Origin of the sequence: Nocardia sp. NPDC058499 (genome assembly GCF_042719915.1) — a bacterium.
Taxonomy (GTDB): domain Bacteria; phylum Actinomycetota; class Actinomycetes; order Mycobacteriales; family Mycobacteriaceae; genus Nocardia.
Genome location: NZ_JBHXMZ010000010.1, coordinates 57,107 through 113,182 on the forward strand (window position 1 = coordinate 57,107; position 56,076 = coordinate 113,182).

Genomic DNA, 56,076 nt, shown 5'->3' on the forward strand with positions numbered 1-56,076 from the left:
GCCACCGAATATCGACCACCGGGTGTGGTGGAAGGAATCGGCTGCCCCTGACGGGTAACCGCGCGGTTCGGGCGGGTGCTCGCCGCAGTGGGTTCGGTGGTGACCTGCCCGGCGCAATCCCGGTTTCGATGCGTTCGGCCGATTCGACGGGGACGGCGTGCCGACCGCAGGCGGCGCAGGAGCAGAAGCAGGCCCTGGTCCGGTCGGTTCCGACCGCTCTGTGCGGACAGCCGAACCGGGCCGTCGTGCCGGTGCGGGCAGTCGAGGGGGCCGTTGTGCCTGTGCGGGCGGCCGGGCCGGGCCATCGTGCCGGTACGGCTCACTGCTCCCAGGATGGCTCTAGACGGTTGTTCGTGCGAGGGCGAGAACGATGTCGGTGGCCGCGTCGACCAGCCGGTCGCGCGGTACCGGGAGCCGGCCGTCGATCCAGTCGACGTAGAGCGCGACCAGTGCGCCGCTGAGTGCGGTCGCGCTGATGATCAGGGCTTCTTCGCTGTCGGGCAGCAGTGCGCTCACCTCGTCGCCGAGAGCGGGGAGCATCGTGCGGAGGAAGGCCGGGAGGCGGTCCGCACTGTGGCGGCGCAGGGTGTCGTCGGTGAGTGGTTCGCGCAGCAGAACCCGGGCCCGGCGTGGGTCCTCCTCGAAGTAGGCGGCGCAGATTTCGAGTGCCGAGCGCACGGTGGTGTGCGCATCCGTGGCCTCGGCGGTCGCGCCGAGCCTGGCCAGGAGTTCGGTTTCCAGGCGGTCGTAGACGGCGGTGAGCAGCGCTGTGCGGTCGGTGAAGCTCTCGTAGAAATAGCGCGGACTCAGGTTCGCCAGGCGCGTGACCGCCCGCATGGTGACCGCCGCCGGTCCGTCGGTGCCCAGCAGGTCGAATCCGACGTCCACGAGTTGTTCGCGGCGCTCCGCGGACCTGTCGTCCAGGGTCCGGCCGCGCCACAGCTTGGGTGCGCTCATCGGATCATCCTCGCATCGACCGCCACCATTGACATCAGGTGATTCAACATGAATCATACGATTCATGTTGCTACCGGGTGCGGCCGGCCCGCGCCCGTCGAAAGGTTGCCGCTGTGTTCAGTGAGGAAAAGTTTCAGCAGGCCCTGCGCCGCCCCCGCCTCGCCCGGCCCGCTCCCGAGTTCCTGGACGGTAATCGCGCGGTACCGATCCGGGTGATCCCCGAACCCGAACTGCAGGCCACCACCGAGGAATGGTTCGTCCAGTTCGACCGGAAACTGGAGTACTACGGCAAACTCGGTCTCGACCTGTCCTGGCTGATGGAGTGGGCGAAGAAATACTGGTGGAGCTTCCTGGCCCGGGATATGAGCCTCAACCACGAGCTGTACGCGCCGGATATCCGCTACACCGATGTCACCACCTTCGGCCGCACCATCACCGGGATCGACGAATTCGTGAAGTACAACTTCGCCTTCTTCGACGCCATCCCGGACTGGCGCTACGATCCGCTGCCCGACCAGGTCTATCTCGACGTCATGCCCGACGAGAAGGTCCGGGTCGTGATCCGCTATATCGGCAGCGGCCACTGGGACGGCCCACTGCGGCTCTACCCCTACGACGACAGCGCCCCCGTCCTGTACGGCACCGGCCGTTTCATCCAGTGCCCAGCGGTCGACCGCTACCACTTCAACGTCGACGGACTCATGGAGGAAGGTGAAACCCTCTACGACGCCTTCGATGTCACGCAGCGCGGCGGGATCCTCCCGCGCGACGACAGCTGGCAGTTCAAGGCCCTGATGTCGGCGTCGAAGATCCCGGCGCTGCTGCAGCGGTTCACGTCCCGGTAGGCCGGGCCGAACGCGACCGCGGGCTACCACGACGCGGCTAATAGCCCGCGGCGCGCAGGAATTCCGCGACCGTGACCACCGCCTGCGGATTACGCGGCCCCTCGACCAACGCCGCATAGGGCAATGCGAGGAAATTGTTCTCCCGGACGGCGGTGGTACCCGCCATCAGCGGATGCCGGCGCAGCTGCTCGATCTTGGCCTGCACCGTGTTCTCCGGGCCCGCACCGTAATCCACGATCACGATCGCCTGCGGATCACGCTGCGCGGCAGCTTCCCAGGAGGTCGAGGTCCAGGAATCGTTCAGATCGTCGAAGATATTGCTGCCGCCCGCCTCCCGGATGATCTGCGAGGGCGCCGCGGTACGGCCGGAGGTGAGCGGCTCCGGGCTCGCACTGTCGAACAGGAAGACGCGGGCCGCTTCCGCCGGGGCATCCGCGTCGGCCCCGGCGACCTGCTCGCGGTATCCGGCGACGAGTTCGTCCGCCTTCGCGCGCACCCCGAAGATATCGCCCAGGTTCCTCAGGTCGGTGTACAGGGCGTCGAGCGGTTCCATCACACCGCGCTGATCGGTCCCGGGTTGCCGGCAGGATTCGGTCAGCAGATACGGGTCCGCGCCGATCGAGCGCACCCAGTCCGGGGTCAGGCCGGTGCTCTCCCGGAACCCGTAATTCCAGCCGGCGAAAACGAAATCGGGTGCCGCGGCCTGGACGGCCTCCCTGGTGAAGGCGTCGCCGAGCTCCGGGGTGCGTTCGAAATCGGCCTGCCACGGCGAGGACGCGATATCGCGTTCCTTTCCGGGATAGGTGGTGTAGCCGGCGAGACGATCGGCCAGCCCGAGCGCGAACAACATTTCGGTGATGCCGGTGTCGTTGGCGACCACCCGCTCGGGGATACCGTCGATCGTCAGCGGGGTACCGCAGTTGGTGACAGTGACCTGCTGTCGGGCGCCAGCGTTCGCGGTTTCCTGTATCTCGGCGCCGCATCCGGTGAGCACTACTGCGGTCACCGCCAGGGCCACTATCGGCCGGAAGGTTGTCATCGGTAATCCTTGTCGTCGAAAATGACCTGCGGAACACCCAGCCGCGGATGGGTGAAGATATGGCCGCCGATCGAGAACCAGCGGCCGATCACCTCGGTGGTGATCACCTCGTGCGGATCGCCCGAGCACACCAGCCGGCCGCCGTGCAGGACGAAGAGCCGATCGCAGTGCTGCGCGGCCAGATTGAGATCGTGCAGCGCCGCGACAACGGTGATACCCAGGCCGCGCGCGGCCGCGAGGACGGTGTATTGGTGCTGTACATCGAGGTGATTGGTCGGTTCGTCCAACACCAGCACCTGCGGCTGCTGCGCCAGCGCTCGCGCGATCAGGACCCGCTGCCGTTCCCCGCCGGACAGGGAGAGGAAACCGCGGTCGGCGAGATGCGCAGTATCGGCGGTCGCCATTGCGGCGGCGCAGATCTCGTCGTCCCGCCGCCGGGTGCCGCGTAGCAGTGTGGTGTGCGGTAGACGTCCGGTGGCCACGACCTCGGCGGCGGTGAAATCGAACGGTGTCGACGTGTCCTGGGCCAGCGCCGCCACCTGGCGGGCGTTCTCCCGCATACTGATCGCCGTGATATCGGTGCCGTCCACCAGTACCCGGCCGGAGGCGGGCGACAGCGCCCGGTACAGACAGCGCAGCAGAGTCGATTTACCGCTCCCGTTCGGGCCGATGATGCCGATGAACTGTCCGGGTGCGGCCGTCAGGGTTACCGCCTGCACGATCGGGGTGCCGTCGAGTTCGACCGTGACGCCGGCGTAGTCGACCCGCATCAGCCGCGCTCCACCAGCGTGCCGCGCCGGCGCATCAGCAGGATGAACACGGGCACGCCCACCGCGGCGGTGACGGCTCCCAGCGGTAGTTCCTGGGGCGGTATCAGGGTGCGCGCCAGCAGGTCCGCGGTCACCAGGAACACCGCACCCAGAACCGGGGTCACCGCGACGAGCCGACGGTGATCGGCGCCCACCAGCAGCCGGGCGACATGGGGCACGATCAGGCCGACGAATCCGATAGCCCCGCATACCGCGACGAAACATCCGGTCATCGCGGCGGAGACCACGAACAGCAGCAGCCGGAAGCGTGCGGCATTCATCCCCAGCGCCGCACTCACCTCGTCGCCCATCGACAACGCGTTCAACTGTCGCGCGCAGAGCGCGATCACGGCCAGGCCGGCCGCGGCCACCGCGGCCACCAGCGGAACCCTCTGCCAGGTGGCACCGGCCAGACTGCCCAGCAACCAGAACATGACGGACCGGGCGGTATCGCCGCCCCGCGGAGCCAGGAACACCAGCACGGTCGTCGCGGCGGAGAACCCGTAACCGATGGCGGTGCCGGTGAGTACGAGCCGCAACGGCACCAACCCCGACGCCGACCGCGCCATCAGATATACGAGGGCCGTGGCGCCCAGCGCGCCGGTGAAAGCCGCCGTCGACAGCGCGTAGATTCCCAGCGCGCCGAATGCTCCGAACAGTATGACCGCGGTGGCGCCCACCGAAGCCCCGGAGGAAATACCCAGCACATAGGGATCGGCCAGGGCGTTACGCACCATGGCCTGGACGATCAGGCCGACCCCGCCGAGCCCCGCGCCGACACAGGCCGCCAGCAGGACCCGCGGCAGCCGGGAGTCCACGACGATCCGGTAGTTCGCCACCTCGCCGGTGAGTACGGTGCCGCCGGTGAGTTCGGCCCACAGGAACCCGACGGTGGAACGCCAGGGGATATGCGCCGCGCCGAGCCCCAGCGCGAGCACCGAAACCACCGCCAGCGCGGCGGTCAGGCCCGCCACGAGAACCGGCACGGGCAGCCGGCGTTTCGCTCTCGCTCTCATCGGGCCGTAGCTACCCGCACCGCCCCTGATCCGACGCCTGCAGACATGCGAGTACCGCGAGTCATAATCTCGTCAACCGTTCCCTCGGAGCCGACAGCGACCCGACCGTCGGCCGGGCCACGCCGGCAGGTCTTCGGGCTCGCGAACACGACACCGGACGGCGTCACCTACTGGCGGTCGCTTCCCAGGCCGGGGGCCCAGTGCTCGATGACCGCGGTCGTTTTCACATACCGCTGCGGGGCAGCTCCGGATTCCCACCGGATTCCCTCTTACGAACCACCCGTCGTCGACGGGCGGTAACCAGCGCGGGGTCACGGTAACACCCCGTATTCCCGGACCGGACGTGCCGGGCGGGATTGTGCACCACCTCACTGGGCCGGCCGCCGGGCTCGGTGGGCGAGATTCGGCCACGGCCGGTCCACGAGGATATCGCGGGCCGGAGGCCGCGTTTTGGTCCGGCGGCCCCTCGTGCGCTATGGTTACCAGCGCAACGCGGGGTGGAGCAGTTCGGTAGCTCGCTGGGCTCATAACCCAGAGGTCGCAGGTTCAAATCCTGTCCCCGCTACCATCAACGGCCGAGTGCGCAACGATACGAATCGTTCCGCACTCGGCCGTTCTCGGTATATTGCGCCTTTTCGTCCGACGTGGGGCCGATGATCCCGCGCTGCGCCGCGGAGACCTGTGTCGATCGCGGAATCGGCTGGTGCCGGATGACTGTGCGAGGGAGATGTCGCCCACTTGGCGTGATTGAGATTCTTTCTATACGAGAATGATACTCTCATCGGCGACTGCACAGTCGGATCGCCGGCAGCAAAGGAGGTGCCCGGTGGCCGAAATTACCGCGGTGACATTGCATCACGACGGAGCGGACCTCATCGGGGCCCTGGCCGTACCCGACGGGCCGGGGCCGCACCCGGGAGTGCTCGTGGTGCACACCGCACACGGGCTGACCGAAATGATGCGTGAACGCGCCCAGCGCCTGGCCGATCTCGGGTATACGGCCCTGGCCGTCGACATGTACGGCGGGGGACAGTCGTATCCGGCCCCGGATGCGGCGGGCGGGCCCTTCGCCGGCCTGCTCGGTGCCCCGGGGCGGGTGCGCGCCCGCACGGTGGCCTGGCACGAAGCGCTGAAGGGTCTGCCGGTCGTCGATCCCGGGCGCACGGCGGCGATAGGCTATTGCTTCGGTGGCAAATGTGTACTGGAACTGGCCCGCAGCGGTGCGGGCGCGCGGGCGGTGGTGAGCTACCACGGCCTGCTCACCACCGAGGAGCCCGCGCGGCCGGGCACTGTTCGCGCACACATCTCCGTTTACGCCGGCGGGCAGGACCCGTACGCACCGCGCGCCGATATCGACGCCCTGGAGCGCGAACTTGCCGCCGCCGGCGCCGATTACACGCTCACCACGTTCAGCCAGGCGGCGCACGGGTTCACCGATCCGAGCTCGGGCGATATCGGCCGGCCCGGTATCGCCTACGAGCCGTTGGCCGCCGCCCAGTCCTGGGCAGGCACGATCGCCCTCCTGGGATCCCTGCTCAACCCCTGAGCACCCGCGGTCCGAGCCGGACCTGTTCGGCGGGGAAGAGAGCCCCGCGTCCGGTGGTTACATCGTTTATGCCGAAACCTTTCACCGAAGCCGAACGTCAGAAGTTCCTCGCGGGCAAGCATATTGCGGTGCTGTCGGTCGCGGCGGCGGATGGGCGCCCGCCTGCGTCGGTCCCGATCTGGTACGACTACACACCCAGCGGTGACATCAGGATCAATACCGGCGCGAACCGGCGCAAGGCCAGGCTCATCCGGGAAGCCGGGGTGGTGACGTTGGTCGTGCAACGGGAAGAGTTGCCGTATCAGTACATCATCATCGAAGGCACCGTAGTCGATGCCGCGACCCCCTCCCCGCTGGACGTTCGCGAATCCATCGCCACTCGGTACCTCGGTCCCGAAGCCGGGCGTGCGTTCGCCGAGCAGATGGACGGCCGCGAATCGGTCCTGTTCACGATCCGTCCCGACCGCTGGATCACGCAGGACTACTCGGACGACTTCTGATGCCCGGCCGGGCCCGAGGCGTCGCCGGTAGGTTTGCGGTATGCACCCCCTCCTCACGCGACTCGACCGATGGCTCGCGGTGAATCGGCCCGCCTACTATGCCGGACTCGCTCCCGGCGCCTCGACCGCCGATATCGATGAGCTCGCGCGTGCTGCCGGTGGTGAGGTTCCCCCGCCGCTTCGGGAGCTGCTCACCTGGCGTAATGGGCAGAGCGGGGACTACGACGGATGCCTGGAGTCGCTCTGGTTCCTGATGTCGGCCCGCGAGATCGCCGACACCATGGAAGATATGGTGTGGGTCAAAGAGACCGAAGGTTTCGAGGAATTGTGGTGGGGACCCGGGTGGGTCCCGTTCCTGGGAAACATCTACGGCGACCATCTGTGCATCGATCTCCAGGGTGCTTTCGACGGCAAACCCGGACAGCTCATCGAGATCCCCAGCAAATCCGAGTCCCGGGATATCCGCTACCCCTCCCTCGAAGCGTGGCTCGAAACGTTCGTCATCGCGCTCGAAACGGGCATGTTCGAAGAGGCCGATAAGGGCTATCGGCCCGGCTGCTGGGCCCCGATCGACGACGAAGAGTACGCGGCGCTCATCGCCGGCCGCTATCCCGGTTACCCCATCGAAGCCGAGGTACCGTATTTTCCCGACGATATCGAGGACGAGGCATCTTCCGGATCGGCCGAGAAACGCCACCACGAAGCGCCTGTACAGGCTGTTGACCTGGACAATCTGCATGCTGTCCTGCGAGGTGCCGGCTTGGTCGATGCGGTTGTCGACGACGCATTCGACCGATTGAGGCAGGGACCAGCCGCCCACAGCAAGAACGCTGGGGAAGAATGAGCTGCAAGCAACGCAGCAGGGCCCTTGACCGTGCGGATCGGGTCAGCTCCGACGGGGCGGTTCCTGTTCGGGTCATCACCCGACGCAGCATGTCGCCTCGGTCGGATATGCGCTCACTAGCGCACCACACCCTAGAGATCGCCGATCTCGCTGATGTGAACAGTGCTCAGGTGAGGGAGCGGACCTCGGCGATCTCGTATTCCGCCACGGTCGCGGCCCGGATCGCCGTGTTCTGTTGCTCGGCGGTACCGGCACCGCGGAAGGACTCCACGGCCTCCTGGGTTGCCCAGCGCTCGAAGATATTGATCCGGGCAGGATCGGTGAGATCCGCACTGATCGCGAAATCGAGGCAGCCGGGTGCGGACCGGGCCTGTTCGACCACGGGGATACAGCCGGCGAGATAGGCCTCCCGGCCGTCCGGTGCGACGAGCAGATGTCCTGCGACGATGACCATGGGTGCACTCCTGTTCGGTGGGTTCACCCATGTCGACCGGTTCGCGGCGCCCGATTCATCGGCCCGATTGGCCTCGGGTCGATATTCCGGCGTTCCGGGTCACTCGGGCGGAGTTGTCCAGAGCGCGCTGATCGGGAGGCAGGAGAGCTTTTCGCCGAAGGGCAATTGCTGGACACCGCAGTACAGTACGTAGCCGGTATGGAACCGATCACCGAGGCGGCGCTCGAGGTGGCGTAGCCCCGGAAATCTTCGGGCCGCACGGTTTCCGCCGCCTTTACCTCGATTCCGATTACGCGCCGGAGATCCGGGTTCGGATCTCCGGTACGGGGACCGGTTGTGTCAGGCCCGCGACTCGAACCGTTCCAGGACCGCGCTGGCTTCCTGGGACGCAGTGCCCTCCTCGGCCAGGTGGGCCATGGTTTCGGGGATCCGGCGGCCGTGGTGGGCCATGGCCTGGGCGTAGAGGCGGCCGGCGCGGTAGGAGGAGCGGACCAGCGGGCCGGCCATGACGCCGGCGAAACCGATCTCTTCGGCGGCCTTCGAATGTTCGACGAACTCTTCGGGTTTCACCCAGCGGTCCACCGGGTGGTGGCGGGGGGAGGGGCGCAGGTATTGGGTGATGGTGAGGATATCGCAGCCCGCTTCGTGCAGGTCGCGCATGGCCTGGGTGACCTCGTCGGGGGTTTCGCCCATACCGAGGATCAGGTTCGATTTGGTGACCAGGCCGTCGGCGCGGGCGGCGGTGAGTACCTCGAGGGAGCGTTCGTAGCGGAAGGCGGGGCGGATCCGCTTGAAGACGCGGGGGACCGTTTCCAGGTTGTGCGCCAGGACTTCCGGGCGGGAGGAGAACACTTCTGCGAGCTGATCCGGTTTCGCATTGAAATCGGGGATCAGCAGTTCGACGCCGGTGTTCGGGTTGAGTTTTTTGATGGCACGCACGGTTTCGGCGTAGAGCCAGGCCCCGCCGTCGTCGAGATCGTCGCGGGCGACACCGGTGATGGTGGAGTAGCGCAGGCCCATGGCCTGCACGCTTTCGGCGACCCGGCGCGGTTCGTCGCGGTCCAGCGGGGACGGTTTACCGGTGTCGATCTGGCAGAAATCGCAGCGCCGGGTGCACTGTTCGCCACCGATGAGGAAGGTGGCCTCGCGGTCCTCCCAGCATTCGAAGATATTGGGGCAGCCCGCTTCTTCGCAGACGGTGTGCAGGCCCTCGCGTTTCACCAGGCCCTTGAGCTCGGTGTATTCGGGGCCCATGGTGGCGCGGGTGCGGATCCAGCCGGGTTTGCGTTCGATCGGGGTCTCGGCGTTACGGGCCTCGATACGCAGCAGTTTACGGCCGGCGGGGGCTTGGGCGGAGGTCATGCGGTAGGACCTTTCGAATCGCTTGCCGCGGTGGCGGCGGCGGGCTCCGCGACGGCCGGGGTGGGGGCCTGCGGAATATCGTGCTCGGTAACCGGAAGCTCACCGTTGAGCGCGGCCGGTATCGCCGTGGCCAGCCGCGGCCGGACCTCGGCGACGGTGACCGTCCGGCCGAGTTCCTGGCTGAGGCTGGTGGAACCCACATCCCGGATACCGCAGGGAATGATGGCGCCGAACGCACCGAGGTCGGGGTCGCAGTTCAGCGAGATCCCGTGCAGGGTGACCCCGCGCTGTACCCGGATCCCGATGGAGGCGATCTTGCGTTCGGGCAGCAGACCGGACGGGGCCAGCCATACGCCGGAACGTCCGGGCACCCGCCCGCATTCCACACCGAGATCGGTGACCGCCTGGATCAGCGCCTGTTCCAGGCGCCGGACGTAATCGACCACATCGATCGGCTCGGCGAGCCGGATGATGGGGTAGCCCACCAGCTGTCCCGGCCCGTGCCAGGTGATCTTGCCGCCGCGGTCGACGTCGATCACGGGGCTGCCGTCGGTGGGGCGGTCGGCTTCCTCGGTGCGGCGGCCCGCGGTGTAGACCGACGGGTGTTCCAGCAACAACAGGGTGTCGGTGCCGCGGCCGTCGGCGCGCTCGGCGGCGAGTTCACGTTGCAGATCCCAGGCCGGCTGATACTCGATGAGCCCCAGGTCGCGCACGTCGACGGGGGTGCTGTCGTAGCGTGCCGACCGGGTTGCGGTACGGGTGTTGTTCACGATCACGACGTTACGCTCATCTCCAGTGTGAGCTGCATCAGTGTCAGATCCATCCAGCGGCCGAATTTGCGGCCCACTTCGGGCAGCTGTCCTACGGTGCGGAAACCGAACCGTTCGTGCAGCGCGATGGAGGCGGTATTGCGGGATTCGATCACCGCGATCATGGCGTGGATATCGCCGGCGGCCCGGGCGCGCTCGATCAGTTCGGCCAGCAGGACCGCGCCGATACCGCGCCGCTGGAAGTGGTCGGCGATGTAGATGGAGTTCTCGGCGGTGTGCCGGTACCCGGATTTGGGCCGCCACGGGCCGTAACTGGCGTAACCGGCGAGCTCACCGTCGACCTCGGCCACCACGATCGGCCGGCCGTGCGCGGTGCGGTTGTCGAACCAGGCCTGCCGGTCGGCCAGATCGACGGGTTCGTCGTCCCAGATGGCGGTGGTTTCGGCGATCGCCCGGTTGTGGATCTCCAGGATCGCGGGCAGATCACCGATCCGCGCATCGCGGACCAGGGTGGCGGTGGCGGGGTTCACCGGCCCACCGCGGCGGTGAGTGCCGCGCCGACCGTGGGGTGGCGGAATTCGTAACCGGTCGCCTCGAGCACGCCGGGAAGCGCGCGGGGGCTGTGCAGGATCGCCTCGTCGGCGAATTCGCCGACCGCCAGTTTCAGGGCGAAACCCGGGACCAGCAGTGGGGTCGGCCGGTGCAGGGCCCGGCCCAGGGCGCGGGTGAATTCGGCATTCGTGACCGGTGCGGGACCCACCGCGTTCAGCGGACCGCGGACCGACGGGGTGGTGAGCGCGTGCCGGATCGCGCCGATCTCGTCGTCGAGGGAGATCCACGGCTGATACTGCCGGCCGTTGCCGAGCCGGCCGCCCAGACCGAACAGGAACAGGGCCTTCAGTTGCGGCAGCATCCCGCCGGAGCCGGCGAGGACGACCCCGCTGCGCAGCAACACCGTGCGGGCGCCGGCCTCGGTGGCCGCGTGGGTGGCCGCTTCCCAGTCCACGCACAGGGTGGGCAGGAAACCGGTACCGGGCGCGCCGCTTTCGTCGACCGCGCGGGCGCCGGTGTCACCGTAGTAGTGCACACCGCTGGCGTTCACCAGCGTCGGCACCCCGGCCCGCGCGACGGCCGTCGCCAGCACATCGGTGGGGGTGATCCGGCTGTCGCGGAGTTCCTGCTTGTACGCACCGGACCAGCGTTTACCGCCGATCCCGGCACCGCACAGGTTCACCACCGCATCCGCACCGTCGAAAACGGCCGGGTCGAGTTCGCCGCGGGCGGGATCCCAGCGGCGTTCGTCGGGCGCGGCGGCCGGGCGCCGGACCAATCGGAGCACCTGCTCCCCGTCGCGGCGTAGTGCCGCGACGAGAGCAGTGCCGATCAGTCCGGACGAACCGGCCACCACAACCAGCATCTCCGTGACCTTACAGGCCGAGATCGGCCTCGAACGCCGCCTCTTCGAGGCGGTGCCGGATGGTGGTGAGGAACCGTCCGGCATCCGCGCCGTCGATCAGGCGGTGATCGTAGGTCAGCGGCAGGTAGCACATCGAGCGGACGCCGATGAATTCGCTACCGGAATCGTCGGTGACCACGGTGGGCCGCTTGACGATGGCACCGGTGCCCAGCATGCCCGCCTGCTGCGGCATCAGGATCGGCGTATCGAACAGGGCGCCCTGGCTGCCGATATTGGTGATGGTGAAGGTGCCACCGGCCAATTCGTCCGGTTTCAGTCCACCGGTGCGGGCCCGGTTGGCGATATCGGCGATAGCGCGCGCCAGCCCGGCCAGCGACAGGTCGCTGGCATTGTGGATCACCGGCGAGAGCAGGCCCTGCTCGGTGTCCACGGCGATCCCCAGATGCACCGACGCGTGGTAGGTGATCTCCTTGCTGTTCGCGTCGTAGCTGGCGTTGATGTTCGGGTGCGCCCCGAGCGCCTCCACCACGGCCTTGGCGAAGAACGGCAGGAAGGTCAGGTTCACGCCCTCGCGCTTGGCGAACTCGGCCTTGGCCTTCGACCGCAGGGTCGCGATCTTGGTGACATCGGCCTCGTGCACCTGGGTGAGCTGCGCGGTGGTCTGCAGCGATTCCAGGGTCTTGGTCGCGGTGATCTGCCGGATCCGGTTGGCCTTCTGCGTGGTCCCGCGCAGTGCCGCCAGCGCGGGGCTGGGCGCGGGTGCGGCCGGAGCCTTCGCCGCAGGGGCGGCGGCCGGAGCCGCGGCCTGGGCGGCGGGAGCCTTCTCGGCCTCCGCGGCGGCGAGCACATCCTGCTTGCGGATCCGCCCGCCGACACCGGAACCGGTGACGGTGGACAGGTCGACGCCGTTCTCCTCGGCCAGTTTGCGGACCAGCGGGGTCACGTAGGGGGTGGCGCCGTTACCGGACGGAGCGGGAGCCTGCGCCGCGGGAGCAGGAGCCGGGGCAGGAGCAGGCGCGGGTGCCGGGGCAGCAGCGGCCGGTGCCGGAGCAGGTTCGGGAGCCGGAGCGGGTTCGGGGGCCGGAGCGGGTTCGGGCGCCGGAGCCGGCTCGGGAGCCGGAGCGGGAGCAGGCTCGGGGGCAGAACTCGCGGCGGGTGCACCGGAGCCGATCACGCCGAGCTGACCGCCGACCTCCACCACATCGTCTTCGTTCGCGGTGATCTCGAGCAGCGTGCCCGCCACGGGCGAGGGGATCTCGGTGTCGACCTTGTCGGTGGAGACCTCGAGCAGCGGTTCGTCGACCGCGACCTCGTCACCGATCGCCTTGAGCCACCGGGTCACGGTGCCCTCGGTAACCGATTCGCCGAGTTCCGGCATCTTCACCGGGGTCCCGGAGGCCGGGCCGGACGCCGCCGCGGGCTCCGCAGCAGGTGCGGGTTCCGGTGCGGGCGCGGCTTCCTGCGCGGGCGCGGGGGCGGGCTCGGGTTCGGCAGCAGCCGGTTCCGGAGCCGGCGCGGGGGCGGCGGATTCGCCGGCCTCACCGATAACACCCAGTTCGCCGCCCACCTCGACGACGTCGTCTTCCTGCGCGACGATCTTCGTCAACACACCCGCCGCGGGGGACGGGATCTCGGTGTCGACCTTATCGGTGGAGACCTCGAGCAGCGGCTCGTCGACCTCGACCGTGTCTCCTTCCTGTTTCAGCCACCGTGTCACCGTTCCCTCGGTAACGCTCTCACCAAGAGCGGGCATCTGGACGGAGAAGGCCATGTCCGTTGACTCCTCTAACTGCTCGACGGGTCTACAACAGTTCGTTCCGGTGGATCCCGTCGCGGGTCGCGACAGTGTTCCAGCCGACGTTCATTCTGCGCGGCGCCGGAGATCCGTGTGGTTGTTGTTCCGGGAACCATCCTTGCACCCGTCGCCGCGCGCGGTTACCGGAGGGCATCCCATTCTGCTCTGCGGCACCATGGAATCACCGCCCTGTACGGCGGGTTCGGTAGCGAGCAGGAGGTCGGCCGCAATGGGCTTACTCGATCGTTTCCGTCGCGTCGCACCTGGGCGTGGCCGTGTTTCCCGTGGCCGCTCGCCCGAAGCCGCGTACCTGGCGGACTGGGTGCGCACGCATACCGGAGTGGAGGGTTTCGTAGAACCGAAGACAACTGTGACCGATGTCACCGTGGTCCTGGTAGCCGCGGATGGGGAGTGGACCCGGCGGATCGTCGGCGAACGCGGTGCCCGGCGACTCGCCCGCGATCTGGGGATCCCGGTGTACGACGTCGGCAAGACCGGTTACCCGCAACGAATGCGCGACTACGACGCCCGCCGCCGGATCGAACGTAAACACGCGATCGAACGCGAACTCGGCGAGGATTGATCTGCGCGTCCGCCGGCGGTAGGTATCCGGCGCCGCCCGCGGACGGCGCCGGATGTGGCTCGCTTCGTTACCTGCCCGACTGGGCCTGCGACCTATTCGGCGGCGATATCCTCGAGCACCGCGATGAGCGTGCGGACCGGGACACCGGTACCGCCCTTGCCGATATAGCCGAACGGCCCACCGGTGTTGTACGCCGGGCCCGCGATATCGATATGGGCCCACTGCACGCCCTCGGGCACGAATTCCTTCAGGTAGGTGCCGGCCACCAGCATGCCGCCCCAGCGGTGCGAGGTCGCGTTCACCATATCGGCGACCTTCGAATCGAGGTCCGCGCGCAATTCCTTGGGCAGCGGCATCGGCCAGCCGTGTTCGCCCACCTCACGGGAGATGCGGGCGACGCGGTCGCGGAAATCGTCGGTGCCCATCACACCCGGAGTGCGGGTGCCGAGGGCGACCATCTGCGCGCCGGTGAGTGTGGCGACGTCGATCAGGTACTGCGGATCGTCCTCACCGGCGCGGACCATGGCGTCGGCCAGGATGAGCCGGCCTTCGGCGTCGGTATTGGTGACCTCGATCGTGGTGCCGCCGTACTGGGTGAGCACATCGCCGGGCCGCTGCGCGGTATCCGAGGGCATGTTCTCGGCCATCGGCACGGTCGCGATCACGGTGACCGGCAGGCTGAGCCGTGCCGCCAGCAGGGTCGTCGCCACGACCGCCGCCGCCCCGGCCATATCCGAGGTCATGTTCTCCATATTCGCGGCCGGTTTGATGGAGATACCGCCGGTGTCGAAAGTGATGCCCTTGCCCACCAGCGCGACCTTCTTGTCGCCGCCCCGGTAGGTGAGCCGCACCAGGCGCGGCGGCCGCGAGGATCCCTTGCCGACGCCCACGACGCCGCCGTAACCGCCGGCCTCCAGCGCTTTCTCGTCGAGGATCTCGACCTCGAGCCCGGCGCCCCCGGCGAGCAGTTCGGCGCGGCGCGCGAATTCGGCCGGGAAGAGGTGGCTGGGCGGGGTGTTCACGAAATCGCGTGCGGTGGCCACGGCCTCGGCCGTCAGCTGCGCGCGCAGCAGCGCGTCACCGCCGAATTCGGGTTCGGGGACGAGGAGTTCCAGGCGGGCGAGGGGCGCGGCCTCCGGTTTCGGCGCGGATTTCGCGGACCGGAACGGGGTGAAGGAGTAGGCGCCTAGGTAGAAACCCTCCACGGCCGCGCCGATATCGAGACCGGACAGGGTGGTCACGGCCCGCGTGACCCCGGTCAGCGAGCGGGCGGCGACACCCGCGCTGCGGCGGATCTGCTCGGCGTCCAGATCTTCGGCGCTGCCCAGCCCGACGGCCAGGACGCTGGCGACGTTGTCCAGCCCGGCCGGTGCGGGCACCCGGATCAGCTGTTCGGCCTTACCGGTGCCGCCGACCGCGGTCACCTGATCGAGCAGCCGGGTGCGCAGGTCGGCGTCGAGCACATCGCCGAAGAGGTCCTCGGGCACCAGGACGGGCCCGTCGTCGGTGGTGGCCACACCGACGACGAGGACGTCGGTGCCGGGCTCGATGGTCTGGGTACGTGCCAATTCCGGTCCGAGCGGACGATCTGCGACAGCTGTCATGGCTTTCAGGCTATTCGGTGGCGGTCCGCTGCCGTACCGCGACACCGTCGAGAAGCATGTCCACGCCGTAGGAGAGCACTGCGCCGAAGTCGAGTTCGGGAGGCGGTACGGCCTGCGGATCGAAGACCCGGTACAGCGTGGGCCGCGCGGTCGCGTCGATGAGGTCGGCCAGGCCCGGCGGAACCGCCGCGGGATCGCCCGCCCCGCCGAACCGGTCGGTGCGCTCCGACGTCCACAGCAGGGCGAGCCCCTGTACCAGCGCCGAATAGCTCAGATAGGCCGACATCAGCTCGGTGCGCGGCAGGTCCACTTCGCCGAAGGCGGACAGCGCGCGTTCCAGGGTGTCCAGCAATCCGGGGCCGAGCGGTGGCCGTACCCGCGACAGCACCGGCAGCACCCACGGGTGCTTGCGGTAGAGCTGCCATTCGCGCTGCGCTTCGTAACGCAGGCGTGCCCGCCATCCGGACAGCTCGCGCGGCGGTGGTGGGGGAGCGTCGACCACCAGATCGACCATGGCGGCGAGCAACTGTTCGCGATCGCCGAAATACCGGTAGAGCGCCGCGGTGGCCACGCCCAGTTCCCCGGCCAGCCGGCGCATGGTGAGGCCGTCGAGGCCGGTGCGGTCGGCGAGATCCACAGCGGCCCGGGTGATCACGATCGCCGATAACCGGCGCGGCGCCGGGCGTCCGCGAACCGGGCCCGCGGTCTGCCGGGCCCGGTAGGCGCGCGCCTGACAGGAACGGGAGCAATAGATGCGGCGCCGGCCCCGGGCGGGTTGCCGTAGCTGCTCGCCGCAGCGCACACAGTGGGTCACGGATTCGATTTCAACACACGAAATACCGTGACGAAATAGTGGTTGTCCAGTGGTCAGCCGCATAAGTTCGCCTATAGGAACACCATTCACAAGGAGGCGACGTGGGTACGGAACTGGTTGTGCGGCGTGCGGACAAGAGCGATTTCGACGCATTGATGACCGCGCTCCGGGCAGCGACCCCGGACGAGGCGGTGACGGAGTGGATCATGCGCGATCACCCGATGGACCAGTTCCTCGATATCTACCTGCCGGAGATCGTCGAACGCGGTCTCGACGGCGACGAGATCTGGGTGGCGGGCGCCGGGGACGAGATCTGGGCGGTCTCGATCTGGCAGGCCGTCGATTCGGTCGACCGCTTGATCGCCGAGGCCGCCACCGCCCGCGAATATGCCGAGCGGGCGCCGGATGTGCGCCCGCTACAGCGCTCCGCCTATGTCACCGAGCTGCTGGGCAAGGAACATCCGCGGCGGTTTCCACACCGCTATCTGGAGTTGATTGTCACCGTTGCGCAGTTCCGGGGGCGCGGCGCCGGCGCGGCGATCCTGCGCAACCGCACCCGGGCGCTGGCCGCCGCGGGGATGCCGGCCTATCTGGAGGCCAGTACCGAGCGGTCGTCGCGCCTGTACGCGCGGGAGGGCTTCGTGCGTATCGGCGAAACCCTCACCCTGCCGGAAGACGGCCCGACTTTGATCCCGATGTGGTTCGAGGCCTGAGCGTTGCTTCTGTCTGTCGAGATCACCAGCACCGGGACCTGAACGCCCGGCCTGAACCGGTCGACGAGGACACCGGCACTGCAAAACCTGACCTCGGCGCGGGGCCCGCCGGCACCGGCTGCGGCCGGGATAAGCTCGCCAGGTGAGTGATGCCGGGCTGAAACAGGGACCTGTCCATGGAGTTCACGTCGAACTCGGAGCGAAATTCGCGCCGTTCGGCGGCTGGGAGATGCCGGTCTCCTATGCGGGCACCGTGGCCGAGCACACCGCGGTCCGGGAATCGGTCGGGCTGTTCGATGTGAGCCACCTCGGCAAGGCGACGGTGCGCGGGGCGGGATCGGCGGAATTCGTGAACTCCGCGCTCACCAACGATCTGGGCCGCATCGGCCCGGGTAAGGCCCAGTACACCCTGTGCTGCACCGCCGACGGGGGAGTGGTCGACGATCTGATCGCCTACTTCGTCCGCGACGACGAGATCTTCCTGGTGCCGAACGCCGCGAACACCGCCACTGTGGTGGAGCGGCTGGCGGCCGCCGCGCCGCCGGCGATCACCGTGACCGACGAGCACCGCGACTACGCCGTGTTCGCGGTGCAGGGGCCGCAGTCGACACAGGTCCTCGACGCGCTGGGACTGCCCACGGACCTGTCGTATATGGCGTTCACCGATGCCGACTGGCGCGGACAGCCCGTCCGGGTCTGCCGGACCGGCTACACCGGCGAACACGGATACGAATTGCTGCCGCGCTGGTCCGGGGCCGAGCAACTGTTCCGGGCCCTGGTCGAGCAGGTGCGAGCCGCCGAGGGCGCGGTGGCCGGGCTGGGCGCACGCGACACGTTGCGCACCGAGATGGGCTATCCGCTGCACGGGCACGAGCTCTCCACCGAGATCACGCCCGTCCAGGCCCGGGCGTCCTGGGCGGTCGGGTGGGCGAAGACCGACTTCTGGGGGAAGGCGGCGCTGGAGGCCGAACGCGCGGCCGGTGCGCGGCGCATCCTGCTCGGCCTCGAGGCGCTCGACCGCGGGATCCCGCGGGAGAACCAGACCGTGCGCCACGACGGCCGCGAGGCCGGGGTGACCACCTCGGGAACCTTCTCACCGACCAGGCAGATCGGGATCGCCCTGGCCCTGCTCGACCCGGCGATCACGCCGGGGAGCGAGGTCGAGGTCGATGTGCGCGGGCGGGCCTTGCGCTGCACCGTGGTGCGGCCGCCGTTCGTGAAACCGCGCACCAGCTGATCCGGGGCCGGGTAGCGGGGCGAAACCACCTCCCGGGATGCCGGAGAACCGACCACCGCGTATTCTGCCCGACCCCAGGACATAGACTGCTGGTCATGACCGCTGCTGCACAGTTCGCCCGTATCCCTCATCCTGCGCCCACCCCGGCGCAGCGGGTACAGGAGATTCTGGCGGCGCCCGGTTTCGGCCGGTTCTTCACCGACCATATGGTCACCATCGACTACACCGAGGCCGACGGCTGGACCAACGCCGTCGTCGAACCCTACGGTTCGCTCACCCTCGACCCGGCGACCATGGTCTTCCACTACGGGCAGGCCATCTTCGAAGGGCTCAAGGCCTACCGGCAGCCGGACGGGCAGGTCGCGTGTTTCCGGATCGACGCGAACGCGGCCCGGTTCCGCCGTTCCGCGCGCCGGATGGCGATGGCCGAACTACCCGAGGAACTGTTCATCGAATCGGTGCGCCAGCTGCTCGAGGTCGACTCGGCCTGGGTGCCCGCCGCCGGCGGCGAGGAATCGCTGTACCTGCGGCCGTTCATGTTCGCCACCGAATCGGGTCTGGGCGTGAAACCCGCTTCCGCGTACAAGTATCTGGTGCTGGGCTCGCCCGCCGGGGCCTACTTCCCGCGCGGCGTGAAACCGGTGCGGGTGTGGCTGTCCACCGAATACGTGCGCGCCGCCCCCGGCGGTACCGGTGAGGCGAAGGTCGCCGGGAACTACGCGGCCTCGCTGCTCGCCCAGGCCGAGGCCACGGCCAAGGGCTGTGATCAGGTGGTGTGGCTGGATGCCGTCGAACGCCGCTACGTCGAGGAGATGGGGACCAACAACCTGTTCTTCGTGTACGGCTCCGGTGCCGATGCCCAGCTGGTGACCCCCGAACTGTCCGGGTCGCTGCTGCCGGGCATCACCCGCGATTCGCTGCTCACCTTGGCCGCCGATTCCGGCTATCCGGTCACCGAACGCAAGATCTCGGTGGAGGATTGGCGCGCGGGCGCGGATTCCGGGGAGATCACCGAGGTTTTCGCGTGCGGTACCGCGGCCGTGATCACCCCGGTCGGCTCGGTCTGCGGGCCGGACGGCGAATTCGCGATCGGCGGCGGCGAACCCGGCGAGGTGACCATGGCGCTACGCGATACCCTCACCGGAATCCAGCGCGGCACGTTCGCCGATGTGCACCAGTGGATGCGGGTGCTCTGACTCCGCGATACCACCCGTGCCCACCGGGTACCGGATGGGTGTCCGGTACCCGGAGGGCGGGTCAGCCCGGCATGAGAGCGTGCCATTCGGCCAGTGACCGCGGGCGCAGCACGTAGTTGTTGTCGCGGATCGAGTCCAGCGAGGCATGCGGGTCCGCGGAATACCAATGCCCCGGGTACACCTCCGGGTTGATCGGCATATCCGCCAGGGACCGCAGGCTCGCGAACATGGCCGCGGAATCGCCGCCCGGGAAATCGGTGCGACCGCAGCCGTCGATGAACAGGGTGTCCCCGGCGATGAGTTTGTCGTCCACGAGGAAGCACTGGCTACCGGGCGTATGCCCCGGAGTGTGCAGGAATTCGATATCGAAGACGCCGACACCCAATTTGTCGCCGTGCCCGTGTCCGGTCAGTTCGCTGGGCGCGATCCCGGTGACATTCGCCACCCAGGATTTCTCCTCGTCGTTCACATGAACCGGGACGGTGGCCTCTTCGAGCAGTTCCTTCACGCCGCGCAGCGTGAAACCCATCATCGAGCCGCCGATATGGTCGGGGTGATGGTGGGTGACCAGTACCCCGGACAGTTTCAGCCCGTCGTTCTCGGCGATACCGGCCAGATCGCCCGCGGCGTAGGCCGGATCCACGACGACGCATTCACCGGTGTCCCGGTCGCCGATCAGATAGGCGAAATTACGCATCTGTGTGGCGATCGGGTCGCCCACGGCGAAATCCCGGCCGGCCAGCAGTTGACGGAAGTAGAGGCGCTCGGCTGACATACCTCCCACCTTATGGGCAGTGACGCGGCGGTGAGACGCTGCGTTCGCAATATTGAGGCGGGTGACATCAGAGCCTGCCGGCATTGTGGCGCACCACGTGTCTGGGCCACCTGTCCCCGCGTGCCGGAACCGCACGGGAACCGCAGCGGCCATCCTTCGTCGCGATCGACTCGCGGCAATCTCGCAAGTCCCCGGGCCGGCCGTGGGACCGCCGTTCGGCGGCGCTGTGCTGGGCCGAGCATCGCCCGCACCCGGGCGCCTCCGATCAAAGGACGCCGGCGTAGTCGTGTAGCGCTGTTTCAGACAGCATTCGCCACAGCAGCGAACCCCAACGCCGACAATGCCGTGGTGAGTTCGACGGCGCCGCCGAGCAGATCGCCGGAGAGCCCACCGAACCGGCGGACCCCGTGATCGGCCAGCCGTACCGCCACCAGCAGCGCGAGCACCGCGATCAACGGCCCGGACCACGCGAGCCCGGGCACCGCGAAAACCGATACCGCGGCAGCCACCATGCCCCATACCGCGACCGTGACCCGCGACTGTGTCCCCGCGACAAGCGCGCCGAACCGGGTATCGGGTGCGGGTTCGATACCGCGGCGGCACGCGGCCACCACCGCGACCCGGCCCAGCGCCACCGCCACGACCACCGCATACCAGTTCCCGGATGCGGCGAGGGTGGTGAACGCACCGGCCTGGATACCGGCGGCCGCGACGATGGCGGCCACCCCGAACGGTCCGGCGCCGCCGCTCTTCATGACCTCGCGCGCGCGCTCCGGCGGACCGTACACACCGAGGCCGTCGAAGGTATCGGCCAACCCGTCCAGATGCATACCCCGGGTCAGCAGCGCCAGTACCGCAACCGCGGCGAACCCGGCCGCCGCACCCGCCGGTTCCAGTAGCCACAGCACGGCCGCCGCCGCGAGCCCGAGCGCGAGTCCGGCAACCGGTGCCAGCGCGATCGCCCGGGCAGCCGCGCGGCGGTCGACCTCGTCCGGGCCGCGGACGGGTAGGACGGTGAGCCAGGAGAAGGCGAGCCGCAGACTCAGCACGGCGCAGTCTCCGTGAGGGGCGCAGTCACTTCCGCATATCGATGGCAGCGGCGCCGGCTGTACCGGAGGGGGTATCGACCGGCCCGGAGGGGGCGGCGGCCGTGCTGACCCCGGCGTCGGCGAAGGTCGCCATCTCGGCGAGTACCGCCACGGCCGAACGCAGCACGGGCAGCGCGGTGAGTGCGCCGGAACCCTCACCGAGCCGCATCTCGAGGCCGAGGATCGGGTCGAGTTTCAGTTTTGTCAGCGCGGCGGTATGCGCGGGTTCGGTGGAGCGGTGCGCGGCCACCCACCAGGCCGACGCTCCTTCCGCGAGATCCTCGGCCACCAGGGCCGCGGCCGCGACGATCACCCCGTCGAGCAGGACCGGCGTGCGCCGGGCCGCCGCCTGGGCGAGGAAACCGGTCATCGCCGCGATATCGGCGCCGCCGGCCACCCGCAGCAATTCGACCCCGTCACGAGCGACCGGCCGGGCCCGCCACATGGCGTCGCGGACAGCCGCGACCTTGCGCATCCAGCCGTGATCGTCGACGCCGGTACCACGGCCGACCGCCTTCACCGGTTCGGTACCGGTGAGGGTCGCGATCAGCACCGTGGCCGGTGTCGTGTTGCCGATCCCCATATCGCCGGCGACCAGCAGATCGGCGCCCGCATCGATCTCCTCGTCCGCGATGGCCCGGCCCGCGGCGAGCGCGGCCGTGACCTCCGCGATGGTCAGCGCATCCGCCCGATCGATGGCGCCGCTGGACCGGCGGATCTTGTGCGCGCTGACCGCCGGGTCGGTCTCGCTCGCGACCGCGATATCCACCACCCGCACGCCGGCATCGGCCACCCGGGCCAGCGCGTTCACCGCCGCCCCACCCGCCTGGAAATTGGCCACCATCTGCGCGGTGACCTCGGTGGGGAACGCCGAGACACCGTGCGCGGCCACCCCGTGATCACCCGCGAACACCACCACCCGGGCCCGCTCGAACTGCCGCGGCGGGCACACCCCCTGGCAGGCGGCGACCCAGTTGCCCAGTTCCTCCAGCCGCCCCAGCGACCCCGGCGGTTTGGTCAGCGACGCCTGCCGCTGCTCGGCCGCCGCGCGGGCACCGGCATCCGGCGGAGCAACGGGCGCGAATCCCTCTGACACTGGTGGAGCCTTCCGGTCGGGTAGCTGGCACGCCGGGGCGCCGCACCGGGGACCGTGGCCGGGCCCCGACCGCGGCGGCCGGTCTCCCGACAATATTGCCCGCCCGTCCCGGGAACCGCGCGAGGCACCCGCCTGTCGGCGATCGTCCGACGGTCGGCACACCGGACCGGTCCCGGACTCCTGACCGGGCGGCTGTCGCGGAAGCGGTTCCGCAGGGACCGTACGTCGCGCCCCGTCGCGAACCCGGCGTGATAGGGACGCGCCGTTGCGGCCGGCCGGTGGTTCCGCGAGACCGAACACGCCCGGTCACGGCCGACAGATCAGTGCTGAGCAGACGGAACGAGTGAACCTTGGTGCACCGCGAGGCTCAGCGTGTCAGCCCGCGCTCCGGGATCGCAGCGCGGGAACACCCGGCCCGGTCAGGTCGGCGCAGTAGTCGGTGCGGCCGGCAAGCGCCATGACCAGTGCCAGTGTGCTGCCCCGGACCTCCGGACCCGTGCCGATATCGAACGGCCCGTCGGTGGCGACGAGGTGCAGGCCCTCGCGCACCGTGCGACCGGCCACCGTGAAATCGCGTTCGGCGAAGAATCGGGCGACCTCGGTGACGGCGGCGAGATCCGGTCCCCCGGACAGCCCGAGGGGCCGGCGGATGTCCTGGCCGTGCACCACGACCTCACCCAGCCACGCGGGGGTATGGCCGGAAGGAGCGGTTGTATCCGTGACCACTGCCCGGAAGCGGGCCAGCGTCTCGTCGGGACCTGCCCCGCGGTACTCCAGCATCCGCCGCTGATTGTGCACGCCGGCATCGAAACGCGCGCCTGCCATACTGCGAATCCACCGCCACCGGCCGATACTCGCAGCGGCAGTGAGATGTGCGACGACTTCTTCGACCGTCCACTGCCCGCACAAGGACCGGGCGGCCCACTGATCCGGTGTCAGCGCGGCGAGTTCCTCGGCCAGTGCGGCCCGTTCCCGATGGATTGCGGCCCAGACCTCGGCTCGCGGCATGTTCTGCACGCCGATATGGAAACACGGGCCTGTGACACATAGGCACCGGGCGAAGCCTGCCCAGACCGTACTGCTGCGGGACCGTGCTCTGCCGGGCTTACTTCAAGCGCATCGGCAGTCCGGCGACGACGAAGTAGGCGTCGTCGCAGACCTGGGCGAGGCGTTGGTTCAGCGCGCCGATCTCGTCGCGGAAGAGGCGGCCGGAGCGCGTCGCGGGGATGACGCCGAGCCCGACCTCCGGGGTCACCAGCACCAATCGGCCCGCATACTGCGCGACGGCCGACACCAACGCGTCCATATCAGGGGTGATCGTGCCGCGGGGCGCGTCCCAGGCCGCGCGGGCGTCGAGGCGGGCGGTGAGCCAGGTGCCGATATCGTCGACGAGAGTGGGCTCGGGGTAAGTATCACGCAGCGCTGTTGCCGGATCGGCGCCGTCGAGCACCGTCCAGCCGGCGGGGCGGCGGGCGCGGTGCGCGGCGATCCGGGCGGCGAAATCGGTATCGGCCGGGTCGGGGATCGCGGTGGCCACATAGCGGACCGGACCCGTGCCGGCCAGGGATTCGGCGTAGGCGGATTTCCCCGATCGGGCGCCACCGAGCACCAGTGTGCGCCAACGGCCACCGGACGGGCGCGCCGCGGGAGCGGGGTGCGACACCGGCCGGTCAGATGGCGTCGCCGGGACCGACGCGCGGTTTCGGCGCCCGCATCTTGCGCATCTGCGAGGCACGCACGAACGCGTACCAGCCCAGCCGGTAACCGGTATCGGTGCTCTTGGGGAAACGTTCCCGGACCCGCCGGTTCACGATCCGGCCGAGCAGGAAACCCTCGGCGATCATGAACGCCATCATCACGAGCATCGCCAGAGTGACGATGGACTGCCATGCCGGGGCGGCGAACATCGACAGAATCAGCAGGAGTGCCATCGGCATGAACAACCCGACCAGGTTGCGGCGGGCGTCGACGATATCGCGCACGTAGGCGCGGAGTTCCCCCTGGTCGCGTGGCAGCAGGTACTTGTCCTCGCCGGCGAGCATCCGGGCTCGGCGGTCCTGCGCGGCGGCTCGGCGTTCCGCGGCCGCGGCCTTGCGGTCCGCCTTGTTGCCGCGGGCCTCCTTGCGGCGGGCGCGGGCTTCCTTCGCGGTCATCGGCGGTGGTGCGATGGGGCCGCGGCGGCGGCCCTCGGCTTCGCGCCGGCTCGGCGTCGGCCGGCCTTTACCCGCGGTGGGGGTGGCTTTCGCCGGTGCCGCGTCGGCCTCGGTGGCGGTCGCGGCCCGCGAGCTGTCGGCGGGTACGTCGGTACCGCTGGACTCACCGCGTCGGAACAACTTCACGGTTACCAGGCTAATCGGTCGGCTGACCGGCCCGGAAGCCGGGCGGTAGCCGGGTGGGAACGGTCACCGCCCGGCCCCGGTCGTGGCGGCCCTCACGGGCGACGGGTCCGGATACGAATCCAGAACGGACCCGGGTGCTGTGGCGGGCGGGGCCGGAGATGGCAAGATGGGGAATAGCAGCCCGTCCGAGGGTGTTGACCCCTGAACCGTGCGCTGTTCACGGACCGACCACGCTGTCCATAGGAGAGTTCATGACTGTGCAGAACGAGACCGCCACCGAAACCCACGGCGTGAAACTGACCGATACCGCCGCGAGTAAGGCCAAGGCGCTGCTCGATCAGGAGGGCCGCGACGATCTCGCGCTGCGGATCGCGGTACAGCCGGGCGGTTGCGCCGGGCTGCGCTACCAGCTCTTCTTCGACGACCGCACCCTCGACGGCGATCTGACCGCCGATTTCGGCGGCGTCACGCTGACCGTCGACCGGATGAGCGCCCCGTATGTGCAGGGTGCCGCCATCGACTTCGTCGACACGATCGAGAAGCAGGGTTTCACCATCGACAACCCGAACGCCACCGGTTCCTGCGCCTGCGGCGATTCCTTCAACTAATTTTTGCGGCGCCTTCGGCGCCGCGGGTTTCGGCCCTTGGACGGGCCGAAACCTTTCAGGGCCTCGTAAGACTCGGCGGTGCCGTTGGGCACCTTCGGGTCACCGGCCGAACCCGTAGTGCGGGCGCCGCGCTCCTCGGCCACCCGACGTCGACCTGGCGGTTGACGGGCGACGCCAACGCCCAGCCGCGCCGATGTCACGCCCTGGCTGGTGTGTCAGCGTGATGAATCGATATCTTCGTCGACGGCTTGACAGTGCTGCCCCTCGCCGGCCTGGTCAACCCGGATTGCGGGCCGGAGCCGAGTGTTGCCCGCCGTGGCGCGGCATAAACACTGTTTACGACACGTAGTCGTAGGCCCATCCAATTGATACGGTAATTCAGCGGGGGCAAGGCCCCGTTCACTTTCTGTTCGCGCTGATTCCGAAGGGGCCCACTTACGTGTCCATAGCTGTATCCGCGTCCGTCGCGACCGACCATCTCATGCGTTTCCCCGGCCGCTTCGCCGACGCACTGCTGCCCGATCAGCTCGAGCATGTCTCGCTGAGTTTCCTCGTCGACGATCTGGTCGTCCGGCGAGGCGGCGTGGGCGGCAATATCGCCTACGCCATGGGTCTACTCGGCCGTACACCGCTGCTGATCGGCGCGGTGGGCCGCGATTTCGACGACTACCGCACCTGGCTCGAGGGCAGCGGTGTCGACTGTTCGGCGGTCCGGGTCTCCGAGACCGCGCATACCGCGCGCTTCGTCTGCACCACCGACGAGGATATGGCCCAGATCGCCTCCTTCTATCCGGGGGCGATGAGTGAGGCCAGTGATATCTCGCTGACCGCGCTGGCCGAACAGCGCACTCTCGACCTGGTGCTGATCGGCGCGAACGATCCCGAGGCCATGCTGCGGCACACCGCCGAATGCCGCGAACTGCACGTCCCCTTCGCCGCGGACCCCTCCCAGCAGTTGGCCCGCCTCGACGGCGACCAGGCCGTCCAGCTCATCGAGGGCTGCACCTACCTGTTCACCAACGAATACGAATGGGGCCTGCTCAAGCAGAAGACCGGTCTCACCGAGGAGGAGATCGCCGCCCGGGTCGGGGTGCGGGTCACCACCCTCGGTAAGGACGGCGTGCTGGTGGTCGATACCGACGGCACCGAGGTGCGGGTCGAGGCGGTACCGGAGACCGCCAAGGTCGATCCGACCGGCGTCGGCGATGCCTTCCGGGCGGGTTTCCTCACCGGTCACACCTCGGGCCTGAGCCTGCAGCGCTCGGCCCAGCTCGGCTCGCTGATCGCGGTACTGGTGCTGGAAACCGTCGGCACCCAGGAATGGACGCTGGACGCCGACGCCGCCCTGAAACGGCTCGGCGAGGCCTACGGCGCCGAGGCCGCCGCGGAGCTCGAACCGCTGCTGCGCTGAGCTGTACCGTCCGCCGCGCCTGGCTCATAAGGAGAGCGGGTGGCAGTCGGCCGCGGTCTTCTGCCGGCCTGGTGGCGATGGGTGTGGACACCCGTACGAGGACGTACGGCAACAGATCCGCCGACCCGGTCGGCAGGCGGTGGTTTTCGACCGAACGGAGGTTCGTGAGACCCGCACCCGAAGACCGGGAACCGGCGCCGGGGCGAGGGCGGCGAGTGTAGTAAGTACCTCCGTACCGGGCGGCTCGTATCCGTCCGCGCGGTCCTTCGACGCAGTTGCTCCGGAGCCCCGCTCGTTCATCGAGCGGGGCTTTCGTGGTTTCCGGCCGAGTGGTGCCTGCTAGACCTGCACCGGGTAGGTGGGCTCGGCGATCTCCGGTTTGATGCGGTCCTCGACGAAGATCCCGTGCCAGATCATGAACACCAGCAGCGTCCACAACCGGCGGCTGTGATCGCCGTTCCCGGCGCGGTGGGCGTCGAGCATCGCCATCACGGCCGCCTTGTCGAGCAGGTGGTCGGTCTGCGATTCGGTGATCTGCTGCCGGGCCCAGTCGTAGAGCTCGGTACCGCGCAGCCAGTGCCGCAGCGGCACCGGGAACCCGAGCTTCGCGCGGTGCAGCACATGCCCGGGGACGATGCCCTCGAGCGCCTGCCGCAGCGCGTACTTCGTGGTCTCCTTGGTGATCTTCTGTTTCAGCGGGATCTGTTCGGCGACCCGGAACACCTCGTTGTCCAGGAACGGCACCCGCAGCTCCAGCGAGTTCGCCATGGTGATCTTGTCGGCCTTGACCAGGATGTCACCGCGCAACCAGGTGAACAGGTCGAGATGCTGCATCCGCGTCACCGGATCCCAGCCCGCGGACTGGTCATAGATCGGGGCGGTGACGTCCTGGTGGGTCCATTCCGGGCGGAACTCCCGTAGCACCGACCGCAGCTGGGCGTCGCTGAAACTGCGGGCGTTGCCGTAATAGCGCTGTTCCAGGGTGAGCGATCCGCGATGCAGCAGGCTCTTGCCGCGTGTGCCCTCCGGGATCAGATCGGACACCTTGCCGGCCAGCCGGCGCAGCCCGCCCGGCAGTTTGTCGAACGCGGCCAGCGACAGCGGTTCCCGGTAGATGGTGTAGCCGCCGAACAGTTCGTCGGCGCCCTCGCCGGACAGCACCACCTTGACGTGCTTACGGGCCTCCTTGGCCACGAAATACAGCGGTACCAGCGCCGGATCGGCCACCGGGTCGTCGAGGTACCAGACGATCTCCGGGATCGCGGCCGCGAACTCGGCAGGGGAGACCACCTTGACGATATGCCGGGCCCCGATCGCGGCGGCGCTCTCGGCGGCCACATCGACCTCGGAATAGCCCTCACGTTCGAAACCCGTCGTGAAGGTGATGAGGTTCGGGTTGTGCCGCATGGCCAGCGCCGCGATGGCGGTGGAATCGATACCACCGGACAGGAACGAGCCGACGGTGACATCGGCGCGCATATGTTTGGCGACCGAATCCTCGAGCGCGGCCGCGATTTCGGAGTACCGGGCGGCCTCGTTGCCCGCCGCGAACGGGCGGACGCCGAACTTCGGGACGAAGTAACGGGTCGCCACGGGCCGCTCGCCCGGCCGCACGACCGCGTAACTGCCCGATTCCAGCCGCCGGATACCGGCATGCAGGGTTTCCGGTTCCGGAACGTACTGCAGCACGGTGTAGTGCTCGAGCGCGCGATGGTCGAGCGATTCGTCGAGCCCGAGATCGGGCAGCAGTTCCAGCAGGCTCTTCTTCTCGCTGCCGAACGCCGTACCACCGGGCCCGGTGGCCAGGAACAGCGGTTTGATACCGAAAGGGTCGCGGGCGAGGAACAGTTCCCGGCTGCGCGAATCCCAGATCGCGAAGGCGAACATCCCGCGCAACCGGCGCACCGCATCGGGACCCCAGTAGTGGAACGCCGCCACGATGGCCTCGCCGTCGCCCTCGGTGGCGAACATGGGCTGCTCGCCGAACTCGGCCGCGTGGTCGCGGGCCAGTTCTTCGCGCAGCTCCAGATAGTTGTAGATCTCGCCGTTGAAGGTGAGCGCGTAGCGCCCGGGGTCGTCGGCCGGCCCCCAGCGCAGCGGCTGATGCGAATGTTCGATATCGATGATCGAGAGCCGATTGAAGCCGAAGATCAACTGGTCGTCGTGCCAGGTGCCGCGCTCATCCGGCCCCCGGTGCCGTACACAGTGCAGGGCGTCGTACACCCGTTCCACTGTTTCCGGCGCTGCGGTATCGGACGTCAGAAATCCGAGCAGTCCACACACTGCGACGCTGACCTCGTTTCCTCTGGTCGGGGGTCCGCGCCGAGGGATGCGGGCGCGGCGGGCGAAATCTAGTGTCCGAGTATGCCGCACGCCCGGTTCTCCCGTGCGATACACCTCCGTTCTGCGGCTACGCTGTCGCGCGGAGTGTCGAAGCCGACCCGACGGCGTACCGGGCGCGTGTTTGGTCTACGCTGCGTAGTACTCGGACTGTTCCGGGTGGTGCCGCGTGGTGCGCGGAGCCCCTGGAAGGCCCGATGAGCTGTTTGTCTGTATCACCGGAGGCGTCCCGCCACCGTGGATGCGATGTCGGAATGTGTGGCGACCAGGAAGGCGTGAGCGTGGCGCACAAGGCGAGCGACGAGATCGGGGCACGGCCTGCCCGGCGGCGGGGTAGTGTCCTGCGGCGGGCCGGACTGGCGGTATCCCTCGGGATCACCGCGATGCTCGTCTCCGGCTGCTCGATCGACAATGTGTGGTTGCGGTTCGGCTGGCCCTCGGGTGTCACCCCGCAGGCGCACCGGATGCGGGAACTGTGGACGTGGTCGGTCGTGGCCGCCCTGATCATGGGCGTGCTGGTCTGGGGTCTGACCTTCTGGACCATCATTTTCCACCGCAAGAAGAAGAACTCGCCGGAGTTCCCGCGGCAGACCGGCTACAACGTGCCGCTCGAACTCAGCTACACGGCGATCCCCTTCGTCATCATCGCGGTGCTGTTCTACTTCACCGTGGTCGTGCAGAACTACGTGCACGAGAAGGTCGACAACCCCGATGTGGTCGTCGACGTGACCGCTTTCCAGTGGAACTGGAAGTTCGGTTACCGCGAGGTCGACCTGAAGAACGGCTTCACCTACAACGGTGTCGACACCGTGCGTGAGGACGCCAACCAGGAGCAACTGCAGGAATACGCCGAGCGGACCAACGAGGACGGCCATGAGCAGCCGGGCCCGGTGCACGGCCGCCCGGAGAACGACATCCTGTCGTTCCTGCACTACAACAAGATCGAAACGGTCGGTACCAGCACCGAGGTGCCCATCCTGGTGCTGCCCACCGGCAAGGTGATCGAGTTCCAGCTCGCCGCCGCCGACGTGATCCACGCGTTCTGGGTTCCGGAGTTCCTGTTCAAGCGGGACGTGATGCCGAACCCGAAGGAGAACAACTCCGACAACGTCTTCCAGATCAGCGAGATCGACCGTGAAGGCGCGTTCGTGGGCCGTTGCGCGGAGATGTGCGGCACCTTCCACTCGATGATGAACTTCGAGGTCCGGGCGGTGACTCCGGAGAAGTTCCAGAGCTACATCCAGGCCCGGGAATCCGGTATGACCAACGCCGCGGCGCTGGAATCCATCGGCGAATCGCCGGTGGCCACCTCCACGCAGCCGTTCAACACCGATCGCACGGTCAAAACCGATACCACCGAGAGCAAGTGAGGACTGATCTCCGATGAGGATCGAAGCACGATTGTTCGAACTGCTCACGGTGTTCTTCATCATCGTGGGTGTCATCTACGGCTTCTTCACCGCGCAATCGCGCACCGGTATCGAATGGGCCGGCACCACGGCGATCGTCCTGACCGCCGGCCTGTCGCTGATCATCGGCACCTACTTCCGTTTCGTGGCCCGCCGCCTCGACCTGCGGCCCGAGGACTACGAGGACGCGGAAATCGTGGACGGCGCGGGCGACCTCGGGTTCTTCTCGCCCGGTAGCCCCTGGCCGATCCTGCTCGCCGGCGCCGCCTCGGTCACCGCCCTGGGCTTCGCCTTCTTCGAGCCCTGGCTGCTCGGCCTCGGTGTGATCCTGATCCTGGTAGCCGCCGGCGGTCTGGTCTTCGAGTACTACCTCGGCCCCGAGAAGCACTGAGTTCAAGCGCCGGCAACCGGCGCAAGAGCGAAAAACCCCGCTGCCCGAATGGACAGCGGGGTTTTCGCGTTCGGGCGCTTACGCCTGCGGGAGGCCGGACGCTCCGGACTGTCGGTACCCCGCCGCCGAGCCGGGCCGGTCTGCGGCCGACAAAACCTTGCCGGACCGTTCACCTTCCCTGGGTGGGGCCCGCGCCGCCGGAAATCTCCCGAGAACGTCAATCCACCGATTCGTACCTGATGCTGTTCTCCGACCGGCAGATCTCGTCGATACCGGTCACGATATCCCGCAGCTGCTCCGAGGGCAGGGAGTGCGGTCGCAGCCGGCAGGTGAAAGTGATCAGCCCGTGGTCGGCCGCAGGCAGGCTGTGGGCCGAGGATTCGGCGCGCAGATAGTCCGACCGCACCCCGTAGGTCATGGCGGAGATGACGGTGAAGCAGCCGGTCCGTTCCCGGTGCCCGCTGAACAGGTCGTGCAGGCGGTAGAAGACCGACGTGTAGTTCGACAGGGGGGCGAAAACCCCGACCCGGTAGGCGGGCCCGCGTTCCGACGAGCTGATCACCGTATCGGCGAGGTATTCGGCATCCCGCAGTGTCAGCACCTTGGGGGTGAACATCACCGCGCCCGCCGCCGCGTTGCGGACCGGCATACCGGCCTTACCGCTGCTGGCCGAGGCGATGGCGCCGAGCGATTTGCGGGCCCGGCTGCCGACCTCGCGGCGGGCGCGCAGGGAACGGGTGGGGGCGGTGGGGTAGAGGCTCGACCACTGGCCGAATCGGACCGTGCCCAGCTGCACCTGTCCGGCGCCCACCGGGCGGGTCACCTTGAGCGGCGCCGTATCCACCCAGCGGCCTACCTGCAGGACGGCGTCGCGGGGGGTGGCGACCTCGCTGTAGGCGTAGTCGAGGAAACTGTCGAAATCCAGGAAGCGGTGCGAATCGGCGGACAGCCAGGTGTTGTCCTTGTCGACCTCGACCGCGTCGAGGGTGAGTGCGGTGATGATGCCCGCCCGGCCGCCCGCACCGAGGATGCGATGGAAACGTTCGGTGTGATGGGTGCGCCCGCAGGTCCCGATCCGGCCGTCGGTATCCACGTACTCCAGGTCCACGATCCGGTCGATGAACAACCCGTACCGGTGGGACGCGGTGCTGACGCCGCCGACCGAGGCGAAACCGCCGGCGGTGATATCGCGGTGATCACCGACGACCGGTAGGCCCAGTCCGTGCGCGGCCAGGCGGCGGTCGATATCGGACAGCCGGGCTCCTGCCTGGACCCGAACGGTGCGGCGGCCGAGGTTGAGATCGACGATGGCGTTCATCCGACGCAGCGAGACCACGGCCTGTTGATCCGGCAGGGTGAGGCCGTCGGTGGCGGGATCGCCGCCGTGAACGGTGAGCGGCCTGGCGTGATTCCGGGAATTCCGCACGGTGCGAACGACATCCGCGGTGTCGCGAGGCAGGTACTCGGCGGGGGAAACGATGTGCGGCGTGCTCATGGCACGAAAGCTAACCACAGCGCGGCGGCCGCGGCGATATCGAATCACAGATCTGCTCCCGCCTGCCTGTCGAATGGACCGTGACCTGTGGGTTTACCCCGCTCTCGACCGGGGCGGGGGAAGACCGCGGACGGTGCCGGGCCATTCGTGCGATGTCCAGGGGGATTTCGCTGCCCGGACCGGCCGTGCGAGGTGAGTCTCCCGCGCCCGGGTCGACGGTAGGTGAACGTCTACCGCCGACCCGGACAACTCCGGTGTACCGGCGTGGCGAATCCGTCAGCGGGCCAGCAGATGCAATCGCTGCCCGATCACCTCGACCCAGTTCACCTGCTCGAAGGTCGCGAAATCAACTCGGATCGCGTCCTGTACGTCGCGGCCCGGTGCGAACATCATGGCGCGTTTGTCGGCTTCCAGGACGACATACATGCCCTGCGGGTCGGCGAGGAAGGTCACCTCGAGCTGGTTCAGGCCCGGAAAGCGCGGTGAGGGGCCGAATTCGATTTCCTGGAAGAACGGCAGCCGCTGCGGGATCCGGTCCACGCGGCCCGCCTCGACATCGGCGTGCCGGAGCCCGAATCCCCAGGACTCGACGGCCGCGAGCAGCACATGCTGTGGCGGGAGGGCACCGATACCGAGGGGATCGGTATCGGCGGCGTCGAATCCGCCGTCCACATCGACCCGGGTGCGGACCGCCACCGCGGTCCCGTGCAAATGCCGGCCGTTGTAGAAGGTGATCGGCGTTTCCCACGGCGCGAGCAGTTCGAACCGGCCCTCGAGCGGATGCCCGGGATGCAGTTCGAACGGGCCGAATACGGGATGCTGTGCGAACGCCATATCGATCAGCTGTTCCCGGTCGTCGTATTCGCGTTCGGCCCGCGTGATCAGCTCCACCGAGACTCCGTTGATCCGCACCGGCCGGTCCTGGCAGCGCATCCGGATCACCCCCTGTACCGGCTGCCCCGGCTGTACGCCCGGTGTGAAGAGTTCCGTCTCCACCTCCGTGGAGTTGGTGCCGAGCGCGCCCAGCAGAGTTTTGAACATCCGATTCGTCTCCCTTCGCCCCCGCCCGCGAATCCGTTCCTCGCCCCGGGGCTGTCGAATCAACAGCGTAGATCGGATCGCCTGTTCGTGTCGGAGGGTGCCGGTAGGGTTGTCATCGGCCTTGGGCTCCTGGGGAATCCGGCCTCGATGGGGTGGGATGGAGGTTCCGTGTCGAATATCGAGCAACGAATCGACTGGGCGGTCGAATGGCTGCACCGCAGCCAGGCCAGCGTCCGTAACGGAGGCGCCGGCTGGGGTTGGCTGTCCGATGTGCTGCCCAATCCACAGAACACCGCGGAGGTCGTGGTGGCGCTGACAGCGGCCCGTCGGCCGATACCGCGGCTGGACGAAGTGCGCACGCTGGTGCGCCGCGATGTCGTGGATACCGACAGCGGGGAATGGGTTTTCCGGTCGCCGATCGATCTGTCGTGGCGGTTGCGGGCACTGGGGTGCCTGGGGGTACCGCCCACCGATCCCGCGGTCGAGCAGTGCCTGCGGGAGCTGTACGCCGCCCGCGATACCGGTACCCGGGGATGGCGGTTGTCCGAAACTGTGGGACCCATTTCGCTCACGGCCACCACGGCCGCCCTGCACGCGCTGGCAGGTCTGGCCGATACCGACGAAACCGCGGCCGAGGCGCTGCTGCAAGGCACCTCGCTGGTGGTCTCGATGATGCTCGACGACGATCCCCGCGCCCAGCCCATCTATGCGTGCGCACATGTCGCGCGGCTGCTCGCCCGGCCGGAAATCGCGGCGGTAGGCGGGAAACGGGTCGAGAAGGTCCGCGAGCTCACCGTGCGGCGCATGCTGTACGCCCTGCGGGACGGTACGGCGGGCGCCGAGGAAGAATCCTTCCGGGAAGGCCTGATGGCCTCCACCTGGCGTCATCTCGGTCTGCACCTCGCTGTCGGCGCCGTGGTCACCGCCGACGAACGCGCCGTCTTCGATCCGGGCGTGCGTCGTGGCCTGGTGGAATTGCTGGAATTACAGGAGACACAGGAGCGATCGGCCGTCTGTGGCGGATTCCGTACCTCCTCCGGCGGATTCATCACCTCGTTCGCGACCGTGCAGGGTCTCGAGGCGATGCTCGCGGTCCAGCGGGTGGTGAACGAACGGGTCAACCCGGCGGTGATCTTCGACCTGATCTGCCGGGAACAGGGCGCACACCCGCGGGACGCGCAGCAGGTCGTCGGGCACCGAGGCCGCACGGTGCTGATGAACAGTTACGCCGGCGGGCTCACGCTGGCCGCCGCGGCGCCCGCCGGGCTCACGATCGCCCTGCTGGCCGTATTCTTCGCGCCGGACCTCGGAGTGGTCGCGAGCCGCGCACTGGTCGTCTGGGGCACGTTCTTCATCGCACTCGGCACCTACACCGGGATCGCGACCCGGTTGCCCTCGGTACCGAAAGGGCGGACGGCGGCCGCGGTGTTCGCGGCCTACACCGCGGTCATCCTGCCCGTCGTAACCTTCCTGCTCTCGTGAGGGTCTCCTGGCGCGGTCCGGCACTGCTCGGCGTGGCCACGAGCCTGTGGGGCCTGTCGAGCGCGGGTATCGCCGCCGTGGGCGCCCCGGGAATCGCGGCGGCCCCTGTCGCCGCCGGCGGGGCCGTGGCGCTGCTGGGGTTCGCGGTGGCCCGCGGCGCACATCCGTGGCGGGAACTGCGGAACGCGCCGGGGCTGTTCCTGCGGCTCGGGGTGCTCGAGGTGCTGAACCTGGTGTCGTATGTCGCCGCGCTGCATATCGGACCGCTACCGGTGGTGGTCGCACTCCATCTCACCTCGCCGGTGCTGCTGATCATCGTCCGGATCGTCCGGGGCCGGCGGGCGATCACCCTGGTGCTGGTAGCGGAACTGGTGGCGATCGGCGCGGCGATCTGGCTGGTCGCCGGGTACCGGCCGGCGGATACCGCCCTCGGGCCGGCCCTGGTGGGCTGCGCACTGGCACTGATCAGCGCGGGTTGTGTGGCCGGGTTGATCACGCTGGTGGTCCGGGAGTCGCGGAGCCGGGCCGGTGTATCGGCGGCGGGGTTGCAGCTACTGGCCGCGGCGGTACTGGCCGCCCCACTGCTCGGTGTGGCGATGCTCTTCGGCGAAGGACCCACGGCAGGGCAGGCGGCCGCGCTCGCGGTGCTCGGTGCGCTACTGCTCGGGCCCGGTTTCGCCTGCTACTGGCTGGCGCTGCGGGAACTCGACGAGGTCACCACAGGATTGATCGGGCTCAACGAGGCCGTGGTGGCGACCCTCGCCGGCGCGGTCCTGGTGGGCTCCGAGATCACCGTGGCGACCCTGATGGCTGGAGTCCTCGTCCTCGGGGCCGTGGGACTGGAACTGGGTAGCCCGGCTCGTGCTCGTGCGCCGTCTTGACGAATGCGGCGCAGGCGGCGAAGTCCTTATCACCGGTCTCGGTCTCCACACCGCTGTTCACATCCACCCCGAACGGGCGTACCGCCTCGATCGCCTCGTCCACATTGTCGGCGGTCAAACCGCCGGCGAGGATCACCGGCCGGCCGATCAGCGCCAGTTCGCGCACGATCCGGGCGCTGACCGCCCAATCGTGGGTGCGGCCGGTACCGCCGAGCCGGTCGGTGGTGCGGGAGTCGAGCAGAACGGCATCGCAGTCCGCGGCGACGTCCAGAGCACGGGCCACGGCATCGGCCCCGGTGACATGGACCGCGCGAACGATCGTCCGGCCGCGCGCCGCGGCGTGCACCGCCCGCAGTGTGGGCGTATCGACCAGGCCGTGCACCTGGATGGTGTCGGCACCGATCCGGTCGGCCAGTTCGAGGATGGCGTGCGCGTCCTCGAGATGAGTGACCAGCACCCGGTTCACGAACGACGGCGTGGACTCCGACAGCCAGGCCGCGGCCTCCGCTGTCAGCGCATCCTCGCTGAAGTGGGTGGTTCCGGAAATGAATCCGACGGCATCCGCGCCGGCGCTCACTGCCGTCTCCAGATCGGCCGCCGACCGGATTCCGCAAACCTTCGCGCGAACCGTCACCCGTTCATCGTACGCGGCAGGTCAGCTAGCGGCGGATTCCGGAATCCGCGGCGTATGCGAGAGCGGACCGGAAGGTACGTTCTTCTTCAGGCTGGCGGCGTACACATCGACGTATTCCTGACCGGACATCCGCATCAGCTCGTACATGACCTCATCGGTCACCGCACGCTCCACGAACCGGTTACCGGCCATCCCCTCGTACCGGGAGAAATCGATCGGCTTCCCGAATTTCACGGTCACCTTGCGGCGGCGCCACCGGAACGGTCCGGGCGGGCTCACCTCGTCGGTGCCGATCACCGCCACGGGGATCACCGGAACCCCGGTGGTCAGCGCGACCCGGGCCATACCCGTTTTGCCCTTGTACAGCCGGCCGTCGGGGGAGCGGGTGCCCTCCGGATACAAGCCGACAAGGCGGCCCTCGTCGAGCAGCTTGCGGGCGGCGTTGAGCGCATCCTGAGCCGCATCGGCCCCGCTGCGATCGATCGGATACTGGCCGGAAGCGCTGAAGAAGAACTTCTGGAACCGCCCCTTGAGACCCGGGGTATGGAAGTACTCGGCTTTGGCCAGATAGCTGATCCGGCGCGGGCTCTTCAGCGGCGCGAAAAGCCAATCCGCGATGGACAGATGATTTCCCGCCATGATGGCCGCACCGTCGGCCGGGATGTTCTCCACACCTTCCACCTCGGGCCGGTTATAGAGATGGATGAACGGACCCACCAGCACGAACTTGAGCAGCCAGTAGAACATGACGTCCTTACTCCGGGAATCGGGATGGAAATGTGAAGAGCCTCGGGTGCCGACTCTACCGCCGGTCACAGAACTCCTCCAAGCCCAGTCATGTTAATTCTCTGTCTGTGGCGTCGTGTTCGGTGTCTCTGGTGGACCACTCGTGAAGGGGCGGGCTGGAATTTTGGAGCCGCTCCGCGGCTCGAGGGTGGGGCCCTTACGGGCCCGGTTCTTCACTCCTGCGCTCCTCCGCTTCGCTCCCCCGCTCCGTCGCTCCAGAACCGGGCGGGCCCCACCCATGGGGATCGGGGGGCCTTGGAGGGGGTGGGGTGTGGCAATGGAGGAGGGGGTCAGCGGCCGGCGATCAGGGCGGTGCGGGCGAGTTCGGCGGCGCCGATCATTCCGGCTGCTTCGCCCAGTTGGGTGGTGCGGATGCGAGCGAGGGGGCGGTGGCCGTGGCCGGTTACCGAGGCCGCATATTCCTCGCGGGCTTCGTCGAGAAACAGTGGCGCCGAACTGCTCACTCCGCCGGCGACGACGACCAGGTCCGGGTCGAAGATATCGCCGACAAATGCCAGGCCCAGGCCGAGCCAGCGGGCGAAATCGGCCATCACCCGCAGGGCCAGCGGGTCGCCGTCCTGGGCGGCGCCGGCCACCCGCCGGCCGGTGAGCGCGCCGGGGTCGGCGATCACCTCTTTCGCCAGCAGCGAGGGCGTGGGATCGGTGGCCACCAGTTCGATCGCGGATTCGGCCAATGCCGTTCCGCTGCAATACCGCTCCCAGCATCCCCGTTTCCCGCAGCCACAATCGCGGCCGCCGGGCACGACCTGCAGATGCCCGAGTTCCGGTGCGACACCGTGGGTACCGCGATACAGCACGCCGTCGATCAGTAGCGCGGCGCCGATCCCGGTGCCGATGGCCACCAGAACGACATTGTGTCCGCCCGCCGCGGCGCCGAACCGGTATTCGGCCCACATCGCGGCGTTGGCGTCGTGCTCCAGCAGGACGGGCAGGCCGAGGCGGTCGGTGAGGCGTTTCGCCACCGGCGCGTCACGCCAGGGCAGATGCGGGGCGAACCGGACCGCGCTGCGATCGGCCGAAACGAACCCGGCCACGGCCAGGCCGACCGCGTCGATATCGTGCCGGTCGCCGAGTTCGCGAACCGCGCGTCCGAGCGCGCCTTCCAGTGCCGGGGCCGAATGCGGGGTCGGACACTGCACTGTATCGAGCACCTCGCCGGTCCCGTCGACCACCGAGGCACGAATATTGGTCCCCCCGATATCGACACCCACGGTCAGTGGAGCGCCCGGAGCGGAAGTGCTCATGGCTTGACGGTTACGGGTATACCGACATACCGGGACCTTCCGGAAGCGGCCGCGCGGGCGGTCGGCTCGGCCGGGGCGCCGGCCTCCGGGTGGCCGTCCCGGGCGTCCGCCGCGGCTGCGGATTCGGCAGCCGGTGGGTGCACGCCCGAATCGGTCGCCATACCGTCCGCGTGCTGGTGGCCGGTTCCGGAACGACCGTGTGCGGCCGCGGATCCCGGACCGTGACCATGCGGCATCACCGGATCGACCGGCTCCCCCGCGAGCGCTTCCCGCAGAATGGTGACGATCGCCGTACCGTGTGCCGCGACGGTCGCCAGTACTTCGTGCTGTTCCCCGCGGACCAGTGCAGCCGCCGCACATAGCGGGCACCAGGTGCAATTGCCCCATTCCGGTTTGTCGTCCGCGGCCGCGTCACGCAGCACCGGTTCGACCCGTTCCAGGACGGCCTCCGCGAGCAGCCGCAGTTCCTCGGCGAACTCGGCGATCCCCTCCGGCTGCCGGTAATCGGTGCCGGTCATCGCGGCCACTCCTGCGGGTCGGGCCGGAAACGGACCACCAGGTATCCGTTGTCCAGTTCGGCGGTGCTGACGGTGCAGCGGCGCAATACCGGCGCCAGGCGCAACCGCCGGCGCACGCCGTCGGCTCCCACGATCAAATCGTCCTCCACTCGTCCCAGGCGCAGCGTGCCCGGATCCGCTACCGGTAGCTGGATACGCAGCGCATATACCGAATGCAAACCCGCCCCCGATTCCAACCGGACGGCGGGGACCGCGGCCTCGGCGGCCGCCGCCGAACCCGCATCGTCGCGCATCGCCGCGTCGCTGTCACGCCGAACGGCCCCGGCGTGGCCGGTATCGCTCCCGGGCCCGCCCCCGCCGGCAGGCACGCGTTCGCCGGAGCTGCCCGCGAACACGAGGTCGCCGGCGTCCTGCGCCGGAACCACACAGGCCAGTCCCGCGAGCGGCCCGATACCCACCGGTTCCGCACCGGTATGGCCGGCCACCAGAATCGGGATTTCCGGCATCGACCGGCGCAGACCGGCGATCACATCCCACTGTTCGGCGTAGCGATGCGAATACCAGCGCACCGCGGGATGCTGCGGTTCCGGCCCCGCCGGCGGAACCTCGGGCAGCACCTTGTTCACCACCACCGCCCGCAGGCGTAGCCCGAGCAACGCCGACGCCGACCGCACCCGCGCCGATTCCGCGATCGCCATCCGTTCGGCCAGCGTGATCAGCCGGGCACTCGTGCGCTCGGAATCGGCGAGCAGATCGCGGACCTCGGAGACGGCCGCGACGATCCGCTGCATCGTCGCCGCCAGAACCGCGCGCCGCAGATCGGTGCCGATCGCGCTCATCATCCGCTGATGCGAGGGCCAGATCCGGTCCAGGTAGCCGAGCAGAGTTTCCGGCGCGGTGAGGATGCGCAGCATATCGGCGGTGGGCGGGCAATCCAGAACGATCACATCCCAGTCGCCATCGGCGGCATACTGGGTGATCTCCACCAGCATCAGCAGCTCCTGGACACCGGGTAGCCCGGTGAGCTCCGCCGGATCCAGCGCGCCCAGATCGAGCCCGTGGTCGTGGCCGGGATCCGCCGCCAGTACATCGGCGACCTCTCGGAAACGGTCCTCCAGCAATGCCAGCGAATCCAGTTCGATCACATCCAGACCGGGAACGACCCGGATGATTCCCGGCACCGCACCGGGATCGTGCGCGAACCGGAAACCCAATGCGTCCCCGAGGGAATGCGCCTGGTCCAACGAGGCCACCAGAACCCGCTGCCCCTCCCGCGCATAACCCATGGCCTGCGCGCAGGCCAGCGTCGTCTTACCGACACCGCCCTTGCCGACGAACAATTCGACCCGCGTCCGCGCGCGCCGGGTGGAGCCCGGCGCACCGTCGGGGCGGGCCTGCGCTCCGGAGCTGCGCGGCCCGGTCAGCCTTCGACCCGTTTCTTCAGTTCCTTGAGCGCGGTATCGGTGATCACCTTCTCCGCCTTGCGTTTGAACATACCGATCATCGGAATGGTCAGATCCACGGTCAGTTCGTAGCGCACCTCGGTGCCGCCGTCCGGCTGCTCGACGAGTTCGTAACGGCCGTCCTGTGCCTTCTGCAATTCACCGCTCACCAGCGTCCAGCTCACCGCCAGATCATCGGGACGCCAGGTATAGGACAGCACGTAGGTGTCCTTGACGACACCGGCGTCCAGCACGAAACGGGCGGTGCGCGCGCGACCGCCGGGTCCGGTTTCGAGCACCTCCACCGATTTGGCCGCCGATACCCATTCCGGGTAGGACGCCAGATCGGCGATAACGGACATCACCTGCGGGGCGGGCGCCGCGATGACGATCGATCTCTGGGTCCGGTCGGCCATAGGTTCTCAGTGGTTCCTTTCGGCGGTGCGGTATGGAATTCGTCAGTTCCCGGGTGCAACCCCGGCCGGCCGATCGCCCTCGAGCCGATCCTTGAGTTCGAACGACATCACCTTGCCCGCGACCCGCCGCTCCCGGTTGGCGGCGGCGAGCTTACGCGGCGGCAGCTGCCGCTGTGGTTCGGCGTGCAGGAAGTAATGCAGGATCACCCCGTCCAGCGAGGGCTCCAGCCAAACCTCCATGGTGCCGGTCAACGCCCCCTGCACCGACCAGCGAATACCCTTGTCGCCCCGATCCTCCCGGACATCGAGTTCGAGATCGGGCCACCAGCGCCGCCACTTGCCCGGAGCGGACAACGCGGCGGCCACCGCGGCGCCCGGCGCGGCGAGAAATGTCTGGTCGGCGACCTGGATACTGCTCACCCGGCTGAGCGTAGTAGATGCTGAAACATGCGGCGCCTGCGGCGCCGGGGGTTTTGGCCCCCCTTGGTCCCTGCTGTCAGCGCTCGAGGCTCGCGGCTGCGCCGCATTGCCTCGAGCGCTGACAGCAGGGACGGGCCAAAACCTTTGAGGGCCTCGTAAGACTCGGCACCACCGCTGGTTGCGTTCGGGTGGGGACCGGAAACTTTCAGGGCCTCGCTGGACTCGGCTCCGCCGCTGGGTGCGTTGGGGCGCCGGCGGCGTGGCCGAGCCGTCACCGGTGAGATGGTGTCGCGGTCATCGACTCGGTCCGCGGTGCGTGCTCGTCGGCTCGCAAGCCTGCCCGGTGTAGGCGGGGCCGTCGAGGATTTTGCGGGATTCGGGTGCCGCTGGGCGCGTCGGGGTCGGTGTAGGCGGGGTAGTTGAGGGCTTGCGGGACTCAGCGGTGCCGCTGGTCGGGTTGGTGTTGTTCGTGGGCGAGACCTTTCAGGGTCTCGCTGGAGCCGGCCCCATGGTGGTTGTTCTCTCTGGGAAGTCGGGCCGGGCAGGGGACGAAGCCCGAGGTCCTACAGGAACCCGCGAAGGCGGGTGCCGAGGGTGTCCCAGCGCCAATGCTGATCGACGAAGGCGCGGCCTGCGGCGCCCATGGTGGCGGCCGCGTCGCGGTCGGCGAGGATATCGCCGATCGCTTCGGCGACCTGGTCGGCGCGGCGGCCGTCGACGACGCGGCCGGTTTCGCCGTCCAGCACGGTTTCCGGTGCACCACCCGACATTCCGGCGACGACGGGGACTCCGCTGGCGGAGGCCTCGAGGTAGACGATGCCGAGACCTTCGACGTCCAGGCCGGCGCCGCGGGTGCGGGTGGGCATGGCGAAAACATCGGCGATGGTGTGGTGGGCGGCGAGTTCGGCGGCGGGGACCCGGCCGGTGAAAACAACATCGTCGCCGAGGCCGAGTGCGTCGGCGAGCCCGCGCAGCCGGTCTTCGTACGGGCCGCTACCGGCGATCACCAGGACCGCGCCGGGGATCCGTTCCCGGATCCAGCGCATCGCGATCAGCAGGACATCCTGCCCCTTGCGCGGTACGAGCCGGGACAGGCACAGAATCGTGGGCCGGTCGCCGAGGTTGTAGCGCTGGCGCAGTTCGGCGCGGGCGGCGGGGTCGGGGCGGAACTTCTCGGTATCCACGCCCGGCGGCAGATGTTCGAGCGCGGCGTCCGGTCCGAAGGCGGCCGCGAAGCGGCGCCGGGTGTACTTGCTGACATAGGTGACGATATCGGTGTTCTCGCCGATGACCCGTAGCGCCTGTCGCGCCGCCGGCAACATCGACCAGCCCACCTCGTGGCCGTGGGTGCTGGCGACGATCCGTTCCGCACCGGCCCGGCGCAGCAGCGGGGACAGCAGCGCCAGGGGGGCGGCGGCACCGAACCAGACCGTTTCGCAGCCTTCGGAGCGCAGCAGTTTACGCGCGCGGCGCGCGACGGCGGGGGTCGGCAGCATGAGGGAGGTGGGGTGGCGGACCACCTGGAACGGCTGCTGCGCGTCGAAACGGGTATGGCTGTCACCGCGCCAGCGGGGTGCGTAGACGACCAGATCGTCGGGCGGCAGCTGACCGGTCATCGCCTGCAGATAGGACTGGATACCTCCCGGCCGCGGCGGGAAATCATTGGTAACCAGCAGAGTTCGAGCCATAGGACTCACACTATTGGCGAACGCTGCCCGGCGCCGCGCCGGGGCTCAGTAGCGGCGCGCCGAATGATAGGGCGTGGAATCCATCGGCGCGACGGCCACCGGGACCCCGAAGGTGGAGGCGTGCAGCATGAGGCCGTTACCGGCGTAGATACCCACGTGGGAGATATCGTCGTAGAAGAACACGACATCGCCGGGCTGCAGATCCGCGCGGTCCACGGGGGTACCGTAGGCGGCTTGCGCCGAACTCGTGCGCGGTACCTCCTTACCGACCTGCGCGAACGCCCACTGCACCAGGCCCGAGCAGTCGAACTGGTCGGGGCCGGTGGCGCCCCAGACGTAGGGATCGCCGACGCGGGTGAGCCCGGCGGCCAGCGCGCTCGTCCCGTTGCCGGGGACGAGATCGGCCAGCAGGCTGTCGCGGTCGAAACCGGGCGGGAACGGGGAACCGGCGAGCGCGGTCCGGTCCGCGGTGGACAGCGAGCCCCAGACCTCGATGACCTTGGCGACCGCGTTCTGCAGATCGGTCTGTTTACGACCCACATCGTCGCGGACGGCATTGGCCTGATCGGCGGCGGCGCGCGCGGTATCGGCAGCGGCCCGGGCGGCCGATTGCGCGGCCGTGGCCGCGTCGGTGGCGCGTTTGTACTGTTTGAGCTGGTCCGCAGTTTGGGTGGTGACCACGTCCAGCGTCGACATCTGGTCCAGGAGCTGCTGGGGTGAATCGCTGACCAGAACGGAGAACAACCGGTTGGTGCGCGTGCCCTGGTAGGCGGCGATGGCGGTGCGATCGATCATCGGGCGGTATTTGGCGACCTCGTTGCGGGCCGCGTCTACGGCCGCGGTGGCCGCGCCGACCTTGGCATCGGCATCGCGCTGGATGGCGAGTTTCGCGTCGAGATCGGCCTGCGCGGTGAGTGCTTGCTGATTGAGCTGTTCGGCCTGCCGGGACAGATCGATCATCTGCTGGACCGCTTCGGTGGCCGAGGCCGGCGCGGGGGCCGGGACCGGGTCGGCGCCGGCGGGGCCACCACCGTAGAGCGCCGCCGCCAGGAGCCCCGCCGCCAGGACGGTGCGGGCGGGCCGGCGAGATAGCGCGGGCTTGCGGTGACTCCGATGATGTGTTGCCACGGCCTGCCGTGCCCCGCTCTCCCTGTGACGCTGTGCAATGAACCGGTGAAGGTCTCGATTAGATTACGGAACGGGCCCGCGGGGTGTCCAGTACGACACGGAACGGTCACGTCGTCGGATGAAAGTACCGCGTCACGTGGACCCCCGCGGGGCCGCGGCCGGCTCAGTAGCGGCGCGCCCCGGCGAACGGCATCGACGAGACGGGCGCCAGCTGAACCGGGGTACCGGAGGTGGACGCGTGGACCACATTGCCGTCGCCGGCGTACAGGCCCGAGTGGCCGCCGCCGTAGAACGAGACCACATCGCCGGGGCGGAGGTCGTTGAGTGAAATGGGGGAGCCGGCGGACAGCTGGGCGCCGCTCGTGCGAGGTAGCTCCATTCCCGCCTGTCTATACGACCACTGCACCAGGCCGGAGCAGTCGAAGGCGTCCGGGCCGGCGGCGCCGTAGACGTACGGTGCGCCGACCTTCGACAGCGCCGCGTCGAGGGCCAGATCACCGGCGGTCTTGGTGGGGGTCACGAAAGGCGGCGGGCCGGCGGGAGAATTGGGGGCCTCGACGCCGGGGATGCCCGCGGGGATCGGGATCTCGTTGGGCACCTCGAAGGTTCCCACGCCGTGGATGGTCACCGGCTGGGCGGCCGCCGGGGCGGCGGGCAGCAGGAACGCGCCCAGGGTGGCAGCGCCGACGGCTCCGGTTACGGCAGCGCGCCGCGCCTGTCGCTTGACGGTGTTGAACGCCATGATGCGGTCCTTCCGATCTCCCCGCCGGCGGTACCGGGTTGGTGCGCCGAACTCCGCGAGGTCTCGAAAAGATTACGAACAGATCACGGTGATTTGTAAAGCCTGAGGCGGCGATAAGCGTGGGTCGCGCAGCTTTCCGGTGGCAAATTGTGCGAGTTGGATCACATCCTCGGGTTGGGTTGCGTCACGGTTACGTCCGGCTGACTCGCGGTGTATCGATCGGCCGCGTTACATCGGATTCGATACCGAATATCGTGCTGATTCCCCGATTCGAGCGGGCGGATGGCGTATAGGTGACATCGGCCTGATGGGGACGTGGCCGAATATTTGCCCGGTACGGTGGAACTGGTTTTGGGCCGCCCGACCATTTTTCGTGTGAACGGGCAATTGGATAGCAAATAAACATCGACTGTGAGCTGACGCACATATATGTGGTCAACGGGCGCCATCCGGGGAACAGGGACAGGTTCCGGTGTCCGTCGCAGCGACCGTCACGGTCCGGTATCGCCGAACCTGTCGGACCCTCTCAGTACTCTGCTCGCCGTGTCCGAACCGATGCCGCTGCATGCCCGGCAGCTGGCGTTCGATCAGCTCGACACTCCGCTCTACGACACCACCTTCGTGGTCGTCGACCTGGAAACCACCGGCACCAGCCCGGCCGAAGACGCCATCACCGAGATCGGCGCCGTAAAGGTGCGCGGCGGCGAGATCCTCGGTGAATTCGCCACACTGGTGGATCCGGGGCGGTCCATCCCGCCCGCGGTCGTCCAGATCACCGGTATCACCACGGCGATGGTGCGGGCGGCGCCCACCATCGAAGCGGTCCTGCCCGGTTTCCTGGAGTTCGCGGCCGGAGCGGTGCTCGTCGCCCACAACGCCCGGTTCGATATCGGCTTCCTGAAGGCCGCGGCGGCCCGCTGCGAAACACCGTGGCCGCGGCCGCAAGTGGTGTGCACGGTCCGCCTCGCCCGCCGGGTACTCGGCCGCGACGAGGCACCCTCGGTACGGCTCGGCTACCTGGCACAGCTGCTCGGAGCGAGCACGACCCCCACCCACCGGGCGCTCGACGATGCCCGCGCCACCGTGGATGTGCTGCACGCGCTCATCGGCCGGGTCGGCAATCAAGGAGTGCACAGCCTCCCCGAACTGATCGACTACCTGCCCGATGTGACCGCCGGCCAACGCGCCAAACGCGCCCTCGCCATCGACCTGCCTGCCGCGCCCGGTGTCTACCTGTTCCGCGGACCGTCGGACGAAGTCCTCTATATCGGGACCGCGGTGAATCTGCGGCGCCGGGTCCGCAGCTACTTCACCGGTTCGGAAACGCGCGGCCGGATCAAGGAGATGGTCGGGCTGGCCACCCGGGTCGATCATGTCGTGTGCGCCCACGGCCTGGAGGCCGGAGTCCGCGAACTGCGGTTGCTGGCCGCGCACGCGCCGCCCTACAACCGCCGATCCAAATTCCCGAAACGGGCCTGGTGGGTCGCACTCAGCGCGGAGGCCTTCCCCCGGCTGACCGTGGTCCGCGACCCGGCCGGCCCGGCGGTCGGCCCGTTCCATGCGCGCGCCGCAGCCGCGGATATCGCCGCCACCCTCGCCGAATACTGCGGGCTGCGCACCTGCACCGCCAAGCTTTCGCGCAGCGCGCTGCACGCCTGCACGCCGGAAACGGTCGGTGGCTGCCCCGCGGCGGCCGAGGTGCCGCGCACCGCTACCGACTACGCCCCGGCGCCCGCCGCCGCGCGAGCACTCTTCGCCGGCACCGATGACGCCGTGGTCCGCCACATGCTGGCCCGGATCGAGAAATACGCGACCTCCGAACAGTACGAATCCGCCGCCCGCCTGCGCGACCGCGTGGCCGCCGTGATCCGCGCCCTGCATCGCACCCAGCGCCTGGCCGCGCTGGCCCGGCTACCGGAACTGATCACCGCCCACCCCGACGGCGCCGGCGGCTGGGAACTCGCGGTGACCCGCTACGGCCGCCTCGCCGGCGCCGGAACCGCCCGCCGCGGAACCCCACCGATGCCGGTGGTCGAACAGATCGTGGCCGCCGCTCAGACCGTACGCCCCACCGGTGGGTCGGCAGGCCCCGCGCAATTACCCCTGGCCGATGCCGGCCCTCACCCCCCACCGCTCCGGGGCGCCCCACCGGAGGAGGTCGGGGTGATCGCGCGCTGGCTGGAACGTCCCGGAGCACGAATCGTGCGAACGGCCGACGGCTACGCCGAACCCGCCCGCGGCGCCGGCCGCTGGGTCGCGTGGGCCGACGCAGCCGATGCCGCAGCAGGCGCGGCGCAAGACGGCCGGTTCTACGCCGACGAGCGTGGTTAGCCGGCCGAAGCTCCCGGACGGACCCGGCTGCTCCCGCAGCGCGGGATGGGCGAAGCGGATCAGAGGCCGCAACGCGCACCATGCTTCCTCGGGGCCAGAACGCACCCGACTCGGTCTCCGCCCGGTACGTTCGCACATGAGTGGGCCGGCGCACCCGGACGATTGTTCGTCGTTCGGGCGACATGCTGTAGGCCGATGGTTCGCGAACTTCTCCGAACCGGTGCCGTGGGGCCACACCTCGCGTGGTCCGAAGCAGTGCGGCCGGACCTGGCACCGTTCCGGTTCGGCCCGGCGGCGGACGCAGATCCGAGTGAGCCGGTGCACCACCGGGTGCTCGCGAACGGCCCGCGGTCCGTCGCGCGGCTACGTGCAGCGCCGGGGCAGTTTCCGGATTCCGCCCGCACAAGAAATCCGGCCGCCATCGCCCCGTGAGTAGTGCAAGGGCCGGAACCCGTTCCTACGGCCCGCCGTCAGGGGCGGTCAACCGCGCCGGCTTCCTGGGACGGTCGGCGGCGCTGCCGCAGCCGGCGTAGGCCGGGGGTGCTTAGGCTGTTGGCATGATTACCGCGATCGTTCTGATCCAGGCCGACAACGGGCGCATCCCGGAGACCGCTCAGGCGGTGGCCGATACCGAGGGGGTCGCCGAGGTGTACTCATGCGCGGGGGACGTCGACCTGATCGCGCTGGTGCGGGTGCGCGACCACGAACAGGTCGCCGAGGTGGTCACCGGGCGGATCGACAAGGTGGCCGGAGTGCAGCGCACCGTCACCCATATCGCGTTCAAATCGTATTCGAGCGCGGATGTCGAGGCCGGGTTCTCCATCGGCGAGTAGCGGATACTCGCCGGGAGGCCGGGGCTGCCCGCGGACACCCTTCGTATTTCACGGAGCATCCCGGAAATCTCCGCGGCCGCACGGCCCATCCGCCGATACGGTCGCGGTGCCGCGTCCGGCCGCCGGTCGAGCGGCCCCCGCGGGGTAACGCAGTCGCTGGGGTCGGGCCCTCGTGCCGTGGTGCCGACAGTGGCAGCGACTGCGTTCAGGCCTCGCCGAGGGTTCGGGTGAGCGCGGCCCATCGGTCCAGGAGGTCTGCGGCCGCGCCGTTGTCGATGGCGGCGGCGGCGCGTTCGATCCCGGCGACCAGGTGATCGTCGAGGTCACCGTCGAGTTCCGCGCCACGGGAGAGATCGTAGGCGGTGATCGCGGCTGCCGAGTTGACCAGGACGGCATCGCGGACCGCACCCGGATCGCCCGCGAAGACATCCCGGGCGACCTGTGCGTTCACCTGGGCGTCGCCGCCGCGCAGCGCGTCGAGATGAACCCGGGGGATACCGAGTCGCACCGGGTCGATAACCGTTTTCCGGACCCGGCCGCCGGCCACCACATAGGCGTCGGTGGTGTCGGAGGTGGTGATCTCGTCCAGGCCGTCATGGCCGCGTACCACCAGCGCCCCGGCCCCGCGGTCGGCGAAGACACCGGCGATGGTTTCCAGCAGGTCGGGGAACGCGCAGCCGACCAGTCCGGCGCGCGGCTGGGCCGGGTTGGTGAGCGGGCCCAGCACATTGAAAACCGTCGGGATGCCGATTTCCTTACGGGCGGGGCCGGCGAACCGCAGTCCCGAATGGAACAGGGAGGCGAAGCAGAACCCGATCCCCACCTCGCGCACGCACCGGGCCACCGATTCCGGGCCGAGGGCGAGCTTCACGCCGAGTGCCTCCAGCACATCGGCGCCGCCGCTCTTGGAGGACGCGGCCCGGTTGCCGTGCTTGACCACCGGCACACCGGCCGCCGCGACCACGACCGCGGACATGGTGGAGATATTCACCGATCCCGATCGGTCGCCGCCGGTGCCGACGATGTCGACCGCGTCGCCGTCGATCTTCACCAGGCGCGCGTGGCCGAGCATGCCGCGCGCCATACCCGACAGTTCGGTGGGCGTGGGGCCCTTGATCTTCATGGCCACCCCGAACGCGGCGATCTGCGCGGAGGTGGAGTTGTCGGTGAAGATTTCGTCGACCACCCAGGTCGTATCGTCCGCGGTGAGGTCGTGTCCGTCGGCGAGGGCCCCGAGCATCTGGGGCCAGCTGCGCACGCTCATCTCTATCTCCTCGTCGCGCCGATACCGGTGACCGAACGGTCATGCAACACCCTAATGTGCCCCGGGCTGGGTAGCGCAGCGCTGTCCGCGCGGGGGTGGGACCGGATCTCGATCCGACGGTCGGCGCGGCCGGGTAGCGCTGCGGTGCGCAATCCCCATTGGCGATCACGATCGGATGATGGATGCCACGCATGGGGTGCGTCCCCCTCGGACCGATGGGCGCACCGCATCTGTGCTGGTTCGGCAGCCGGCCCGGCGCCGGAGCATCCGACACGCCGGGACAGAGCGAGAGACGCGCTGAGCCGGTGAATCCCGACACAAAAGATCAAGATGGGAACCCGACTTCGACTGTCGTACTACGAAGAGTCATACTTACCCCGTGACGACCGCAGTAGGTACCTCAGGATCGGCCATAACCCAGCGTGTGCATTCGCTGAACCGGCCCAACATGGTCAGCGTCGGTACCATCATCTGGCTGTCCAGCGAGCTGATGTTCTTCGCCGGCCTCTTCGCGATGTACTTCGTCGCGCGCAGTCAGGCGCCCGAGTGGCCCATGCCGCCGACCGAGCTGAACCTCGGCTTGGCCATACCGGTCACCGCCGTACTGATCGCCTCGTCGTTCACCTGTCAGATGGGTGTGTTCGCGGCCGAGCGCGGTGACGTGTTCGGGCTGCGCCGCTGGTATGTCCTGACCTTCTTCATGGGTCTGTTCTTCGTGCTCGGCCAGGGGTACGAGTACATCCACCTGGTGGACCACGGCACCTCGATCTCGGGCAGCTCCTACGGATCGGTGTTCTACATCACCACCGGTTTCCACGGCCTGCACGTCATCGGCGGCCTGATCGCCTTCCTGTTCCTGCTCGCGCGTACCAAGATGAGCAAGTTCACGCCCGCGCAGGCGACCGCCGCGATCGTCGTCTCGTACTACTGGCACTTCGTCGACATCGTCTGGATCGGGCTGTTCGCCGTGATCTATTTCATCCAGTGACGTCGATGCCGGCCTGCGCGCGAGCGCCCAAGTCAACACAGCCCGCCACGGTTCCGTCTACTCCAAAGGGACACAGATGAGTTCATCGCCCCCGACAGCGCCAGCGCCCGCCAGCGGTGGGCACGGCGAGGCCAGCAAGAAGCGCAGGCAGCGCCGCATCCGCCGACGGATCGCGGGTGGTCTCGCGCTCATGGTGGGCCTCGTCGGAGCCGGTTTCCTCGCCTCTGCGCTCACTCCCGAGCCCCAGGTCGCCACGGCGAACGAGGATTCGGTGGCGCTTATCCGCGAGGGTCAGCAGCTGTACGAGACCTCCTGCATCACCTGTCACGGCGCCAACCTGCAGGGTGTGCCCGACCGTGGCCCCAGCCTCATCGGCGTGGGCGAAGCGGCCGTGTACTTCCAGGTGTCCTCCGGGCGTATGCCGATGGTCCGCAACGAAGCGCAGGCCGAACGCAAACCGCCGAAGTTCGACGCCCACCAGACCGACGCGATCGGCGCCTATGTCGCCGCCAACGGTGGTGGCCCGACCGTGATCCGCGACGCCAACGGTGAGATCGCCCAGGAATCGCTGCGTGGCGGCGATATCGGCCGCGGTAGCGAACTGTTCCGGATGAACTGCGCCTCCTGCCACAACTTCACCGGTCGCGGTGGCGCGCTGTCCTCGGGTAAGTTCGCTCCGCCGCTGGACCCGGCCTCCGAGCAGCAGATCTACGCCGCGATGCTCACCGGCCCGCAGAATATGCCGAAGTTCTCCGACCGGCAGCTCACGCCGGAAGAGAAGCGCGACATCATCGCCTACGTCAAGGACTCCGCCGAAGCGAAGGATCCCGGCGGCTGGGGTCTGGGTGGATTCGGTCCCGCCACCGAGGGCCTCGCCATCTGGGTGATCGGCATCGTGGCGGTCGTCGGTGCCGCGATCTGGATCGGATCCCGGACATGATCGGGCCGGTATCCGGAGTCGTCCGCCGCATCAGCGGCGCACGGCCGGGCATGCCCCACTGGAAGGGCCTCAGCCATGAGTGAAGAACAGGAGCGAAACGAGATGGGTCGCCTGGACAAAGATTCCGCGGCCGCGACCCCGGCGGAACCGACCGAGGCCGAACTGGACGCGATGTCGCGTGACGAGCTGGTCGAGCTCGGCACCGCGCGGGACGGCGTCGAGGTCGCCTACCGGCGGGAACGCTGGCCGGTGCCGGGTACCCGCGCGGAGAAGCGCGCCGAACGGCAGGTCGCGATGTGGTTCGCGATCTCCGGTCTGGCCGCGGCCGCCCTGGTGGGTGTGTTCCTGTTCTGGCCCTGGGAGTACAAGGGCAAGGACGACTCCGGCCACGGCATCTACTCCCTCACCACGCCGCTGTACGGTCTGACCTTCGGTATCTCGATCCTGGCCATCGGTATCGCGGTGGTGCTGATCCGCAAGAAGTTCATTCCCGCGGAGCTTTCGGTCCAGGACCGGCACGACGGTAAGTCCAGTGAGGTCGACCGGCGCACGCTGGCCGCCCAGCTGTCCGACGCCGCCGAGACCTCCACCCTCGGCCGCCGCAAGCTGATCACCCGCACCGCCGGCGCCGGCGTCGGTGTGCTGGGTATCGGCGCACTGCTGGTGTTCGTCGGCGGCATGGTGAAGAACCCGTGGGCCAAGGGCGATAAATCGCCGCTGTGGGTGTCCGGCTGGACTCCCGACTACGAGGGCGAAACCATCTACATCCGCCGCGATACCGGCCGTCCGCAGGACATCGTGCTGGTACGCCCGGAGGACCTCGACGCGGGCGCGATGGAGACCGTGTTTCCGTGGAAGGAATCCTGGCGCGGTGACGAGCATGCGACCCTGCAGTCGCTGCGCGGTATCCGCAACTCCGTGATGCTCATCCGACTGCGGCCCGAGGACGCGAAGAACGCGATCAAACGGAAGGGTCAGGAGAGCTTCAACTTCGGCGATTACTTCGCCTACTCGAAGATCTGTACCCACCTCGGCTGCCCGACCTCGCTGTTCGAGCAGCAGACCAACCGGATTCTGTGCCCGTGCCATCAGTCGCAGTTCTCCGCGACCGAATGGGGCAAGCCGATCTTCGGTCCGGCCGCCCGGGCGCTGCCGCAGCTGCCGATCACCGTAAACTCAGAGGGGTACCTGGTCGCCAACGGTGACTTCATCGAACCCCTCGGCCCGGCCTTCTGGGAGCGTCGATCATGAGTGCTGGAACGGCTACCGGCCGCAAGCTCGCGGCACAAGCCAACGAAATCGACGAGCGGTATCGTGCCGCCGCCTTCATGAAACGATCGATCAACAAGGTGTTCCCCACCCATTGGTCGTTCCTGCTGGGTGAGATCGCGCTGTACGCGTTCATCATCCTGCTGCTGTCGGGTGTGTACCTGACGCTGTACTTCGACCCGTCGATGGCGCACGTCACCTACGACGGCGCCTACCAGCCGCTGCGCGGTGTCGGTATGTCGCGGGCGTACGAGACCGCGCTGAACATCTCCTTCGAGGTGCGCGGCGGCCTGTTCGTCCGGCAGGTGCACCACTGGGCGGCGCTGCTGTTCGCGGCGTCGATCATCATCCACCTGTTCCGCATCTTCTTCACCGGCGCGTTCCGCAAACCGCGTGAAGCGAACTGGGTGATCGGATCGCTGCTGCTGATCCTGGCCATGTTCGAGGGCTTCTTCGGCTACTCCCTGCCGGACGACCTGCTCTCCGGTACCGGTTTGCGCGCCGCGTTCTCCGGTATCACCATCGGCGTCCCGGTGGTGGGCACCTGGCTGCACTGGCTGATGTTCGGTGGCGATTTCCCGGGCGACATCATCGTGCCGCGCCTCTACATCGCGCATGTGCTGTTGTTGCCGGGCATCATGCTGGCGCTCATCGCCGCGCACGTGGCGATCGTCTGGTATCAGAAACACACCCAGTTCCCCGGCCCGGGCCGCACCGAGAAAAATGTGGTCGGTTCCCGGATCGTCCCGGTGTTCGCCGCCGACCAGGGCGCGTTCTTCGCGTTCACCCTCGGCTTCGTGGCCCTCATGGGCGGGTTGCTGCAGATCAACCCGATCTGGAACCTGGGTCCGTACAACCCGTCACAGGTGTCGGCCGGTTCGCAGCCGGACTTCTACATGATGTGGACCGACGGTATGGCCCGTCTGATGCCACCCTGGGAGCTCTACCTGGGCCGGTACACCGTGCCCGCGGCCTTCTGGGTGGCGCTGATCATGGGGCTCGTATTCGTGGTCCTCATCGCCTACCCGTGGATCGAGAAGAGGCTCACGGGGGACACCGCCCGGCACAATCTGCTGCAGCGGCCGCGTGACGTTCCGGTCCGCACGGCGATCGGCGCCATGGCGATCACCTTCTACGTGGTGCTCACCTTGTCCTGCGTCAACGACATCATCGCGCTCAAGTTCGATATCTCGTTGAACGCGACGACCTGGATCGGTCGTATCGGTCTGCTGCTCGGACCGCCGATCGCGTACTTCCTGGCCTACCGGTTCTGCATCGGCCTGCAGCGCAGTGACCGGGCGGTCCTGGAGCACGGCATCGAAACCGGTGTGATCAAGCGCCTGCCGCACGGCGAGTACATCGAGGTGCACCAGCCGCTGGGCCCGGTCGACGACCACGGCCACCCGCTGCCGCTGGAGTACCAGGGTGCGGTAGTGCCCAAGAAGATGAACAAGCTGGGTTCGGCCGGTCAGCCCGGCACCGGTAGCTTCCTGCGCCCCGACCCCCGTGCGGAGAGCGAACAGCATTTCGCGACCGAACTGGAAGAGGAGCACCGGCAGCTCGCCATCCTCCAACGAGTGCAGGACGAAGCGCGCTCGGACGGCGACCACGGGCACTGACCCGTAGGCCGGGCGGCGAGTACCCGCCCGCACCGCTGACAACAGGCCCCCTGGCAAGCCAGGGGGCCTGTTGGCGTTACAGTGCCGGCGACCTCAGCCCGCGCGACGGCGGGCCGCTTCGATGGCCTCGAATTTGGCGAGATTATGCCGGGCGTCGGCCAGCGCGTCGTGCGCATCGCGCGGGGGTGGCGGTAACTCCGGGCGGCCGTGTGCCTCCCAGTGCTGCCGCAGCTCGTTCGTATAGCGGGGCAGGTCGGGCGGTAGGTCGACCATCGACCCCCACAGCTGGCACAGCACCACATGGTCGTAGGCACCCACCCACGCCCACATCTCGGGCTGTACGGTCGCGCGCGGCACCAGGAACCGGTGCAGTTCGTCCCGGATCTGCGCCCGGGTCCGCCACAGCGGTGACGTCTTCGGGGGCAGCTTCGGCAGGACATGTTTGCTCACCCAGGGCCCGGCCAGACCGGCATCGAACTCCGAGGAGACGGCGTAGAACTCCCGTCCGTCCTCACAGACGACGCCGATCGATACGAGATCGATCACGCGACCGTCCTCGATGAATTCCGAATCGTAGAAATACCTCAAACCGGTGGGTCTCCTCGGTGGTCGACAGAACGCACCGAGCTTAGTTGTGCGCTCCGACGTGGCGGGGTGCGCCCGGAAACACCTCCGGAAATATCCGCGGATCGGCCACCACTTATCCTGAACTGGTGAATTGGACCGTCGACGTACCCATCGACCGTTTGCCCGAGCTGCCGCCGTTGCCCGCCGAACTGCGTAAACGGCTCGACGACGCGTTGGCACGGCCGGCTCTGCAGCAACCGTCCTGGGACGCCGACCAGGCGGCGAACATGCGGACGGTGCTGGAGAGTGTGCCGCCGATCTGCCTGCCCGCCGAGGTGGACGAGCTGCGCGAGCAGCTCGCCGATGTCGCGCGGGGCGAGGCCTTCCTGATGCAGGGCGGGGACTGCGCGGAAACCTTCGCCGACAACACCGAACCGCATATCCGCGGCAACCTGCGGACGCTGCTGCAGATGGCCGTCGTGCTCACCTACGGCGCCAGCCTGCCGGTGGTGAAGGTCGCGCGGATCGCCGGTCAGTACGCCAAGCCCCGGTCTGCCGATACCGATGCGCTCGGCCTGAAGTCCTATCGCGGCGATATGGTCAATTCACTGGTCGCCGAGGCCGGTGTGCGCCAGCACGACCCGTCGCGGTTGGTACGCGCCTACGCCAACGCCAGCGCGGCGATGAACCTGGTGCGGGCGCTCACCAGCGCGGGTATGGCCGATCTGCACCGGGTGCATGACTGGAACCGGGATTTCGTGGCCCAGTCGCCGGCCGGTGCCCGCTACGAGGCGCTGGCCGAGGAGATCGACCGCGGCCTGCGGTTCATGACCGCGTGCCGGGTCAACGACCCCAGCCTCAAATCGGCGCGCATCTACGCATCGCACGAGGCGCTGGTGCTGGACTACGAGCGCGCCATGCTGCGTCTGGCCGAGAATTCCGCCGGCGATCCGGTGCTCTACGACCTGTCCGCGCATTTCCTGTGGATCGGGGAACGTACCCGCCAACTCGAGGGCGCGCATATCGCCTTCGCCGAACTCCTCGCCAACCCGATCGGCCTGAAGATCGGCCCGAAGACCACTCCGGCCCAGGCAGTGGAGTATGTCGAACGCCTCGACCCGAACAACGAGCCCGGCCGGTTGACGCTGGTCTCCCGGATGGGCAATACGAACGTCCGCGAAGTGCTGCCCGCGATCGTGGAGAAGGTGCAGGCCACCGGCCATCAGGTCATCTGGCAGTGCGATCCGATGCACGGCAACACCCACGAATCCTCCACCGGGTTCAAAACCCGCCACTTCGACCGGATCGTCGACGAAGTCCAGGGATTCTTCGAGGTGCACCACGCCCTCGGCACCCACCCCGGTGGGCT

54 protein-coding genes, 1 tRNA gene and 1 riboswitch (1 of these 56 running past the window's edge) are annotated in these 56,076 nt (G+C 68.5%); of the genes, 22 read left to right on the top strand and 33 right to left on the bottom strand.

Going from position 1 to position 56,076, the window contains the following annotated elements:
* Positions 1-339 precede the first annotated feature (339 nt).
* Entirely contained in the window at positions 340-957 is a 618-nt protein-coding gene (locus ACFWPH_RS26665; RefSeq protein WP_378754863.1) for a TetR/AcrR family transcriptional regulator, read from the bottom strand.
* Positions 958-1,070: 113 nt separating this feature from the next.
* Between ACFWPH_RS26665 and ACFWPH_RS26670 the strand changes: the two genes are divergently transcribed.
* The gene (locus ACFWPH_RS26670) at positions 1,071-1,802 is read left to right on the top strand and encodes a nuclear transport factor 2 family protein (RefSeq protein WP_378754864.1); all 732 of its coding nucleotides are present in this window, start codon (positions 1,071-1,073) and stop codon (positions 1,800-1,802) included.
* 37 nt (positions 1,803-1,839) lie between these two features.
* Here the strand turns inward: ACFWPH_RS26670 and ACFWPH_RS26675 are convergent, their stop codons facing one another.
* From ACFWPH_RS26675 to ACFWPH_RS26685, 3 genes are read right to left on the bottom strand one after another with little or no spacing between them, the layout of a single operon-like run.
* Positions 1,840-2,841, bottom strand: coding sequence for an ABC transporter substrate-binding protein (locus tag ACFWPH_RS26675; protein WP_378754865.1), 1,002 nt, complete (start codon positions 2,839-2,841; stop codon positions 1,840-1,842).
* Positions 2,838-3,611, bottom strand: a complete 774-nt coding sequence (locus tag ACFWPH_RS26680; RefSeq protein ID WP_378754866.1) for an ABC transporter ATP-binding protein — start codon at positions 3,609-3,611, stop codon at positions 2,838-2,840. The genes ACFWPH_RS26675 and ACFWPH_RS26680 overlap by 4 nt, the downstream gene beginning before the upstream one ends.
* Positions 3,611-4,666 (bottom strand): FecCD family ABC transporter permease, encoded by a 1,056-nt coding sequence (locus tag ACFWPH_RS26685; RefSeq protein WP_378754867.1) that lies wholly within the window; start codon positions 4,664-4,666, stop codon positions 3,611-3,613. The genes ACFWPH_RS26680 and ACFWPH_RS26685 overlap by 1 nt, the downstream gene beginning before the upstream one ends.
* 106 nt (positions 4,667-4,772) lie before the next feature.
* Positions 4,773-4,986, bottom strand: a riboswitch (cobalamin riboswitch).
* Positions 4,987-5,157: 171 nt separating this feature from the next.
* Between ACFWPH_RS26685 and ACFWPH_RS26690 the strand changes: the two genes are divergently transcribed.
* The 4 genes from ACFWPH_RS26690 (at position 5,158) to ACFWPH_RS26705 (ending at position 7,556) form a co-directional block, all read left to right on the top strand.
* Positions 5,158-5,234: transfer RNA gene (locus ACFWPH_RS26690), tRNA-Met, on the top strand.
* Between the two features lie 258 nt (positions 5,235-5,492).
* On the top strand, positions 5,493-6,212 hold the full coding sequence (locus ACFWPH_RS26695; RefSeq protein ID WP_378754868.1) for a dienelactone hydrolase family protein: 720 nt from the start codon (positions 5,493-5,495) through the stop codon (positions 6,210-6,212).
* Positions 6,213-6,280: 68 nt separating this feature from the next.
* Positions 6,281-6,712, top strand: coding sequence for a pyridoxamine 5'-phosphate oxidase family protein (locus tag ACFWPH_RS26700; RefSeq protein ID WP_378754869.1), 432 nt, complete (start codon positions 6,281-6,283; stop codon positions 6,710-6,712).
* 40 nt (positions 6,713-6,752) lie between these two features.
* Positions 6,753-7,556 (top strand): SMI1/KNR4 family protein, encoded by an 804-nt coding sequence (locus tag ACFWPH_RS26705; RefSeq protein WP_378754870.1) that lies wholly within the window; start codon positions 6,753-6,755, stop codon positions 7,554-7,556.
* A gap of 166 nt (positions 7,557-7,722) precedes the next feature.
* Here ACFWPH_RS26705 and ACFWPH_RS26710 read toward each other — a convergent pair whose 3' ends face one another.
* The 6 genes from ACFWPH_RS26710 to sucB form a co-directional block, all read right to left on the bottom strand.
* On the bottom strand, positions 7,723-8,010 hold the full coding sequence (locus tag ACFWPH_RS26710; protein WP_378754871.1) for a putative quinol monooxygenase: 288 nt from the start codon (positions 8,008-8,010) through the stop codon (positions 7,723-7,725).
* A gap of 339 nt (positions 8,011-8,349) precedes the next feature.
* Entirely contained in the window at positions 8,350-9,372 is a 1,023-nt protein-coding gene (gene lipA, locus ACFWPH_RS26715; RefSeq protein WP_378754872.1) for a lipoyl synthase, read from the bottom strand.
* The gene (gene lipB / locus ACFWPH_RS26720) at positions 9,369-10,142 is read right to left on the bottom strand and encodes a lipoyl(octanoyl) transferase LipB (RefSeq protein WP_378754873.1); all 774 of its coding nucleotides are present in this window, start codon (positions 10,140-10,142) and stop codon (positions 9,369-9,371) included. Before lipB ends, lipA begins: the two co-directional genes overlap by 4 nt.
* 2 nt (positions 10,143-10,144) lie before the next feature.
* The gene (locus tag ACFWPH_RS26725) at positions 10,145-10,672 is read right to left on the bottom strand and encodes a GNAT family N-acetyltransferase (RefSeq protein WP_378754874.1); all 528 of its coding nucleotides are present in this window, start codon (positions 10,670-10,672) and stop codon (positions 10,145-10,147) included.
* Positions 10,669-11,559, bottom strand: a complete 891-nt coding sequence (locus ACFWPH_RS26730) for a TIGR01777 family oxidoreductase (RefSeq protein WP_378754875.1) — start codon at positions 11,557-11,559, stop codon at positions 10,669-10,671. Before ACFWPH_RS26730 ends, ACFWPH_RS26725 begins: the two co-directional genes overlap by 4 nt.
* A 10-nt stretch (positions 11,560-11,569) precedes the next feature.
* Positions 11,570-13,330, bottom strand: coding sequence for a 2-oxoglutarate dehydrogenase, E2 component, dihydrolipoamide succinyltransferase (gene sucB, locus ACFWPH_RS26735; RefSeq protein ID WP_378754876.1), 1,761 nt, complete (start codon positions 13,328-13,330; stop codon positions 11,570-11,572).
* Positions 13,331-13,583: 253 nt separating this feature from the next.
* Here sucB and ACFWPH_RS26740 point away from each other — a divergent pair, with 253 nt between their 5' ends.
* Entirely contained in the window at positions 13,584-13,937 is a 354-nt protein-coding gene (locus ACFWPH_RS26740; protein WP_280414388.1) for an oxidoreductase, read from the top strand.
* A gap of 92 nt (positions 13,938-14,029) precedes the next feature.
* Here the strand turns inward: ACFWPH_RS26740 and ACFWPH_RS26745 are convergent, their stop codons facing one another.
* Both ACFWPH_RS26745 and ACFWPH_RS26750 read right to left on the bottom strand, forming a co-directional pair.
* Positions 14,030-15,541, bottom strand: coding sequence for a leucyl aminopeptidase (locus ACFWPH_RS26745; protein WP_378754878.1), 1,512 nt, complete (start codon positions 15,539-15,541; stop codon positions 14,030-14,032).
* Between the two features lie 10 nt (positions 15,542-15,551).
* On the bottom strand, positions 15,552-16,355 hold the full coding sequence (locus ACFWPH_RS26750) for a TetR/AcrR family transcriptional regulator (protein WP_378754879.1): 804 nt from the start codon (positions 16,353-16,355) through the stop codon (positions 15,552-15,554).
* A 101-nt stretch (positions 16,356-16,456) separates the two neighbouring features.
* On the opposite strand from ACFWPH_RS26750, the gene ACFWPH_RS26755 reads away from it, so the two are divergent.
* From ACFWPH_RS26755 to ACFWPH_RS26765, 3 genes are all read left to right on the top strand, one after another.
* The gene (locus tag ACFWPH_RS26755) at positions 16,457-17,068 is read left to right on the top strand and encodes an N-acetyltransferase (protein ID WP_378754880.1); all 612 of its coding nucleotides are present in this window, start codon (positions 16,457-16,459) and stop codon (positions 17,066-17,068) included.
* 142 nt (positions 17,069-17,210) lie between these two features.
* Positions 17,211-18,305, top strand: a complete 1,095-nt coding sequence (gene gcvT, locus ACFWPH_RS26760; protein WP_378754881.1) for a glycine cleavage system aminomethyltransferase GcvT — start codon at positions 17,211-17,213, stop codon at positions 18,303-18,305.
* A 95-nt stretch (positions 18,306-18,400) separates the two neighbouring features.
* Entirely contained in the window at positions 18,401-19,501 is a 1,101-nt protein-coding gene (locus ACFWPH_RS26765) for a branched-chain amino acid aminotransferase (protein ID WP_378754882.1), read from the top strand.
* Positions 19,502-19,562: 61 nt separating this feature from the next.
* Here the strand turns inward: ACFWPH_RS26765 and ACFWPH_RS26770 are convergent, their stop codons facing one another.
* From ACFWPH_RS26770 to ACFWPH_RS26795, 6 genes are all read right to left on the bottom strand, one after another.
* Entirely contained in the window at positions 19,563-20,276 is a 714-nt protein-coding gene (locus ACFWPH_RS26770; RefSeq protein WP_378754883.1) for an MBL fold metallo-hydrolase, read from the bottom strand.
* Positions 20,277-20,575: 299 nt separating this feature from the next.
* Complete coding sequence (locus tag ACFWPH_RS26775) at positions 20,576-21,325, bottom strand: adenosylcobinamide-GDP ribazoletransferase (protein WP_378754884.1); 750 nt, start codon at positions 21,323-21,325, stop codon at positions 20,576-20,578.
* A gap of 25 nt (positions 21,326-21,350) precedes the next feature.
* On the bottom strand, positions 21,351-22,460 hold the full coding sequence (gene cobT, locus ACFWPH_RS26780; RefSeq protein WP_378754885.1) for a nicotinate-nucleotide--dimethylbenzimidazole phosphoribosyltransferase: 1,110 nt from the start codon (positions 22,458-22,460) through the stop codon (positions 21,351-21,353).
* Between the two features lie 375 nt (positions 22,461-22,835).
* Complete coding sequence (locus ACFWPH_RS26785) at positions 22,836-23,468, bottom strand: maleylpyruvate isomerase family mycothiol-dependent enzyme (RefSeq protein ID WP_378755081.1); 633 nt, start codon at positions 23,466-23,468, stop codon at positions 22,836-22,838.
* 97 nt (positions 23,469-23,565) lie between these two features.
* A complete protein-coding gene (locus tag ACFWPH_RS26790) occupies positions 23,566-24,123 on the bottom strand; it encodes a bifunctional adenosylcobinamide kinase/adenosylcobinamide-phosphate guanylyltransferase (protein ID WP_378754886.1) in 558 nt (185 codons plus the stop codon).
* A 7-nt stretch (positions 24,124-24,130) separates the two neighbouring features.
* Positions 24,131-24,799: a DUF3043 domain-containing protein gene (locus ACFWPH_RS26795; protein WP_378754887.1), complete on the bottom strand. Its 669-nt coding sequence runs from the start codon at positions 24,797-24,799 to the stop codon at positions 24,131-24,133.
* Between the two features lie 251 nt (positions 24,800-25,050).
* Here ACFWPH_RS26795 and ACFWPH_RS26800 point away from each other — a divergent pair, with 251 nt between their 5' ends.
* Positions 25,051-25,407: an iron-sulfur cluster assembly accessory protein gene (locus tag ACFWPH_RS26800; protein WP_062978614.1), complete on the top strand. Its 357-nt coding sequence runs from the start codon at positions 25,051-25,053 to the stop codon at positions 25,405-25,407.
* Positions 25,408-25,846: 439 nt separating this feature from the next.
* Positions 25,847-26,818, top strand: a complete 972-nt coding sequence (locus ACFWPH_RS26805; protein WP_378754888.1) for a carbohydrate kinase family protein — start codon at positions 25,847-25,849, stop codon at positions 26,816-26,818.
* Positions 26,819-27,157: 339 nt separating this feature from the next.
* On the opposite strand, the gene asnB is transcribed toward ACFWPH_RS26805, so the two are convergent.
* Positions 27,158-29,101, bottom strand: coding sequence for an asparagine synthase (glutamine-hydrolyzing) (gene asnB / locus ACFWPH_RS26810; RefSeq protein ID WP_378754889.1), 1,944 nt, complete (start codon positions 29,099-29,101; stop codon positions 27,158-27,160).
* Positions 29,102-29,541: 440 nt separating this feature from the next.
* On the opposite strand from asnB, the gene ACFWPH_RS26815 reads away from it, so the two are divergent.
* Both ACFWPH_RS26815 and ACFWPH_RS26820 read left to right on the top strand, forming a co-directional pair.
* On the top strand, positions 29,542-30,528 hold the full coding sequence (locus tag ACFWPH_RS26815; protein WP_378755082.1) for a cytochrome c oxidase subunit II: 987 nt from the start codon (positions 29,542-29,544) through the stop codon (positions 30,526-30,528).
* 13 nt (positions 30,529-30,541) lie between these two features.
* Positions 30,542-30,958 carry a cytochrome c oxidase subunit 4 gene (locus ACFWPH_RS26820; RefSeq protein WP_378754890.1) on the top strand — a complete coding sequence of 139 codons (417 nt, stop codon included), beginning with the start codon at positions 30,542-30,544 and terminating at the stop codon, positions 30,956-30,958.
* A 217-nt stretch (positions 30,959-31,175) separates the two neighbouring features.
* On the opposite strand, the gene ACFWPH_RS26825 is transcribed toward ACFWPH_RS26820, so the two are convergent.
* Positions 31,176-32,453: an FAD-binding oxidoreductase gene (locus tag ACFWPH_RS26825; RefSeq protein ID WP_378754891.1), complete on the bottom strand. Its 1,278-nt coding sequence runs from the start codon at positions 32,451-32,453 to the stop codon at positions 31,176-31,178.
* A 276-nt stretch (positions 32,454-32,729) separates the two neighbouring features.
* Complete coding sequence (locus tag ACFWPH_RS26830; RefSeq protein ID WP_378754892.1) at positions 32,730-33,494, bottom strand: sporulation protein; 765 nt, start codon at positions 33,492-33,494, stop codon at positions 32,730-32,732.
* Between the two features lie 168 nt (positions 33,495-33,662).
* On the opposite strand from ACFWPH_RS26830, the gene ACFWPH_RS26835 reads away from it, so the two are divergent.
* Together ACFWPH_RS26835 and ACFWPH_RS26840 are read left to right on the top strand one after the other, a co-directional pair.
* A complete protein-coding gene (locus ACFWPH_RS26835; RefSeq protein ID WP_378754894.1) occupies positions 33,663-34,976 on the top strand; it encodes a hypothetical protein in 1,314 nt (437 codons plus the stop codon).
* Positions 34,973-35,857, top strand: a complete 885-nt coding sequence (locus ACFWPH_RS26840; RefSeq protein WP_378754895.1) for an EamA family transporter — start codon at positions 34,973-34,975, stop codon at positions 35,855-35,857. The genes ACFWPH_RS26835 and ACFWPH_RS26840 overlap by 4 nt, the downstream gene beginning before the upstream one ends.
* On the opposite strand, the gene ACFWPH_RS26845 is transcribed toward ACFWPH_RS26840, so the two are convergent.
* From ACFWPH_RS26845 to ACFWPH_RS26890, 10 genes are all read right to left on the bottom strand, one after another.
* Complete coding sequence (locus tag ACFWPH_RS26845) at positions 35,766-36,491, bottom strand: phosphoribosylanthranilate isomerase (RefSeq protein WP_378754896.1); 726 nt, start codon at positions 36,489-36,491, stop codon at positions 35,766-35,768. The two genes, ACFWPH_RS26840 and ACFWPH_RS26845, sit on opposite strands and share 92 nt — an antisense overlap.
* 21 nt (positions 36,492-36,512) lie before the next feature.
* Positions 36,513-37,238, bottom strand: coding sequence for a lysophospholipid acyltransferase family protein (locus ACFWPH_RS26850; protein ID WP_378755083.1), 726 nt, complete (start codon positions 37,236-37,238; stop codon positions 36,513-36,515).
* A 329-nt stretch (positions 37,239-37,567) separates the two neighbouring features.
* Positions 37,568-38,542, bottom strand: a complete 975-nt coding sequence (locus tag ACFWPH_RS26855; protein WP_378754897.1) for an ROK family protein — start codon at positions 38,540-38,542, stop codon at positions 37,568-37,570.
* Complete coding sequence (locus ACFWPH_RS26860) at positions 38,539-39,060, bottom strand: hypothetical protein (protein WP_378754899.1); 522 nt, start codon at positions 39,058-39,060, stop codon at positions 38,539-38,541. Before ACFWPH_RS26860 ends, ACFWPH_RS26855 begins: the two co-directional genes overlap by 4 nt.
* Positions 39,057-40,400 (bottom strand): ArsA family ATPase, encoded by a 1,344-nt coding sequence (locus ACFWPH_RS26865; RefSeq protein WP_378754900.1) that lies wholly within the window; start codon positions 40,398-40,400, stop codon positions 39,057-39,059. The genes ACFWPH_RS26860 and ACFWPH_RS26865 overlap by 4 nt, the downstream gene beginning before the upstream one ends.
* An 80-nt stretch (positions 40,401-40,480) precedes the next feature.
* The gene (locus ACFWPH_RS26870) at positions 40,481-40,918 is read right to left on the bottom strand and encodes an SRPBCC family protein (protein WP_280459953.1); all 438 of its coding nucleotides are present in this window, start codon (positions 40,916-40,918) and stop codon (positions 40,481-40,483) included.
* A gap of 42 nt (positions 40,919-40,960) precedes the next feature.
* On the bottom strand, positions 40,961-41,338 hold the full coding sequence (locus ACFWPH_RS26875) for a polyketide cyclase / dehydrase and lipid transport (protein WP_068038953.1): 378 nt from the start codon (positions 41,336-41,338) through the stop codon (positions 40,961-40,963).
* Positions 41,339-41,901: 563 nt separating this feature from the next.
* Positions 41,902-43,026, bottom strand: coding sequence for a glycosyltransferase family 4 protein (locus ACFWPH_RS26880; RefSeq protein ID WP_378754901.1), 1,125 nt, complete (start codon positions 43,024-43,026; stop codon positions 41,902-41,904).
* Between the two features lie 45 nt (positions 43,027-43,071).
* Positions 43,072-44,154: an NlpC/P60 family protein gene (locus tag ACFWPH_RS26885; RefSeq protein WP_378754902.1), complete on the bottom strand. Its 1,083-nt coding sequence runs from the start codon at positions 44,152-44,154 to the stop codon at positions 43,072-43,074.
* 163 nt (positions 44,155-44,317) lie between these two features.
* The gene (locus ACFWPH_RS26890; protein ID WP_378754903.1) at positions 44,318-44,896 is read right to left on the bottom strand and encodes a C40 family peptidase; all 579 of its coding nucleotides are present in this window, start codon (positions 44,894-44,896) and stop codon (positions 44,318-44,320) included.
* A 555-nt stretch (positions 44,897-45,451) separates the two neighbouring features.
* Between ACFWPH_RS26890 and ACFWPH_RS26895 the strand changes: the two genes are divergently transcribed.
* Both ACFWPH_RS26895 and ACFWPH_RS26900 read left to right on the top strand, forming a co-directional pair.
* Positions 45,452-47,227 carry a DEDD exonuclease domain-containing protein gene (locus ACFWPH_RS26895; protein ID WP_378755084.1) on the top strand — a complete coding sequence of 592 codons (1,776 nt, stop codon included), beginning with the start codon at positions 45,452-45,454 and terminating at the stop codon, positions 47,225-47,227.
* 557 nt (positions 47,228-47,784) lie between these two features.
* The gene (locus tag ACFWPH_RS26900; protein WP_062978630.1) at positions 47,785-48,060 is read left to right on the top strand and encodes an Lrp/AsnC family transcriptional regulator; all 276 of its coding nucleotides are present in this window, start codon (positions 47,785-47,787) and stop codon (positions 48,058-48,060) included.
* 205 nt (positions 48,061-48,265) lie between these two features.
* Here the strand turns inward: ACFWPH_RS26900 and trpD are convergent, their stop codons facing one another.
* Complete coding sequence (gene trpD / locus ACFWPH_RS26905; protein ID WP_378754904.1) at positions 48,266-49,324, bottom strand: anthranilate phosphoribosyltransferase; 1,059 nt, start codon at positions 49,322-49,324, stop codon at positions 48,266-48,268.
* 379 nt (positions 49,325-49,703) lie between these two features.
* On the opposite strand from trpD, the gene ACFWPH_RS26910 reads away from it, so the two are divergent.
* The 4 genes from ACFWPH_RS26910 to ACFWPH_RS26925 all read left to right on the top strand — a co-directional run bounded on the left by ACFWPH_RS26910 (position 49,704) and on the right by ACFWPH_RS26925 (position 54,140).
* Positions 49,704-50,312: a heme-copper oxidase subunit III gene (locus tag ACFWPH_RS26910; protein ID WP_280413805.1), complete on the top strand. Its 609-nt coding sequence runs from the start codon at positions 49,704-49,706 to the stop codon at positions 50,310-50,312.
* A 76-nt stretch (positions 50,313-50,388) separates the two neighbouring features.
* On the top strand, positions 50,389-51,252 hold the full coding sequence (locus ACFWPH_RS26915) for a c-type cytochrome (protein ID WP_378754905.1): 864 nt from the start codon (positions 50,389-50,391) through the stop codon (positions 51,250-51,252).
* Between the two features lie 102 nt (positions 51,253-51,354).
* Positions 51,355-52,503, top strand: coding sequence for a ubiquinol-cytochrome c reductase iron-sulfur subunit (locus tag ACFWPH_RS26920; protein WP_378755085.1), 1,149 nt, complete (start codon positions 51,355-51,357; stop codon positions 52,501-52,503).
* Positions 52,500-54,140, top strand: a complete 1,641-nt coding sequence (locus tag ACFWPH_RS26925) for a cytochrome bc complex cytochrome b subunit (RefSeq protein WP_378754906.1) — start codon at positions 52,500-52,502, stop codon at positions 54,138-54,140. The genes ACFWPH_RS26920 and ACFWPH_RS26925 overlap by 4 nt, the downstream gene beginning before the upstream one ends.
* A gap of 93 nt (positions 54,141-54,233) precedes the next feature.
* Here the strand turns inward: ACFWPH_RS26925 and ACFWPH_RS26930 are convergent, their stop codons facing one another.
* Positions 54,234-54,728 (bottom strand): polyadenylate-specific 3'-exoribonuclease AS, encoded by a 495-nt coding sequence (locus tag ACFWPH_RS26930; protein WP_378754907.1) that lies wholly within the window; start codon positions 54,726-54,728, stop codon positions 54,234-54,236.
* Between the two features lie 125 nt (positions 54,729-54,853).
* Here ACFWPH_RS26930 and ACFWPH_RS26935 point away from each other — a divergent pair, with 125 nt between their 5' ends.
* Positions 54,854-56,076: the 5' portion of a class II 3-deoxy-7-phosphoheptulonate synthase gene (locus ACFWPH_RS26935; protein ID WP_378754908.1), read on the top strand. Its footprint extends 163 nt past the window's final position; only the first 1,223 of its 1,386 coding nucleotides appear in the window; it begins with the start codon at positions 54,854-54,856; the stop codon falls past the right edge of the window.

Coding starts and splice junctions, on each gene's coding strand:
- ACFWPH_RS26665 (WP_378754863.1), bottom strand. CDS start 957: ATGAGCGCACCCAAGCTGTGGCGCGGCCGGACCCTGGACGACAGGTCC.
- ACFWPH_RS26675 (WP_378754865.1), bottom strand. CDS start 2,841: ATGACAACCTTCCGGCCGATAGTGGCCCTGGCGGTGACCGCAGTAGTG.
- ACFWPH_RS26680 (WP_378754866.1), bottom strand. CDS start 3,611: ATGCGGGTCGACTACGCCGGCGTCACGGTCGAACTCGACGGCACCCCG.
- ACFWPH_RS26685 (WP_378754867.1), bottom strand. CDS start 4,666: ATGAGAGCGAGAGCGAAACGCCGGCTGCCCGTGCCGGTTCTCGTGGCG.
- ACFWPH_RS26700 (WP_378754869.1), top strand. CDS start 6,281: ATGCCGAAACCTTTCACCGAAGCCGAACGTCAGAAGTTCCTCGCGGGC.
- ACFWPH_RS26705 (WP_378754870.1), top strand. CDS start 6,753: ATGCACCCCCTCCTCACGCGACTCGACCGATGGCTCGCGGTGAATCGG.
- ACFWPH_RS26710 (WP_378754871.1), bottom strand. CDS start 8,010: ATGGTCATCGTCGCAGGACATCTGCTCGTCGCACCGGACGGCCGGGAG.
- lipA (WP_378754872.1), bottom strand. CDS start 9,372: ATGACCTCCGCCCAAGCCCCCGCCGGCCGTAAACTGCTGCGTATCGAG.
- ACFWPH_RS26730 (WP_378754875.1), bottom strand. CDS start 11,559: ATGCTGGTTGTGGTGGCCGGTTCGTCCGGACTGATCGGCACTGCTCTC.
- sucB (WP_378754876.1), bottom strand. CDS start 13,330: ATGGCCTTCTCCGTCCAGATGCCCGCTCTTGGTGAGAGCGTTACCGAG.
- ACFWPH_RS26740 (WP_280414388.1), top strand. CDS start 13,584: ATGGGCTTACTCGATCGTTTCCGTCGCGTCGCACCTGGGCGTGGCCGT.
- ACFWPH_RS26745 (WP_378754878.1), bottom strand. CDS start 15,541: ATGACAGCTGTCGCAGATCGTCCGCTCGGACCGGAATTGGCACGTACC.
- ACFWPH_RS26765 (WP_378754882.1), top strand. CDS start 18,401: ATGACCGCTGCTGCACAGTTCGCCCGTATCCCTCATCCTGCGCCCACC.
- ACFWPH_RS26770 (WP_378754883.1), bottom strand. CDS start 20,276: ATGTCAGCCGAGCGCCTCTACTTCCGTCAACTGCTGGCCGGCCGGGAT.
- ACFWPH_RS26785 (WP_378755081.1), bottom strand. CDS start 23,468: ATGCCGCGAGCCGAGGTCTGGGCCGCAATCCATCGGGAACGGGCCGCA.
- ACFWPH_RS26800 (WP_062978614.1), top strand. CDS start 25,051: ATGACTGTGCAGAACGAGACCGCCACCGAAACCCACGGCGTGAAACTG.
- ACFWPH_RS26815 (WP_378755082.1), top strand. CDS start 29,542: ATGCTCGTCTCCGGCTGCTCGATCGACAATGTGTGGTTGCGGTTCGGC.
- ACFWPH_RS26820 (WP_378754890.1), top strand. CDS start 30,542: ATGAGGATCGAAGCACGATTGTTCGAACTGCTCACGGTGTTCTTCATC.
- ACFWPH_RS26825 (WP_378754891.1), bottom strand. CDS start 32,453: ATGAGCACGCCGCACATCGTTTCCCCCGCCGAGTACCTGCCTCGCGAC.
- ACFWPH_RS26830 (WP_378754892.1), bottom strand. CDS start 33,494: ATGTTCAAAACTCTGCTGGGCGCGCTCGGCACCAACTCCACGGAGGTG.
- ACFWPH_RS26850 (WP_378755083.1), bottom strand. CDS start 37,238: ATGTTCTACTGGCTGCTCAAGTTCGTGCTGGTGGGTCCGTTCATCCAT.
- ACFWPH_RS26855 (WP_378754897.1), bottom strand. CDS start 38,542: ATGAGCACTTCCGCTCCGGGCGCTCCACTGACCGTGGGTGTCGATATC.
- ACFWPH_RS26860 (WP_378754899.1), bottom strand. CDS start 39,060: ATGACCGGCACCGATTACCGGCAGCCGGAGGGGATCGCCGAGTTCGCC.
- ACFWPH_RS26870 (WP_280459953.1), bottom strand. CDS start 40,918: ATGGCCGACCGGACCCAGAGATCGATCGTCATCGCGGCGCCCGCCCCG.
- ACFWPH_RS26880 (WP_378754901.1), bottom strand. CDS start 43,026: ATGGCTCGAACTCTGCTGGTTACCAATGATTTCCCGCCGCGGCCGGGA.
- ACFWPH_RS26890 (WP_378754903.1), bottom strand. CDS start 44,896: ATGGCGTTCAACACCGTCAAGCGACAGGCGCGGCGCGCTGCCGTAACC.
- ACFWPH_RS26895 (WP_378755084.1), top strand. CDS start 45,452: ATGCCGCTGCATGCCCGGCAGCTGGCGTTCGATCAGCTCGACACTCCG.
- ACFWPH_RS26900 (WP_062978630.1), top strand. CDS start 47,785: ATGATTACCGCGATCGTTCTGATCCAGGCCGACAACGGGCGCATCCCG.
- trpD (WP_378754904.1), bottom strand. CDS start 49,324: ATGAGCGTGCGCAGCTGGCCCCAGATGCTCGGGGCCCTCGCCGACGGA.
- ACFWPH_RS26915 (WP_378754905.1), top strand. CDS start 50,389: ATGAGTTCATCGCCCCCGACAGCGCCAGCGCCCGCCAGCGGTGGGCAC.
- ACFWPH_RS26920 (WP_378755085.1), top strand. CDS start 51,355: ATGGGTCGCCTGGACAAAGATTCCGCGGCCGCGACCCCGGCGGAACCG.
- ACFWPH_RS26925 (WP_378754906.1), top strand. CDS start 52,500: ATGAGTGCTGGAACGGCTACCGGCCGCAAGCTCGCGGCACAAGCCAAC.